Raw genomic sequence first — 57,671 nt, 5'->3', positions numbered from 1 at the left:
CAGATCCAAAGCGCAAAGGCTCAACTAGCTAACGATCAAGCACAGCTGGCCTACGACGAGTCGATCCTCAGCAGCCTTATGCTTCGAGCCCCAGTGTCTGGTGTTGTCGAGGATGTAAATGGGAACATTGGTGGTGTTGTGGGATCATCGGGGGTCTCACAGTATTACTATGCGACTACTCCTCAGGGGGCGTCGTCGCAGAGCGGTGGCCTGAACTCTGTAGAGTCGGGTGTAACTAACTCTTCAAATTCGACAAAGAATGCACTTGTTGTACTTGATGTAACCTCTAGGTGGTACGTAACCGTCGATGTTCCCCAGAGTGAGCTCGATACTTTGGCCCCTGGATCGAGGGTTACTATCTCTCTTCCTGGCGTGTCAGACACCTTCACCGGCAAGGTCGGCACCTTTGAACCCATTGCGACCCAGGTAAACGGTCAGACTTACTACGAGGTCCGGATCGACATGAAGGGTGCGATGCCGAAAAGCGTTTTGCCTGGAATGACCGGCTCAGCTACGGTTGGATAACTTCGGTGACTGCATCTGTCATGAAATGAAAGGTTTGCGCTTTTGAAAGTTGACTTTTTAGGGCTGATTATAATAGTTGTACTTTTGTTAGGTTCCCTCACGACTCTTGTCTATCCACTGTTTCTCCCTTCAACCTCCGACAAGGGAGACGGCCTTTCGGTGGTGCGACTAGGACAGAACACCAAGGGACACTTCACGAGACCCACGCTACTTTTTGCGTATATCACCTTTGCTACGGTGATTCTCATAGTCGACTATCAACACTTCGCTAGTTGGTACTCCTACGTAGTTCGAGCAGTAGATACCGCTGTAGTACCTGGAGCTCCGAGCACCTTGGAGCTTGTGTCTGCTGGGCCCTTCCCGGTGCTCTATCGCTTTTTGATCGCAGCCGACCTTTTGGCTTTAGCGATCGTCATGCCTGCGCCACTTACGAAAAAGCTTCAGGTTGTATGGACAGCGACTGTTTATGCAGTCTTTGTGGTTTCACTGGACGCATTGCTGACGGTTTTTGCAACTATGACCCATCTACCAATCGGCTCTTTGTCTTTAGAGGGTGTATTGGTCGATCTCTTTGTTGCCACCTTCGTGTATCTCCGGATCGTCACCGTTACCTACCAGCTTCCAAGACCCACTGTTCTTCCTCTTCTCCGCCCAAAGCGACCCTTGCAGAGCTCTGCGGTCATAGTTACGGTCGCTTTTCTGGTAGTGTCGATTAGCCTATCGGTCTACTTTCTGAGCCTTGACAGATCGATCGCCAACTTCATCCTTCTTCTCCCACTCTTTGCGACGCCTACCTTCTATAACTTGGCCTTCGTCTTTTTCTTCTTCCTTGGTAAGAAACCCGACACGATGGACTCTGTTACCTATGATCCAATAAATGTGATCATGCCAGCATTCAACGAAGCTGAATCGATAGCTACAGTGATCTCCTATCTCGATGCTGCCGCAAGCACGTATCTGGGCAAGGTTTACCTGATCATCGGTGATGACGGATCCAGAGATCGAACCGTTGAGGTTGCAGAAGAGGCTCTTGCGAGGTGTGAGGCGCTTGATGGGATTGTTCTGAGGCTGGAACATGGAGGTAAGGCGGCGGCGCTTAACGCCGCTCTTCGAACAGCTGTCTCTGAGATCGTAGTGCGGATCGATGCAGATACATACGTACTTCCAGGTTGCTTTACTCCGCTGCCACGCTGGTTTAGGAACCCTGAGGTAGGCATGGTCGGTGCGCTTTCGGCGCCAAGAACCGATCGAGGCGACAGGTGGTTCCAAAAAATGCGCAACTTCGAGGAGTTGAGGCTCTTTGGGTTTAACTTCTTGTCTTTAGAGTACGTAGACTCCGTGAGTTGCGTCCCCGGCACCTTTACAGCCTTTAGAAGAGAACCTGCGTTAGCAATGGATGGTTTTGTCGAGGGAATGAACGGTGAAGACTCAGACTTTACGATGCAATTTGGCCGCTTGGGATATCAGGTTGTGTACGACACCGATATAAGAATCTTGGAAGACGTCCCGGTGACATTAGCTGAGTTCCGAGAGCAGAGAGTACGTTGGAACAGAGCTTCGCTACAGACCTTCTTCAGGCACTCGCCCTTCACCGCTGGAAACGAGGGTCCGAGAGTTTGGTTTTCCATGATTCGCAACATGTCTATGCGAGGAGTCAGTATTATGCGAGGTGCGGCGCCTATCGCACTGTTGGCCCTACTGGCTAAGGCTGATCTTCACAGTGTTGACCTCGCAGTAATCTTGGCGGTCGTCGTAGAGTTTGCTCTCACTGCTATCGTATTTGTAATTTTGGCAGTGCACTATAAGCGAGCTCGTCTGCTTCCATGGCTAATAACCTGGCCGATCTTCTTGGCACTTAAGAGAGTCATACAGATGGAGTCACTCTTTACCCTGCCGATCCGCAAGTCTTACCTCGAAGAAGTACCCGAGAAGGAAGAGACGACCCTGGCGTTGCGAGGCTAGAGGAGAACAGGGTAGCCAAAGAATATGTTTGTCCTTAGCACAGAGTCTGTACTTGAATACGCCTTTACTAGGGTGCTCGACTACGATCTCTAAGTCCTGCTCCATCTAGGTTTTTAGAGTCTCTTCGATCTAAGCACTACTAAGGGCGCCGAGACCCATCTTGAGACTCTGCGCAATGAGTTTTCGATGCAGTGTCCTGAGAGCGATGCTGAGGTTAGCTCAAGATGAATTAGGTAGATCTATGGAATATGGGAGACTACAGTGCTCCAAGTGACTGTTCTACCGTAGCGGTAGTCGAGTGATTATCTTCTGACCGGGTGGACTTTCGAAGCTGAATCTCAGGGAGTACTAGAGTAACGATGAAGCCTACGATAGCGACGGGGACCGCTGATAGGTACACCACGTGTAAAGACTTTACAAAGGCATCTACAGCGGCGCTGTGGATGGGTGAGGGGAGAAGCTTCAGCTGTTCTGGACTTCCTGTTATCGCAGTCGACAGCTTGGCCAAGGGAACGCCCTTTGGTACTACAAGCTTTAGGTAGTGAGTAAGTCGGGAAGTGAGGATAGATCCAAAGATAGCCGTTCCAAAGGCAGAGCCCATTGACCTAAAAAAGGTCGCTGATGAAGTGGCGACACCCATGTCCTTCATACCCACTGCGTTTTGTACAGCAAGTACCAGCACCTGCATCACCATTCCGATACCCAATCCAACGGTAGCCATGAAGATGGTTGCATGGAGATATGAGCTATGGGCTCCTAGGGTAGATAGTAGATACATGCCAATGGTCATAACTGCCGTTCCTATTATCGGAAAGAGCTTGTAACGACCTATCTTTGAGATGATGAGTCCTGAGCCTATAGATGAGAGTAATAGACCGCCCATAAGCGGTAGGAGTAGGAGTCCTGAGGTTGACGGTGAGACGCCTCTCACGATCTGAAGATAGGTAGGTAAGTAAATGATAGCGCCGAACATGCCAGCGCCAACGATGAAGCCAGCCATGTTTGCTATTGTGAACACCCGGTTCTTAAATAGCCTGAGAGGAAGAATGGGGTCTGATGCCTTGTTTTCTCTCGCTACGAAGAGAACGATCAAGACGATACCTAACGCTGTCAGCCCTGCGATCTGCCAGGACATCCAGGGATAGGTACTCCCGCCCCACACCGTTACCAACAGCAATGTGGAGATTGCAGCTACCGATAGCAAAGCTCCTACGTAGTCGACCTGATAGCGTTGCGTGCCCTTTGATTCTCTTAGGGCCACGGTAATGATTCCAAGGGCAACTATGCCAATTGGAACATTGACATAAAATACCCATCGCCATCCTGGACCCTGTACCAACCATCCACCAACCAAAGGCCCCGCAACACTAGCAACTCCAAAGACCGCACCAAATAGCCCCTGGTACTTCCCTCGATCTCGTGGAGGCACGATATCCCCGATGATCGTCGTGGCGAGCACGATCAGTCCACCCGCCCCCAGACCTTGGAGTGCACGAAAGGCGATCAGTTCGTTCATCGACTGTGCGAGACCAGAGAGCGCAGAACCTGTCAAAAAGACGACTATCGCTCCTAAGAAGATCTTCTTCCTCCCGTAGAGGTCTGAGATCTTTCCATATAAGGGTGCCGATGCGGTGGATGTGAGAAGGTAGGCGGTTACCACCCAGGAAAGACGTCCGAGACCTTTGAGGTCGCCGACTATGGTTGGCAACGCCGTAGCTACGATAGTCTGATCTAATGCTGCCAGCAGCATCGCAACCATTAGTCCGGCAAATATTAGCCGAACCCGTTTAGTGTCCGGAAGCGGGGAAGCTTCTCTTGGTGCTTCCGTCTTCGTATTGTCTATGCTCATTGAGTTTCTCCTTGACGGTTATGCATTTTGATCCACAGAGGAAGAGGGACGGATTTGATTTAGTCTCACTACTTCTTCAAGTACTGAGACAAGTGTTTGAAGCTGAGCGTTGTCGATCACTCGGTACAGGCGCTTTGCGCTGAAGGTTCGCGCAGCTCTCATCTCATCAAGTGACCTGTAGGCCACCTCGGTGAGCTCAAGTTTTACCACCCTTCTGTCGTCGGCTTCTCTAAAGCGTCGCACCAGTCCGCTCCTTACCAGTCGGTTGGCTAGGGCCGTCGCTGAACTCTCGCTTATCCCGAGTCTCTGAGCGAGATCTTTCATCGCAATCGGAGCATCCTTGATCTTCCATAGCGCTTCTAGCTGGTGAAGGGTGAGCTTTGCAAAGAGCTCGCTCTGAGTTTTGCCCCTAAGTTCACTTTCAATTAGTGCCAACTCCGTCTTGACTTCAACCAATCGTTCAAGCAGCTTCGTTCGATCGATATCTTCCCTTAGAGTTTCAGCTCTTACGCTGTCGTTGACAATCACAAGATCTCCACGCCTTCTCAAACGATCTACCTATGTCATAGAACATACTTTGAAAATACAATATTTCGACACACGAATAGTTTCATGGTAAAGATTTATCGATACGGATGGTTCAAGGAGGTGTCCTTTATCTTTGCTGGCGCGAATGTAAGATTGATCGATGCCCGATCTCGTGCCTTTTATCGAACGGCTGCAACTGGAGTCTGAACGTTTCAATGATTTACTGAAGGAAGTAGGAGACAGGAGATCCTTCGACCTTATAACCGATGCGCATCCGTGGACCATAAAGGATCAGATCACCCATCTTGCATACTTTGACGAAGCAGCCCCGTTGTCTCTCACCTCAAAGTTTGAGTTTTTTAAACACCTTGAATCTATCGGTCGGGACCCGCTTGCCCTTACAGAGTATGTACGAAACAACTATAGCCACCTAAGTGGTGATGATGCGATATCTTGGTTCCACGAGAAGCGTCTTGGCTTCATAACCGCTGCCTCTTTAAGGGGACTGCCGAGTCGTATTCAGTGGTATGGACCGGCTCTGTCCCCGCTGTCGCTTATCGCTGCGAGAACTATGGAGACCTGGGCTCATGGATACGATATCGGAGTTGCTCTAGGAGTTTTTCTCCCCGAGACCTACTCTTTGAAAGACGTCTGTGACCTTGGAGTGAGAACTTTCAGGTACAGCTTTGTTGCCTCTAACCTCGAGGTGCCTGATGAGACTGTCTATGTGGAGCTAGGTTTTCCGTGGGGTGAGAGGTTGGCCTTTGGACTAAGAGACTCTGCAAACCGAGTCTTAGGTCCAGCACGTGACTTTGCCCTAGTTGTGACCCAGCGCGCGCACTACGAAGCTACCGCTCTTGAGGTCAATGGACCAATAGCTCATATGTGGATGTCAAATGCGCAGTGCTTTGCAGGTCCGCCCGGGGAGAGGAGATCAAGAGATTGAAGGACGTAGGACCAAAAAAGCAGAAGGCGCTCCGGGTGGCTAACGTATCAGGTTTCTATGGAGACCGCTATGGCGCCATGTCAGAGATCTTCAGCTCTAAGGATGACGTCGACTTTATTACCGGTGACTATCTAGCAGAGCTTACAATGTTTATACTTGCAAGACAGATGCGTGAAGATCCTTCTAAGGGGTACGTTCCCACCTTTTTGCATCAGTTGAAAGGATGCATAGATGAAGTAGCTGAAAAAGGAGTGAAGGTAGTTACGAACGCAGGCGGACTCAATCCGAAGGCTTTGGCTCATGAGGTTTGTGAACTGCTCAGCCGTCGAGGATTGGATCTAGCAGTCGCCTACATAGATGGCGACAACGTAATAGATAGCGTAAATGCATCGAAGGCTATTCAAGAGTTTTCCGTGTTGCAGCGATACAAATCCAATTTGTCTATCACGATGGAAGAAGTCGCCTCCGCAAACGCGTACCTAGGAGCCTTTGAGATAGCCCAGGCACTAGATAACGGGTCCGACATAGTGATCTGCCCCAGAGTCACCGACGCCTCGTTGGTTGTAGGGCCTGCGGTGCACCACTTTAGATGGAGTCGAACCGACTTTGACCAGCTCGCCGGTGCAGTTGTAGCCGGTCACATAGTTGAATGTGGTCCGCAATGTTGCGGAGGAAACTACTCTTTGGGGACCGAGTCTTTAGGAAAGCTCCCAGGGTTCCCGATTGTGGATATCTATTCAGACGGTTCGTCTACCGTTACTAAGGTATCTGGCACCGGTGGTGAGGTATCTATCGGAACGGTAACGGAACAGCTTCTCTACGAGATAGAGTCTCCCAAATACCTAAATCCTGATGTCACGGCTCACTTCGACTCGATCGTGCTGTCTCAGCTTATGAAAGACGTTGTCGCTGTAAGCGGGGTCAAGGGTTCAGCCCCGCCTGATACTTATAAGGTTGCTCTTAACCTTTCAGGTGGCTATCGGAATCAGTTAATCTTTGCGCTCACAGGTACTGATCAGAAGAAAAAGGCACAAAGAGTTGAAGCTGATATGAGAACTGCGCTCGGTGAAAAAACTCCAACGGAGTTGACGTTTCAGCTTATAGGACCTACGTCGTCTCAAGGAGAAGACCAAGAGTCAGTGACATCGCTGCTTCGAATCGCAGCTAAGGACACCGAGAAGGCGAAGGTGGGTAGAAGTTTCTCTAATGCTGCAGTGGAACTTGCACTGTCGAGTTATCCCGGATTTTATCTTCTAAATCCTCCTCGAGACGCTACGGAGTTCTCCATCTTCGTTCCCCTGGCCATGTCAAAAGATGACGTAGATCCCAAGATATACATATCAGATTTCACGTGTAACTTCAGATCTGTTCAAAGAGAGCGAGACGTCACAGAGTCTTCGTCAACAACCAATTCTTGGGACCGTGAGGATGCTGGAGATTGTGATCCTAGAGACACTGAAACTGAGCAAACACCTCAACGCAATTGGGGCAAGACATTGGTAGATGCTGAGCTTGCTCAGCTGTGTGGCGCACGTTCAGGAGATAAAGGTGGAGACGCAAACCTTGGCGTTTGGACTTGGGACGACTCTGTCTACCTATATCTCGTTGAACTGCTTAGCGTTGAGTTTCTTCAGCGGATTATGCCAGAGTTGCGGGAACTCCATGTGGAGCGCTATCGACTTGCAAATCTCAGAGCTCTAAACTTTGTGGTTCGAGGACTCCTAGATGAGGGCGTGGGTTCTACCCTTCGCCTAGATGCTCAGGCGAAGGCACTCGGTGAGTATTTTCGTTCCCAGAGAATCAAGGTTGATCGAAATGTACTTGAAGTCGCTATGCACACCAGACCAAGACCCTAATGAAGGTATCTCCGGTGGGATGGCCCTTCGCTCTCCGGCGCCACGAGAGTCATAGTTGCTCGGCTCTTTCACCTCTATAGTGTTGATCTTTACGTCCACTTTCTTGACACCCTGTAAAAGATGCTGGCTTCCTACATAGCTCAGAGCGGCTGGGCTCCGTCGAGAGGTGTCGATATAGGATCTGAGTTAATCGACTGCAATATATGGTAGGGGGAGTTAGAGGGGTGAGGAAAGTCGGAACGAAAGTGTCCACCTCTCGACTCTCGCCTCTTCAGGGCTCCGATGGCCACTACCCTTGCGACATCCAAGAGGTTTGTGGCCTCAATGCTTTGGCGGGTCAAAGGTCGAGACGTAGAGGTCGTAAAGTTATCGAACTTTCTCAGTGCCGATGTGATGCCTTCCTCCTCTCTTTGATAGCTTAGGTGTCTTTGTGACAGAGACTTGATCTCTGAGATGGCTGAGGCCGGTTCAACCACAGTTGCCAGATCGGACTTATCTTCTTGAGATATGACGGGCAGTTTGCTTGTAGCGAGGGCACTAAGAGCCGCCCTTGAACCGGTTACCAGACCCTCCAAGAGTGAGTTTGATGCGAGACGGTTCGCTCCATGAAATGCAGTTGACGCCACCTCGCCTGCGCAGAATAGGTTTTTGAGCGTCGTCTCTCCATTAGGGGAGCTAGCTATGCCACCCATGAAGTAGTGGGCGGCGGGTGCTATTGGTACACGGCCTAGATCGTTTATAAGTCCCAGTGACTTCAATCTATCTGCGATAAATGGGAACTTGTCCTCAAAGCCAGAGATGGGGGAGAGATCGAGGTAAACAGAGTACCCCTGTCGTATCTGGTCGCTTATTGCTTGAGCTACGACGTCTCTTGGAGCAAGCTCCATCGCTGGATCGTATCTTTCCATAAAGCGCTCGCCGTTGGAGTTGTAAAGGAGAGCTCCTTCACCCCGACACGCCTCCGAAATCAATGTGCCGTCTTTCAAAGCGGTAGGGTGAAATTGAATAAGTTCCATGTCTCTAAGTACGGCACCAGCGCGATACGCCAAGGCAAAACCGTCACCGGTGGACTCCGCTGGATTGGTGGTAACTTCAAAGAGTTGGCCGGATCCACCTGTGGCTATGATTGTAGCTGAAGCTAGTACCTTCATCCTCACACGTGGATCAACGCTGCTAAATGCTAGTGCGCCAAAGATCGAAGCGTTATAACCTATTAGGTGATACGCTACGGTGTCCTCATATACGAGGACTCTTTCTGGCATGGACTTTTGCAGCATGTCTAGCACAAAGTAACCGGTGCGGTCCCCTCCAACGTGTTTTACTCGGGCGCGTGAGTGTCCTCCTTCAAGTCCGAGTTCGGTGTCGAAGATAACCCCTTTCTCCTTTAGTCTTTCAAGGTGGTGAAGTGACTCTTCTATGAGCGACTCTGCTGTATGGCGGTCAGTCAAACCGCGTCCAGCGACCACGGTATCGTTTGTGTGGGAAGCTACGTCATGTTCATCCAAAGGAAAGGCTATTCCACCTTGGGCCCATCTCGTTGAGCCGGACATCAGCTTCGTCTTTGTAAGCATTACCACGTCAGCTCCGGACTCCGCTGCCACCGTAGCGGCGTAGGTGCCTGCTATACCGCTGCCAATCACAAGGACGTCGCAGCGAACTGTGTTCTCTAGGCCGGTTATCGCTGGTCTCATGCTTAGACGACCGCCAGCATAGCATCGATCGCCCGTCTAGCCTTAGCTGCTATATCATCGTCAACTCTTACTACGTGGGTGTTGGATCTGAGTGAGTCTCTGATCTTCTCTAGCGTGTTCATCTTCATGTATTGACAGACCGCAGACTCCTTTACCGGAATGAAGCGTTTGCCATACGTTTTTTTGTTGAGACGGTGTATTATCCCAACCTCCGTTGCGACCACAAACTCCTTCTTGGAAGAACTCTGTGCGTAGTTCACCATGCCTTCGGTGGAAAATATCTTTGCGTCAGGTTTTAGATACAGGCAGCTCGAACCGCAGCCGCACTCTGGGTGTATGAGGAACTCAGCATCGGGAAAGGAGGATATTCTGTCCGAGAGTTCTTGCTCTCCGATCCCTGCGTGTACGTGACACTCTCCGAGCCAGATGTCCATTTCTCTTCCGGTTTGTTGCTTTACGTACTCACCTAAGAACATATCCGGAAGAAACAGTAGGTCACGATCCCTATCTAGCGACTCAACGACCTTTACAGCGTTTGCGCTAGTGACGCAGATATCTGAGAGTGCCTTGACCTCGGCTGTCGTATTGACGTAAGAGACGACGAGGCCGTTGGGGTGCTCCGATCGCCATCTAAGTACGTCCCTAGCAGAGACGGTATCGGACAGGGAGCAACCGGCTTTTGGATCTGGTATGAGTACGGTCTTTGTAGGATTCAAGATGGCCGCTGTCTCTGCCATGAAGTTTACTCCTGCAAAGACTATTACATCGGCGTCCGTGGCAGCTGCCTCTCGGGAAAGACCCAGGGAGTCCCCGACGAAGTCTGCAATGTCTTGAACATCGCCGACCTGGTAGGAGTGAGCCAGGACTACCGCGTTTCTATGTTTCTTCAGTTCTGCTATCTCGGCTGCTAGGAGTGCTGTTTCATCCATCGAGTTTCTCCGTTCGTAAATCTTTATAGTCCGAGTCTGCCGAGAGACCTAGACCGATCGACATAACTTATATCCAACGAGATATCAAGAGCCCTGACGGAGTGGGTTATCGCTCCAACGGAGATAAGGTCTACACCAAGTTTCGACAGTAGGTGTACTCGATCCTTTGAAACGTTGCCACTAACCTCCACGATCGCTCTGCCGTCGATAGTTGCTATGGCTTTTTCAATCTGCTCATCACTCATGTTGTCCAAGAGGACCGTATCTGCTCCGGCACTTAGTGCTTCGCTGAGTTGTTCAAGGTTCTCCACCTCTATCTCAGTCCGCATCAAGTGGGGTGCGGACGACCTTGCCTTCGATAGTGCTTCGCCTACGCCGCCTGCTGCTGAGATATGGTTATCTTTTATCAAGATGGCGTCGTAAAGACCCTGGCGGTGATTATAACCACCGCCAGTGCGTACTGCGTACTTCTCTAAATACCTAAGACCTGGAGTCGTCTTTCTGGTATCTAGGATCTTGGTCTTGGACTTTGGATCCAAGGCGTCGACGTAGGCCTTAGTGGCGGTTGAGACTCCCGAGAGGTGTCGTAAGAGATTGAGTGCTAAACGCTCAGCGGTCAATATGGTTGCAAGCCTCCCAGCCACTGAACCAAACACCATACCCGGTGAGAGTTGTTCGCCGTCTTTCGCTACAAAACTACAGTCCAGCTGGTCATCTACGGCCGCAAATACCTCGAAGACGACCTCCGTACCACATAGAACGCCGCTTTCTTTAGCTACAAAAGATGCTCGACCCTCCGCATCGTCAGAGACGGTTAACTTGGTTGTGATGTCTCCGTATCCGATGTCTTCATCGAGCCAGCGCTCTATGTCACCTCTTAGTCGTCTTAGGTCTAAAGCGCTCAATCTGTTATCTCCAATTTGTGAAAGGTATCGTGGTAGCCGACCTCTTTTGACCTGTTTTCGAAAGACAGAGATCTGTACAGACTCACCCGTAAAAGCTGATCAACTTTATCCATGTTCACTAACTCAAACTATACGAATTTGAAAGACTATCTACAGTCGTGGCTGCAGGTAAGGTCTATCTTGGGTTAGCGGCCTTGCGAGGTGTCGAAGGTTGAGCCCTAGTCCTTCCCTGATCACGAACGATGCCATCTAGTGCTTGATCTTCTCTTAGATACCCTGTGGCAGTGAGGAAAGAACAGGAGAGGCTGTAATCTGACCGCATTGAAGGTTCTGAACCGTTCCTCCAAAGGGGGTAATTGTCGCTGGCACCTTTAGGTACCCCTGATCGTTTGGTGGCGTTATATCCAGGAAGTTTGCTGTCGGACACTGTTCCGATCCGTAACCGGTTCCGAGTGCAAAGCCGATGAGGAAGTAAGCTGACCCGCCCGGAGAGACCGCCACCTTGGTGACCGGCTCAGGTGGGACAGAGACAGATGACCCCCAGTGGACCTGGGTGGAGATGGTCGATCCTTGTGCGTTGAGCATCTGTAGACCGGGGTAGCCCTCCAGGTAGCACTCCACCGACGACGTGTTCTTGAAGGTAAACGAGAGCGTTTCAGACCCGAGTCCCACCCCGCCTGGCCCTTCGCTTACTGCGAGCTGATCCGGGGCACAGGCCGCACCAGCTTTGTATGTTATAGCCGTGGTGGTCGTTGAGGAGGTCGTTGTAGAGGTGGTCGATGAGTCTGTAGTAGCAGTTGTAGAGGTGGTCGATGAAGTCGCTGAGCTATTAGACTTTGAGGGTGATCTTTGGGCCGTTGTAGTCGTGGTTGCCTTCTTCGCCGATCCACAGCTAGCCATGACGATTCCAAGCGAAAGGGTTGCGAGCACCTTCAGACCTTTTATCTCTGTCATAGTTCACCTTCCTTTACCTATGCGAGTAATATACCACACTTAGTATTTTTTCAGCTGAGAGACTTTCTAGGTGGAGGGGAGAGAAGACTCAAAGTGTTGTATGTCTTGTGCATGATAACCTATCGGCTTGAGGACCCTTGGTAGTTAGTAGAGAAAAATCTACTTGTCCACCCCAACAGTTATGTAAGATAAAGATAAAAGGGTTAGAGTGCAGATTTAGGGAGGTGTGGCGATGGAGGAGACTTCGGAGACGCTTAGGGATCAGTGGAATCGACGTTATGCAGAGTCGGAGCATCTCTGGATCCACGACCCTGATCCGTCGCTGGTGGAGCTGACCAAGGATCTGAAGCCGGGTCGGGCACTCGATCTAGGTTGTGGCGAGGGGCGAAACTCAGTCTTTCTAGCTGAGAGTGGTTGGAGTGTGACTGCGGTCGATATCTCCGACGTAGCTCTTTCTCGGTTGTCAAACGCTGCGAAAGATAGAGGACTTGATATCACAGTGGTCTGTACAGACCTGAACCTCTTTCTTGGCGAGTCCGGGGAGTTCGACCTGGTTGTACTTGCCAATATCCACCCTTCGAGCAACGAGCGTTACCAGCTGTATAAGTCTTTGAAAAAGGCGGTGAGTCAAGGTGGGTATATATTTATAATCGGGCACCATATTGACTCACTCGGTCACGTCGGCCCCCCTGATCCCGACCGATTGCTAACGGAGTCCGAGATAGAGCAGTCTTTTTCGGAATTTGAGATTTTGGAACTCAAAAAGGTGTCGGATGTGGCTGATCACGGCCACAACTCGCCCTCGCTGGTAGCGCTTCTAAGGTCCAAGTAAAGGGTAAGCGCTCCCACTTGAGGGTTTTATCTTGAAGTTTACAGATCTAGCGTTGACCCTTTATCAAGACGAGTAAAGATCACTAGCTTACCGGGTGACCAGTGCACCAAGTCATGAATCTAAAAAGACGTTCCATAACTCAGTTTGTACGAAAGCTACTACCTAAGAAACCACCGTGGCAGCGTGTTAGACTTCAGTGCCCTACAACTACTACGTTCTATGGTCTTGAAAGGAGGACTGCCACGCCTTGGCCCACACCGACACACATCGTGCACAACGCGTAGTGACCCTCCATCTCTTGTAGCTGCCTTGCCGCTGTCAGAACTATTCGAGCTCCTGAAGCTCCAAGAGGGTGTCCGATGGCGATTGCACCTCCATTTGGATTCACCCGATCCGAGTCTTCGGAGACTCCCAACTCTCTAAGCACGGCTACCGCCTGCGCCGCGAACGCCTCGTTCAACTCGATAACGTCGATCTCGGAGAGATCGACGCCGGTAAGTGAAAGTATCTTCCTTACAGCGCCAACCGGGCCGATCCCCATTATTTTTGGATCTACTCCGTAGGTAGTCATCGAAACAACCTCTGCCATAGGCACAAGACCGTTGCGCTTGCCGAAGCTATCGGAACCGATCAGCATAGCAACCGACCCGTCGTTTATCCCAGAGGAGTTTCCAGCTGTTACTGTTCCCTCTCTTTGTACCACGCCCTTTAGTCTGCCGAGCATCTCCATGGAGGTGTCCCTTGGGTGCTCGTCATCGACAACTAATATTGGTTCCTTGGAGCGAAGAGCTACTTCAATTGGGGTTATTTCATCTTTGTAGAACCCCCGTTCCTTGGCAGCTTTGTATCGAAGTTGGGATCTTAGTGCGAACTCATCTTGATCTCTTCGTGCGATATGGTACTCTTTGGCGACGTTCTCTGCTGTCTCAGGCATAGAGTCGGTTCCGTATAACTCCTGAAACCTTGGATTGATAAAGCGCCAACCGATAGTTGTGTCCTCGACTCTGTTTGTTCGCGAGAACGCTGCATCGGCTTTGGGCATTACAAAAGGTGCTCGAGACATACTTTCAACGCCTCCTACCACGACGGAAGATAGATCCCCCGATCTTATCGCCCTCGACGCTGAACCTACGGCATCTAGAGAGGATGCGCAGAGCCTGTTATAGGTTACAGCGGGCACCGTGACCGGAAGCCCAGCCAACAATGCCGCCATGCGTGCTACGTTTCGGTTGTCCTCTCCAGCCTGGTTTGCGCACCCAAAGTACACGTCATCGATCTCACTCCAGCGGACTTCAGGGTTGCGTTTTACAAGCGCTGAGATTACTTGCGAGGCTAGATCGTCCGATCTTACATGCGCAAGAGATCCTCCGTAGCGCCCGAAAGGACTTCGAACCCCATCGTATATGTATGCTTTGCTCATGGTAGTACTCCTTGACTATATCTGTAGCTAACAATTGTGACCTTAGCTCTGTCAATATCTCTCTTCTTGGATAACCTTCAGACCTGGAGCTGTAGTTATCGCTGATAAGAAGACTCTCTCAACTATCTCACCGACCTGCGCAAAGCTGAAGGTTCCGTTGGGGTCAAGCCAAGTAAAGGTCCAGTTCATCATGCCAAAGAGAAGCATGGTGAGCGTGCGTGCGACGACCTTGTCGTTGGCTACTAGGTCACAGTTGGTCGCCAGAACTACCTTTGTGAAGTGATCCACAATCCTCCTCTGAGCTCTTAGAACCACTTCACCTTGGCTTGTTGGTAGAAACTTGAGGTCTTGAACGAGTACCGTATGGTAGTTCGACGCAGTTTCGTACTCCTTCATAAAGCGAGTAATTAGGTACTGTAACTCCTTTAGGGGTTCAGAAAAAGACATCTGTTCAGACTCCTTCACCAGGCGTAAAAGGCTCTGCACGTGGCTGTTGGAGATATCGTAAAGTAGCGCTGCTTTGTCCTGGTAGTAGTGGTAGATGAGGGACTTCGATACTCCCGAGACTCGCGCGATCTCCGTCATCGACGTAGTGGGGTAGCTATGGCGGGCAAAGAGGTCTGCGGCGGTGTTCCTTATCCGGGTTCTAACCTTTGTCGATTGCTCCGAGCCTGTGTCTTTACTGGCGGACGTCATAGGACAGGACGACTTTCTCTGTGACTGGAACCGACTGACAGGTAAGTACGAAGCCCTTGTGTATCTCCTCCTCAGTCAGGGCGTAATTCTGTTTCATAACCACTTTTCCTTCATAGACCTTTGCTTTGCAGGTTGAGCACACACCGTTCTTGCAGGAGTAGGGTAGATCCAAACCATAAGCAATACCAACATCCAAGATGGATGAGCTGCCTGGATCGAACTCCAAGGTATGTTCCAAACCGTCTAGGGTGACACCTACAGATGAGCCTTTGACTTCCACCTGTGTTGTCGTTGTGTGGTCAGCGTGCCTTGAATCCTGAGGCGTACCAAAGCGCTCGTAGTAGATCTTTCCTCTGTCTACCCCTAACGAGATAAGCTCCAAAGTGAGACTTTCTATCATGTCAAATGGACCACATAGAAGTACTGCGTCGAACTGAGACAAGGTGCCATAGAGGGCCTCTATGTCTTTCAACCTCTGCCCGTCGATTCTTCCCTGCATTATCTCGGTGTCGGTTCGCTGCCTTGAAAAGACTGGTAAAAAGCTAAAGCGGTCTATGTAGCGGTTTTTGAGTCCCAAGATCTCCTCGCGAAACATCATACTCATCAAGTCCCTATTTCCGTAGATCAATGCCACTTTGCCGTGCGAGATCTGCCAGAGGTATGACTTTACAATCGAGAGAATAGGCGTTATGCCGCTCCCGGACGCAAGCGCTAGAACCGACTTAGTGGAGGTTGCATCTTTGAGATAAAGTTCGCCTTCCGGAGTCATCACATCTACGGTCATTCCTGGCTCTAATGAGTCAAAGATCCAGCCAGACACCTTGCCTCCAGGTACCTTCTTGATGGCGATCTCCAATGAATTCTCGTGAGGAGCCCGATGAAGAGAGTAGCTACGTCGGAGCTCCTCCCCGGAGATGAAAACCCGAAGATTTATATGCTGGCCGGCTAAGTATGCAAATCTTTCACGCAGCGACTCTGGCACCTTGAACCGTATAGAGATAGAGTCCTTTGTTATTTTGTGAAGGGATTCGATCTCTAGAGGATAAAACTGTGAACGCACCTTCAGATCTCCTTCATGTATTCAAAGGGCTCTTGGCAACTTTCGCAACGATAAAGTGCCTTGCAGCCAGTGGAGCCAAAACGGGAGATCTCTTGAGTGTTTGGGCTCTTACAGTGTGGACAAGGTATTGAGTCGTCAGGGGAGTCTTCTATGTAATAACGTCGCCTTGGGTGACTAATAACGACGGGACGAGGCGGGACGATCATCTGTTCAGACAGCCTTTTTCTTGCTTTGTGGCTTAGCCACTGTGTCGTCCAAGGCGGCGATAAAACCTTTGTGACCCTGACAGTCCTATCTCGCCCCACGTACGCTTCGATTACCCGTTGGATCTCTTCGACAATAGCCTCAATAGCAGGACACCCTGAGTAAGTAGGAGTAATCTCGATCTCTATGGAGTCTGATCTCACGTTGATGTTGCGTACCATGGCAAGATCGACTATCGAGAGACCGGGAATCTCCGGATCATCCACCTGCTCTAACAGCTCTAACACAGCTTCCTTCGTGACCGTCACTACCAGCGACCCCCTGGATAGGCTCTCTGGAGAAACTGCATCTCCGCCAGGATGTGGCCGAGATGCTCGCTATGAAGTCCGATCTTGCCGTTGCTTATGAACCTTGAGATCTCAATAGTGGGAAGCTTTGCTGCTAAGAAGGTTGGGGAGATCTCCTCTAACCAGAGGTTTTGAACGACTGCTAGATCGATTTCGATCGTAGGTGCAAGCCGACTTATGCAAGGATCTGGTGAGAAAAACTCCGATACATAAGGCCAGGTATATTCAAACGCCTCCTTTAGTCGATCGGCGGAGTAAGTTGTTCCGTTCCCAAGCCGTATGAGCCAACCTCCAAAGTGCTCGATATGGTATTTGGTCTCATTGATACTTTTTTGCGCTATCGCTTTGAGTTCTTGGTCTGCCCCCCGTGCTATATGGTCCCACAGCAACATCAAGAACGTTGTAAATAGGTACATTTTGGCACACGTCTGTGCAAAGTCCCCATTTGGAATCTCAACGATCGTGTAGTTGTAGAACTGATTGACATCTCTGAGAAATGCCAGATCATCTTCGCTCTGACCCTTTCCCTCGAGCTGAGAGGCGTAGCTAAGGAGGTGTCGTGCCTGACCCAACAGGTCCAACGCAACATTTGCAAATGCGATATCTTCCTCCAGTGTTGGCGCAATCCCTGCCCACTCTGCGAGACGCTGAGATGCTATCAAAGTGGAGTCGCCGAGTCTGAGGACAAAGCAGAGAAGTTCTTTGTTGTGATCTGAATCTGAGTCTGTGGGGCTCATAGGTTCTTAACCCTCTCCGGGAGGTGGTAGTAGGTAGGGTATCTGAAGTCTTTGTCAGACATCGGCTCAAAGAGTGAGCTAGCCCTGTCTGGATCTGACGCTGTTATGCATCGCGAAGGAACCACCCAGATGCTTACCCCTTCACTGCGTCGAACATAGACGTCGCGTGCGTGGTGTAAAGCCATTTCAGCGTCGTAGGCGTGAAGCGAACCTACGTGACGGTGCTCCAAACCGTTTGAACTTCGCACAAAGACCTCGAAGAGTTCCGACATAGCTACCTTGTCCTGGTCTTTACCGCTCATGTTTACCGCCGTTGTTAGATAGATTTCTCGCATATGCCTGCGCAGCCTCTCGTACCCACGCTCCCTCTCGCCAGGCTGCTTTTTTGGTGGCAATTCGGTCTCGGTTGCATAAACCGTCTCCAGACACTACTCTCCAGAACTCGTCCCAGTCGATCTTCCCAAAACGGTAGTGGCCGGTGTTTTCGTCCCACTTGAGATCGGGATCGGGCAGGGTAATCCCCAAAAGCTCCGCTTGAGGTACGGTCGCATCGACGAAACTCTGTCGTAACTCGTCGTTTGAGATGCGCTTAATTCCCCACGCCTTTGACTCATCTGAGTGAACGGAGTCTTTGTCCTCGGGTCCAAACATCATCAGAGAAGGCCACCACCATCGGTTCACTGCGTCTTGCACCATCTCTTTTTGCTCATGGGTACCCTGCATCATCTGGAGCAGTAGATCGAAACCCTGTCGCTGATGAAACGACTCTTCCTTGCATATTCGAACCATAGCACGAGCGTAGGGTCCATATGAGCACCGAGTGAGAGGAACCTGATTCATGATCGCAGCACCATCTACCAGCCATCCAATTACTCCAACATCTGCCCAGTTGAGGGTGGGATAGTTAAAGATGGACGAGTACTTTGCTCTACCTGCAAGGAGGTCCTCATATAGATTCTCCCGATCTACCCCTAAGGTCTCTGTGGCGCTGTAGAGATAAAGGCCGTGTCCTGCCTCGTCCTGAACCTTTGCTATCAATATTGCCTTACGTTTCAATGTGGGAGCCCTCAGGATCCAGTTACCCTCCGGTAGCATCCCGACCACCTCAGAGTGAGCGTGCTGGCTCATCTGCCGAATCAGGGTCTTTCTATAACGTTCAGGCATCCAATCGGCTGGTTCCACAAAGTTGCCTTCGGCGATGTGACCGTTGAATTCGACCTCTCTTTCGTTCAATGCATTAGGGTCGACCTCCTTCGAGAGTGGATCTGTGTCTAGAGACTGTGTGTACATAGGTGACTCCTTTACGTCCTCTAAATCTTGCGGCTATAAAACTCGCTTATCCAATACACGCTTTGCCTTGCCAACAGAGGTCCTTTCAATCTCAAAGGGGTTGACCACGGTGACCTTGGCGGTTACCCCGATCATGCTTTTGATATGGTGTGCAAGCTCATTTGCTGCCCGCATCATTGCGTCATCGCTTGCGTTTTCCCTGATCTCAACCTTGACCTCTAGGGTGTCTAGCGAACCTTCTTTGTCAACGACCAGCAGATACTGTGGAGCCAGTGAAGGAACCTTGGCGATCATGTCCTCGATCTGGGTGGGAAACACGTTTACGCCTCGTATGATCAACATATCATCCGAGCGTCCATGTATTGGACTTATCCTTCTCATTGAAGTTGCTGTTGGCTCCAAAAGCTTGGTTAGATCTCGGGTTCTATACCTGACCATAGGCAGAGCCTCTTTTGTGAGAGTCGTGATCACCAGCTCGCCCTCCTCTCCATCGGGCAGTACCTCTTTAGTTATGGGGTCTATGATCTCAGGGTAGAAGTGGTCCTCCCAGACAATTGGTCCATCTAGCGTTAAACCGCTTTCACTAGCGACACCTGGACCCATGATCTCTGACAGACCATAGATATCGACACCGACCATCGAGGTACGGGACCTAATCTCTGACTTTGTTGCACTAGCCCATGGCTCTGCGCCAAATATGCCGATCCGTAACGAGATTGTCTTCGTGTCGATACCCTGTCTCTGCATCTCATCTAGGATCGTTAGCATATAAGAAGGAGTAACCATGATTATAGATGGCTTGAGATCCATGATCATGGCTACCTGTTTCTCGGTTTGACCTCCTGACATCGGGATCACTGCACAACCGAGAGACTCTGCGCCGTAGTGGGCACCCAATCCACCGGTAAATAGACCGTATCCGTATGAGACCTGGACTATATCTTGTGCCGTCCCCCCAGCTATCTCAATCGATCTTGCTACCAGGGAAGACCAGTTGTCTACATCTCTCTTTGTATAAGCTACTACCGTGGGTTTACCCGTGGTTCCCGAGGAGGCGTGAATCCTCACGACATCTTTCATTGCTACGGCGAACATCTGGTAGGGGTAGTTGTCTCTCAGATCTTTCTTCTCTGTAAAGGGGAATCGAGACAGGTCCTTGAGAGTCTTTAGGTCAGATGGGTGTACCCCTAGTGAGTCGAACCTCTGCCTGTAGTGTAAGACGTTTTCGTAGGCGTGATTCAGGGTCCATCTGACCCTTTCCAGCTGAAGTTCTTCGATCTCTTTTCTCGATGCGTTTACGATTGAGTCCACTAAAACCCAGCCTTTCTCTCTAGGGGAATTACCATCTTGCCCTCTAATCGATATGAACGACCAACCATAGTTGCGACAAGTTTGTTCTCCTGGTTATGCACCTGGATCTCGTAGAGTCCAAGTCGACTCTTTAGAGACCTCTCATGAGCTTCCGCAATCAACACATCGCCGAGAACAGCTGAACTCAGGAACTCAACAGATACCGAAGAGGCGACCGTAAGGTTGTTGGAGGCGTTGCAGGCAAAGGCAAACGCCGAGTCCGCCAGAGCGGTAACTGCTCCACCGTGACAGATGCCGAATCCGTTGAGCATCTGCTCTTTCACTGCCATCTCGACCAGAGCGTAGCCATGACCCACCATTTTTACCTTCATCTCGTAAGCCTTTGAGAGGCTGTCTCTCTCCATCATGTAGTCGACGACATCTTGAGGGGAGGGGAACGCGTGGGGGTGGTGGTTAGTGCTCATGAGATCTCTCCTGTAACCGACCTGTCTGTCGGTCCAACGCTCGACCGCACGGAACTCTCTCTAAGTAACAAGGCACGTAAGTGTTGCGAAGGACGATATCTAGAGTTCCCATATCTCAAATAGAGCCTCTCGGAGACCTCAATAAAGTACCTTGGACCAACGACGTCTAACCACTCCAGCGCTGAAACGCTTTGATTGAGTCCCAATCTGTATGCAGTGCTGGCGGTCTCTGGGTCTGAACCTCTATGTAGCACAAACTCAGAGAACTCGTTTACGAGTGAGACGACTAGCCTGGTTATGTAAAGCCCAGGAAGATCTTTTAGAAGATGAAGTCTTACTCCGCTGGCTTGCAAAAGGTACGCTATCTCTCCAAGGGTCTGTCTATCTAAGCCCGGGGATGTAGAGACTCCTAGAGAGCGACTGGTGCCGTAATCAAACGCAAGATCCACTACGACCACGCCCGGGACATTGGTCTCCATAGATATCTCGGCCGCCGATCGACCATCTGATACGGAGACGAGAGTCTCGTTGAAGAATGTACCAAAAGACGTTTTGCTTGTTCGTGGGGGATTTTGTTGCAGCTTGACGGTATCGTTGGATGTAAGTACCCGCTCTATCAAAGGATCGATCAAGCTGCTTTGTGATCTTTGCACTGACCAACTCTTTGTGGGCTCGATCGCCTCAAGAGGTACGGCGTTTTGTGGTTCATCCCCTCCGTAGCCGTAGAACCCGGAGCCACTTTTTCGTCCGAAAAGGCAGGCGTTTACCATCTCTTCTTGTAGCAGTGACGGCCTATATCTCTCGTCAAAGTACGTCTGTTCAAAGACGGACTTCGTCACCGCAAGATTTACGTCGAGTCCTATGAGATCCATAAGCGCAAAGGGACCCATGGGGAATAGAGCTGACTCTTTGGCCAGCTCATCTAGTACTTCGATCTTTGAAATGCCAAGCTCTAAAGCAAGCAGTGACTCCAAATATATAGGTCTAGCCAACCTATTTACGATAAATCCTGGCGACGATGGTGCTACTACAGGGGTTTTGGAGCAACTTAGAACAAAGTTAATTGCGTCTTCAAGCACCTTATTTGAGGTGAGTAGAGACCTTACCACCTCTACGAGCTTCATCTTTGGAGCCGGGTTGAAGAAGTGAAGACCCAGAAATCTTTCGGGTTTCTGAAGAGATCGTCCAAGCCTGGTTACAGAGATCGAGGAGGTGTTCGTGGCGATGATTGCGCTTTGACTGACAACTTCCTCCACCTTTTTATAAAGTTCGGACTTTGCAGCTTGGTCTTCAGCGATCGCTTCGATTACCAAGGAACAGTCTTTGATATCGTTGAGATCCTCAGACAGCTTGATGGACTTGAGTATCTTGTCTTGCCTTTCGGAGTCGATACGACCCTTGGCCGCCTCGCTCTCAAGGTATCGCACAGCCGTCGCCTTGGCATTTAGTAGCTGGCTAGCGTCTGTGTCGAACAGAGCGACTCGATATCCGGACATAGCAGCAACTAAAGCTATGCCTCGCCCCATGGTTCCCGCACCTAAGACTGCGACCATCTGATATCTCGACGGCCCCATCTGCTCAGTGTTTATCATCTTCCTTCGAACCTTGCAGGGCGTTTCTCGAGAAAAGCTGCTACGCCTTCTCTGTAGTCGTAGGACTCTCCCAAGTGGTCTTGAAGCAGACTTTCCATTATTAAAGAGTCCGAGAAGCTCATGGAATAACCAAGATCTACCGCACGGCGTGTTGCAATGTAAGCCATAGTTGGTCCTTTGGCTAGCTGTCGTGCTACGGTGCGGGACTCCTCGGTCAGTCGTTCGTCTTCGACTACCCTTGATACCATGCCCAGTTCGAAGGCCCTACTACTGTCGACGGCCTCCGCTGTAAAGAACTGATCTAGGGCTCTTGCCCGACCGACGAGACGGGGCAAGAGCCACGTTCCTCCCGAGTCGGGAGTTAGACCGATCTTTGAAAAAGCTTGTAGGAACCGTGCACTCTTTGCAGCGATAATGACGTCGCACGCTAGGGCCAAGCTTGCTCCAGCTCCTGCTGCAACTCCGTTTACCGCACACACCGTTGGAATCTGCAGATCCTTAACTTTTTGCATAAGGGGGACGTAGTTGCTTCGTACCAGGTCGCCAACACGGATTTGTCGCCCGTTTGGATCTGGCTTAACCTCTTCGAGGTCCTGTCCGGCGCAGAACGCTCGCCCTCGGCCTGTAAGTATTAGTGCCCTGACACCTTCTCGCATGCCTTCCAAGGTGGCTAAGCAATGCAAGAGCTCCTTGTGAGTCTCGGTGTTTAGGGAGTTAAGGCTTTTCTCTCTGGAAAGCACCACTTCGGCGTATCCCTCTTGAATGGACACCTCTATGTTTTCGTAGTTAAAGACAGTCTCTTCCAAAGTCTTCCCGCCTCCAAAGCCACAGCGCCTCAAGTTGACCGACCGGTCAGTCAATTGGGAAAGATTACCATAGCGTACGGTGTCTGTCAATGGAATTGCTCTCAGACTAATGAATCGTCTTGGATCAATGATGCAAGAAGGTTCGATACGGCCTGGCGTGCCGTTCCAGCGTGAGTAACACCACGGAGGTGTTGTAGCATGCTTGACCTACTATGGACCCGATGCGCATAACTCGATTGGAATTAAATGACCCTGCACGTGCTTCTTTGGAGATGCTAAGGCGTTGTATATTGCAGGAGCGATCCTCGGATATACATGTCATAGTGCCTTCATTTGCATCAAAGCTGTATCTGCGGCGTAGGGTAACTGAGCTACTAAGTGAAATAGGGGTCGCCCATGAGTCTTTTCCGTTGGGGGTCGAAATCCTAACTGTTGAGGAGTTTGCGTCTGAGTATGGCACTTTGGAGATGCTTAGAGGTGAAAGATCAATCTGTCCAATAGAGGTTGTAACTGCTATTGTGGCGGAGAGTCAACTTTCTAGCGGGCGTTCTTTGGATAAAAATGTCCTTTTGAATCTAAGTAGAACGGTTACGCGTCTACTTAGGTTGAGAGAGGATGACTTGGAGATATTGATCGAGGCGGGGGGATCGAAAGAGGTGGTCGATCTCACAAGAAAGGTCTTATCAAAGACAAGCGACAGGTATGTTCATCTCCGAGCTCTCCTAGAGATCGCTATGGATGTAGCGGGAAGGCAGTTTAGAGAGGATGAAGAGATACTTATCTTCATGCCCGAGATCTTCAGCGAAACGCTAAAGCTATTTTTGGAGGTGGCATACGAGAGACTGCCGCTTGTCACCCTAGAGTCGATCGGTCCCGACGGGGAGGGTGCTACGGCTGTAGACGTCTTACCTACCAAAGCCAAGGGTGGTGGAGTTGACCCCAACGGCTCGTCGACGAAAGCGTTGGTTCAGTTGTTTGTCGGAGCTTCAGAGTTGGATGAACTCAGAATCGCACTCTCCTTCCTGCTTGAGATGGTGCGTAACGGCATACCACCGTCGAAGACGGCGCTACTTATGGCTCAGCCGGCTCGCTACCTTCCTCATCTAGAGCTACTTGCTCTCGAGATGAGCTCACTTGAAGGAGTTGATCTTAGTACACCTAAAGACGAAGGTGATCTTCGAACCTTGGACTCAATGTTTGACCTGGCGTTGGATTCAAAGTTAGACCGCACACCGATTGGCAATTTCTTAAAAGTGGTCTTTACTTGGTTTGACTCCGACTTTGCAAGGACAGAGTTTGTAGACCGAGTTCCAAATGCTCTAGCTATCTTGGACGGATCCAAACAAAAAACGGTGAGACACTGGGATCGATTGAGTGCAGTAGCAAACGTGGTGCGCACAAGAGCCGAGTGGCTCTCTCAGCTTGAGAGGGTTAGCGATGTATTGCAAAATGACGGGATAAGACGCATAGTTGGAACCGAATACCTCGCAGATACGGCTATGGAAGAGCTTGTCGCATCTCTAGATGTGTTCAAGAGCTTTATTAGGGAGAGCATTGATCTGTACGAGAACCTTCAAGCGACCTCTTACCAACAGGCAGGTGGTATGCTCAAGGCGTTTCTAGATTCTCTCATCCCAAAACAAGACGGAGATGTCCTTGAGAACGGACCAGATGGTATCAGCGATCTAGGGGAGTTAGACCGGTTCATCGAGAAGCTTGTTGAGCTCGACGCGTTGCCCATCGACTACTCTTACGAGGTATTTTGTGTTCTGTTGGACCAATTTCTGCAACAAAGAGTCTCTAAGGCGTCCCATCGCTCAAACACAGTTACTGTGGCTTCAATGGAGTCTGTTGCCGGCAGTGTTTTTGACTACGTGGCTCTGGTTGGACTCAACAAAGATCTAATGTCGAGCAAGGGCTCAACAACGATATCAATAGACGATCAGGTCCTAAGGACTCTGGACCTTCCTCTATATGGTTCAAAAGAGCAGACCGATCGCACCCTTTCGATCGCTGCAGCTTTAGTGACTTCGGCTAAGAAAGCTTTACTAACTACTAACGGGGATCCTTACTCTTTATCCCTTGGTTCACATCCAACCTTGGCACGACTGTGCGGTCGCCTAGGTGTCGAACTTTCTAACTTAGGTTTTGACTCCTCGATGTCGGCCTTGCCTGATGTAAGGGTACCTCGGCAGCCACTCTCGCTTTTGGAGCTGTCCTCTTCTTTGTTGATCTCAAATATGGATCTCGACTTTGTACGAGATACACGACTTGGCTCCGTTATGGAGAGCGTACTTCTTTCAATCGAACAAAGAGCAAAACAGTTCTACAGGTATCAAGACCGTGCATGGGTTGCGGAGATGGATCAGGTTGAGCTGGCCGGTGTCCCTATTGGGGACTTTGCTACACATCTAGTGTTTGACGGGGAACGTTTATCTCTATCGCCAACCCAGTTGGAGCACTATGTGAGCTGTCCCTACGCCTTTTTCGTAAATCAACTCCTGGATATCGATCCACCAGAGACTCCAGAGGACTCCATAAAGATGTCCCCGAGTCTCTTCGGCCAAGTCGTGCATGAGGTTTTGGAGGACTCTTTACGTACGTTAGACCCCGTAGATGACTGGACCGACGTCAAGGCTCTTTCTGAGCATCTCTTAGCCGTAAGCGATGCCTTCTTAGCGAAAAGACTGGAAGAGCTGTCGCAATATGGACTATTGGGACGACGAGCTTACGAAAGGACAAATAAAGAACGTATACGCTCTAACGTCAGGAGAGTTATCAAAGGCTTTGTGAGTGAGTATGCATCTGTTGCGAAGTGGGAGCTAGAGACGGAGAAAAAGTTCCACAACGTCCCTATCGCTCCAGATAAGGTGCTAGGTAAAAATGTAGTAAGTGTTGTATCGACTGGAAAGATAGATCTCGCTCTAAGGACTTTATCTCCAGATGAAAGACGTGTTGTGGTCGTTGACTACAAAACGGGTTCTTCCAAGCCCTACGAAGGAGTGAAGGGCAGTGATCCGACAAATAAAGGTACTAAGTATCAGATGTACATCTACGCATTGGCTGCCTCTCGCCTATATGGTACCCCCCTGGAAGATGTAGAGACCCAGTATTGGTTTTCATCTGCGTCCGCATCGAAGAGGCGCATATCAGTGAAGTTCGATGAAGACACGGCGCAAAGATCCGCAAGAGACATCTCTACCACGATCGATCTCATCTCGCATGGATACTTTACAGGGCGTAACGCTCGAGGCGTTCAAGCGGAAGCTTGTAGATTCTGTAACCCGAGAGGTATCGGAAACAGCAGGGCTAGTGAGCTTTGGATGCAGAGCCTTAAAAGGGCCTCGGACAATGGATTGGAGATACCACTTACATGGAAGGAAGACGCCCAAGATCAAGTAGAGGAAGTCGGATAGGTGCAACTAGAAGATAAAGGGGCACGCGACCTTATAAGGACCGAACTCTCCGACTCTATCTTTGTAGTCGCAGGGGCGGGTAGTGGTAAGACTACCGCCCTGGTAGGTAGAGTCTGCTCGCTGGTGTTGGAACGGGGGTATTCGCTTCGGTCGATCGTAGCTATCACATTCACAGAAAAAGCGGCAGAGGAGCTAAAGGAACGACTGGTTCAGTCCTTTGAAAGCTGTGTGCAAGACGCCTCTAACCCAACAGATGTGAGAGATCTTGCAAAGCAGGCGCTACTTGAGATAGATGATGCTCCAATAGGTACCATTCACTCCTTTGCGAGGCGCATTTTAGCGAGATTTGCTGATGTTGCTGGACTACCGGCGGAGTTGGTGGTTATGGATGAGTTCGAGTTCCAACTCGACTTTGACCGGTTTTGGGACGAATTCGTAGACTCGGTTCTTACAGAGAGCGATATCCAAGGGGTCTTGAGCGTACTTCTGTCTGGCAACAATATGGGTGCGATAAAGGACCTGGCTAAAGAGCTGATCTCAAGCAAGAGGCTGTTGGAAGAGGCGCTTGCGTGGAGTAGGGGAGCCGGTAGATTATCCACTTCGACTCAGGTTGTCGAACATCTCGAACTTCAAAGGCAGATCTTGGAGCGATATCGTGACGAGATCGAAGGGGCGATGAAAGAGAACAGAGATCCATCTGACGCTCTCTATGGCTCGCTTTTGGAGCTGAAAGGTAATATCGACGATCTCTTGGATGGGGCCTCTGATTTTGAGCTGGTAGAGGTTTTAGTCCGGATTCCAGGCTCAACTAAAGTAATCGATCAACTAAGAGTCCCCAAGAGCGCAGGAAGGAAGGACAACTGGAGGGTTGATAAAAAGACGTTGGTGGAAACTCTCAATAAGCGTGCAGAGGAACTTAGGGACTCTGTACTCGTGCTCGTCGACTTAGCACTTCGCAGCTTTGTGGATCGACTCTCCGACGCTTTATTGGCTTATCGCAAAAAACGCAGGGAAGCTGGAAGACTCTCCTTTGATGACCTGATCGACCTTACCGTAGAGCTTCTTGGATCTGATGTGCTGGGGGACAAAGTAAGGACTTATCTGTATGAAAACTATCAGGTGGTCATGCTGGACGAGTTTCAAGATACAGATCCCAATCAGATCCTTATCGCAGCTTATGCAACATCGAAGACGAAAAGTCTTGAGATTGAAGGGGACTGGTCGAGAGCCCAGATGTCGAAGGGACGACTCTTTGTCGTTGGTGATCCAAAGCAGGCTATCTACAGCTTTCGTGGTGCGGACGTCAAGTTGTTCTACCTGGTGCAAAGCTACGTTAGTCAGATGGGTAGATGTTTGAACCTGGTTTCGAACTTCAGGAGCACCAAAGGAGTGTGCAGCTTTATTAATGACCTTTGTGAGCAGGTCTTTAAGTTCTTGCCTGATGACATGAACGGTGACTCTGTCGTTGAAGACGTTGAACCTTTTGTAGGTTTTGACAGACTTGTGCCGGTGCGTGAATCTGTCGACAAAGGCCCATCAGTAGCTCTAATAGGCAAACTTCCTGTTGTCCCTGCAGAGCCTACAGAGAAAGTTGCATCTAATTACCTCAGACAGCTTGAGGCCAAGACGACGGCTGCGGCCGTTGTCTCGATACTGGAGCAGGGATGGCACGTTTACGACGAAAGGTTGGGGCTTGAGCGACCTGCGAAGTACTCAGATATTGCGATCCTTGTGCCTACGAGAAGCTCTCTGTCAGAGCTAAAAAAGGCACTGGACTTCCTCGGTGTACCCTTCGTCGCCGACCTCTCTCTCGACTTACTTTCAAACGATATTTTGCGCTCGATGCTAATGGTGTTGGCAAGTGTCTGGGACTCGACCGATGAGATCTCGACGGTTGCTGCCTTGAAAAGTCCCTTGTTCTGTCTGTCAAGCCGCGAACTTCTTGTCCATAGAGTTAGCTGTGGTGGTGGCTTTGACTATCTTGGACTAGGTGAGCCGTCCTGTGGGTGTAGGGTAGAGGAAGGACTTTTGCGGCTTCGACGTTTGCGGGAGTCGGTTGGCAAGCTTCCGGTTCATGAGTGCATCAAGACCGTTATGAACAGATTCATGCTTTACGAGGTGACAGCGTCACGTCCTGGTTGGAGAGAAGACTGGAAGCACTTAGACTGGTTTTTGTCCCAGGCCATAAAGTGGACTTTAGATACCTCAGATACCCTCGGAGCTTTTCTGCGTTACATCCAGAGTGTGCTTACCTCTAAGAGCTCGGTACTTGAGCCGTTGAGTTCGGCTTCAGAACGAGACGTGGTGACGATATCGACTATCCATAAAGCAAAGGGACTGGAGTATCCGATCTGTATCTTGTCTTCGATGTCTTCCAGGGTCGTCGGAGGTCGGGATAGCGGAACGCATCTCAAACTTGACGCTGATGGCGAGGTAACTTACCGATTTCTTGGATGCGAATCGCCCTCTTATGATGCTTTGAAGAAGAGAGAGGTCCAAAGGCAGATACTCGAGGCTCAACGGCTTATGTACGTCGCTATGACAAGGGCCAGGGACCATCTCGTTGTCTCACTGTTTCGGGGAGCAGATGGAGGTTGCAACAGATCGTCTTCGAGCATTTCCTACTCCGAGCTTCTGAGCTGCGCCGGCGAGCGTGCAGCCGTCTTCGATAAGGTGGAAGACATCTTTAGTGACCCTGAAGAGTTAGAGGGTATTTATAGACTCCGAAGATCTCGAGTCGATGCAGATTCAGAGGTGAAAGACCCCACGGATCGTTCGAGTAATACTAAGGTCGTCGAGGCCACAGTTAGGAAGGGGTTCTTGGTCTTTGATAAAGGTGAGTGGAAACCTCACTCTGTCTTGGAGCCTACGGGGGTAACCAGTGCTGCAAGAAACATTGCGTCCTTTCTTGGTGACGACTTTGAAAGGACCGGCGGTGAGGTTCAAGGAGTTGAGGTTCCTGAGCTTGAGCAGTTCAATCGGCCCGGTAAGATAGGAACCGCCTTGCACAAGGTTCTAAAGCTCATCGACCTAGATGGAGAACCAAATCTCGACAGTGTGGTCTTAGGGGTCTCTCGGCTATATGGCTGTGGGGACTACAGCACAGAGATCGCTGCAATGGCTCTAGCTGCGATGAGGACTGCTACCGTCTCAGGTGCCTACAACAGGGGCGTCAAGATACGTAAAGAGGTATTTGTCTCACGTCGCTCGGAGGACCTGGGGCGGTGGGTTGAAGGGTTTATCGACCTGCTCATCGAGTACGAGGATCGAGTTGAGATCATAGATTACAAGTCCGCAGCTCAGTTACCCCCGGGGAAGGGCGATAACTTTGGTCGCTACAGCTATCAGCTCGCCCTTTATGCCTGGGCATTGGAGCCGCTTACCCAGAAGGAGTTGGTGGGTAAGGTTGTGTATCTTTCTCCCGCCGGGGCAAAAGAGGTTTTGGTCGATATCCCTCCTCTACTAAAGAGACTAAGGTCTGGGTAGAGGGCGCACAACAATTTGATAAGGTGCGAGCGCGTTACCACCCACACCTTTATTGAGGGTATTGAGGGAACGCCGTCAAACTCTAACGTTAGAGCTACGAGACCTTGGGCACAAAGGTTAGCGATTCATCGTAAGGTAGCTCATCGTCAGGCTAAAGAGCGTTCTTGAGATGTATAAAGATTCATCTGCAGCGACCAATAATGCTAGTGGACGTTGACTTGAGCGGCTTTGGAGATCAGCTCTGTAGTGGCAGTTAGGATTGCATTGAAGTATTTGGGCTAGGGAGTCAGTTTGCTAGGAGTAGAAGGTATTGAGATAAGAATCGGCCCAAGACTTTTGCTTGATGAAACCAGTTTCACGCTAAACGCAGGCGACAAGATTGGGCTAGTTGGGAGAAACGGTGCTGGTAAGACGACGCTTATGAAGGCGTTAGCGGGCGAAACCCTGTTGGAAAAGGGCCGCCTTTACTCGACAGGTACCATCGGATATCTACCTCAGGATCCTCGATCGGTGGATCTTGAGCTGCCAGCCTTTGAGCGGGTCTTATCAGGGCGAGGGCTCTCCGAGTTGCGACGAGAACTGGCTGCAGTGACTCAACACATGTCCAGTAGTGATCTTGTTATTGCGGAGAGAGCAACAAGGGACTACGGAGAGCTTGAACACCGATTCTCGGCTCTAGGCGGTTACTCCGCTGAGGCTGAGGCTGAGGCGATCTGCGTCTCGCTTGGTCTTGAGCCGAGACTGTTTCACCGCCCTTTGGGAAATCTATCTGGCGGACAAAGAAGGAGAGTGGAGCTCGCAAGGATCTTATTCTCTAACGCAGAGACCCTGCTTCTTGATGAGCCAACGAACCACCTAGACGCAGACTCTATTCAGTGGCTCAAGGGCTACCTGCGCTCTTACAAGGGTTCCCTAATCCTCATCTCTCACGATGTAGAGCTGCTTCGAGAGGTTGTCAATCGGGTCGCATACCTAGACGCCAACTCTTCAAAGTTGGAGATGTATCAGATGCGCTACGACCTTTACATAAAGGCCAGAGCGCAGAGTGAAGCTAGGTCAAAGAAAGAACGGGAACGTAGCGAAGGAGAGATACAGCGTCTCTCACTCCAGGCGAATAAGATGCGTGGCTCGAGCGCAAAACGGGCAAGAAAGGCAAAGGTTTTAGACGCAAGGGCGGAGAAGCTAGAGTCTTCCATCGAAGAGATCAGATCTAAAGACAAGGTTGCGAAATTGAAGTTTCCTGAACCGAGACACTGTGGTAGGACGCCGCTTGAAGGAGTAACGCTCAGCAAGACTTATGGGTCTTTAGAGGTGTTCATTGGTGTTGATCTTGCAATAGATCGAGGTTCAAAGGTTCTGATCTTGGGGCTCAACGGAGCTGGCAAGACGACTTTGCTGAAGGTTTTGGCTGGAGTCGAGGTTCCCGATACCGGAGAGATCAGGTTGGGTACCGGCGCTATGGTCGGATACTATGCCCAAGAACATGAGACCCTTGATCATGAAGACACGGTCTTTCATTTCATTCGTTCTAAAGCTCCTGTCGATATGCAAGACAAGGATCTTCGCTCTATCTTGGGAAGTTTTTTGTTCGACTCCGAGATGATGAATCAAAAGATAGGCACCCTCTCGGGAGGGGAAAAGACCCGTCTAGCTCTTGCGGCCCTTGTAACTACAGGTGCCAACGTCTTGTTATTGGACGAGCCCACGAACAACTTAGATCCGATCTCTCGAGAACAGGTGCTCGAAGCACTAAGGCGTTACAAGGGGTCCGTCGTCTTAGTTACTCACGATCCCGGTGCTGCTAGAGCGCTTGACCCCGAGCGAGTAGTGCTTATGCCCGACGGCGAGGAGGACCTAATGAGCGAATCTTACTACGACCTAATTTCTCTGTCGTAAAAGCTATCGAGACAGGTTAGCCCAGCTTGTTGAGGGATCCCAAACCTATACTGGTGGCCAAGTTTTCGAGGTGGATAGTGATCCACGAGAAGTCGTTCAAGCTCAAAAGGATACCAAAGAGAGCCAAGACTCCAGCAGATATGGAGGTAAGTACGGTAAAGTGCCGCTTGATGAAGGCAAACGCGCCCACGAGTTTTGAGAAGGCGAGTCCAGTTACGAGGAAGGGCACGCCTAGCCCCAAGGAGTATGAGATCAGTAAAATTGCTCCTTGGGTTGCCTTTCCACTTGTCGCTGCTACGGCAAGCACAGAGGCCAAAATCGGTCCAATGCAAGGCGTCCAACCAAATGCAAACGCCATGCCGGCGATCGGAGATGCAAAGAGCCCGAACCTACTGAGCTGGGGATGAAAACGTTTCTCTTGATAAAGCCAAGGTAGCTTCAAGAAGACAGAAGCGAGGAGAAACGCTGCCATCAACAGTAGAACTACGCCCGATACCCTTACAAGTAGGGGTTTATAGGAGTTGATGGATGCGCCAATTGCGCTAACAGTGAGACCGAGTGCGGTAAAAACGATAGCAAAGCCAAGTATGAACAACGTCGTAGACAGGGCGAGTTTTTTTATGTTGTCAGATGAACTTGTTACGATGTCTTGAGTTCCGACGCCACTAACCACAGATAGGTATGCGGGTACCAGAGGCAGCACGCAGGGCGATAAGAACGATACGATGCCACCACCAAAGGCTGCAACATACTCAAGACCAGGGACCATAACTTACAATATAGCTTGAATCATAAATTAGGTGATTTTGAGGGTCTCAGCGATCTGCCAGTGACATCCCTACCTGCTGGAGGTGGGAGTCAGAGTGAGCTCAACCGTTGATTCCAGATCCATGTTTGAGAGTCTGACGACTCTGCTATTGGTATCGATCTTCATATAAAGTTCCGCCCTAGTGGCACACCAGGAGTCCAAGGTGGAGGTCAAAAGCTCATCATCGCTTGGAAGCCAAGCTATCATTGTCTCTCCGAGTTCAGGGTGGTCTATCTCGGGCCGTTTGTCTTCCCTGACTCCGGAAAACTCATCTGCCTTTTTGTATCCGATTAGAAGTGTCTCTTCGTGTCGAACGACTGCGATTAGCACAACACGAGGAAAGTCCTGAACGCGTCGGGCCGCAAGCTTAGCTACCTCTACGGCGCCGGCTTGGGCACGTTCGGATCGATACCGCTCGATAAAAGCCCCGTGTCTCGATAGAACCATCAGCACAGCTGCAAGCCCAACGAAACTTAGAAATAGGGGAAAAACAAGTAAGTTCATCTCATTCCTCAGAACCAAGTGCCATAACTATAGAATACACTTTCTCAATATTTAGGTGATATGTGTGTAGCAAACTTGGGCGGCCGAATTCTGAGGCACTTGTCGAGTTTGTTGTGCAGTGAAAGAGATGGAGTCTTTGGTGCGCCTTTTAGTTCTTGGCAGTGCAGGAAGTTATCCTGCTCCAGCTTCGGCCTGTTCCTCTTATCTCCTGCAGCACGATGGGTATCAGCTTTTGATCGACGCTGGGAACGGTTCTATGAGCAATCTCTACAACTTCACGACTCCTGCTAACCTAGACGCTGTGTTTCTCTCTCACCCCCACATCGACCACCTTGCGGACTTTGTCGGAATATATCACTACAGAAAGTACGTTTCTGTTTCTAAAGAGCGACTGAAGGTGTTTGCTGGTTCGAAGACGCTGGGTCTTCTTGAGAGCCTTGTAGGGTCAGAGATGTACGATATCGTCGACGCTACCGTCCTTGACAACGAAGCCCGATTTGAGGCCGGTCCATTTGTGGCATCGGTAGCAAAGATGGCCCACCCTGTTCAGACCTTTGGGTTAAGAGTTGAAAGTGGCGGTAAGGTATTCGCCTACTCAGCAGACACGGGGCCGTGTGCATCTCTCGAGGCGCTCAGTGAAGAAGCAGACTTTTTACTCTGCGAATCTACCTGGGTCGAAGATAGTGACTCCCATCCGAAAGATCTACACATGACCGTTTCACAAGCGGTCTCTGCTGCCCGTAACGCCAACGCAAAAAAGTTGGTCATCACGCATGTTGCGTACCCAAACTCACCGTTTGTGGCGCTAGCACGAGCACGTGAGATCGGCGAGTTGCCGGTAGAACACGCCTTCGAACTGGAAGAACACAGCATCTAAAAGCAAGATTAATCTCCATCGAATCCCTCAGAGCTGATCCAGGGGATAAAGTTTCTTCCTCTATCTCCGATACTTCTTTATGAACCTGGCGAGAACGCAGATGTCAAGGCTCCAATCCATACTTAGATGGTCAGCTTCACTAGGGATTGCGGCAGCCATTGCGCTGGGGATGGCCGTCAGTGTAGTATCACTTTTTGATGAGGTTCAGAGTTCCCAGTATACTATATCATGTTTAGCCAATATCTCTAGAATCAACGCTGATCAGCTTCTTCTTCTCTATCGAGTCTCTGAAACAAATAAGCTCGACCCTTCAGAGACTGTGCTCTTAGATAAAATGCGATCACAACTCTTTGCAGAGGTAACCAAGATCAGGCAATACTCTCCCTCACTTGTTACTCCGGCAAACCTGAGCCTTGAATTGAGCTATGAAAGGAGAATATTTCGAACCGCTGACCTCTTTCAAAGAGGTGCCCACGCAGCAGCTTCGAGACGGCTTGCAACTTCTTTGACGACGAGTTTCCAACTTGTGCAGCAAAAAACTCAGGCGACAGCTAGACAACAAAGTGTTATAGCGTCTGAAACCTCGATGGTCGCAGACCTTGAAACCCTTACCATGATGGCCTTTGCGGCCCTTATGACCACCTTGTTGTTTAGGAAGTTCTCACGAGCAAAACTTCTCTCTGAGCTCTCAGCCGCTCGAGAAAGAGAGAGATCACAGGCACGATTTGCCTCGCTGGTCGCCAGTTCTTCAGACGTTATAGTAGTGGTAAATCCAGAGCTTGAGATCCTATTTGTGACACCGTCTTGGCAGCGAACACTTGGTTGGAATCCTCAGGTATGGATAGGAAGAAAGATAGAAGAAATCGTTGAACCCGAGGATCGACTTTTATTCATGGCTGAGGTCGGCTCATGTACCAAAGATAATGATTCTACGATTACGACGCGCTGGCTTCACGAAGACGGCTCATATCGAACCATTGAACTTATAGCTCGTAATCTCATTTCAGACCCAAAAGTAGGGGCGATTGTTATCAATGCTCGTGACGTAACCGAACGTCATGAGCTGGAGATGCAACTGACAAGGGCTGCTCTGTACGACTCCCTAACGGGATTACCCAATAGGGCTCTATTTAATGAAAGACTCGCGAGTGCGATTAGGCAAAATGCCAAGAACGGTTCTCAGACAGCCATTTTGTTTATTGATCTTGACGAGTTTAAAGTCGTGAACGATACCCTTGGTCATCTAAGCGGAGATGAACTTCTTCGTTGTGTTGCGGAGCGGTTGATGAAGGCAGTTCCAGAGAGCGAGACGGTGTCTCGACTAGGCGGTGATGAGTTTGGAGTTCTCCTAGAGACCGCAGAACATGCCAAAGATGCAAAGGCCGTGGCTCTAAGAGTCATAGAGGAGATCAAAGGTGAGTACCAGCTGTCAAACGGCGTAGCTCACGTATCGGCTAGTGTCGGACATGCCTACGCAGACGCAGAGATCGAAGTGGAAGAGCTTCTAAAGCGAGCCGATATTGCGATGTATAGCGCCAAGCGTCAAGATCACTACCACTTTGCGACCTATGACGACGCTATGCAGCAAGATATCTTGGAGAAATTGACACTAAGGGCTGAACTGCAAAGAGCCGTTGAAAATGGGCAGCTCCACTTGGTCTATCAGCCAGTTGTTGATCTTGAGGAAGGACGTATTCGGGGCGTAGAAGCTCTCGTGAGGTGGAACCATCCCCAACGGGGAGTCCTTTCCCCCACTGTCTTCATCCCTATCGCAGAAGACAGTGGTCTTATTGTTGAGATCGGTAGATTTGTGCAAAAAACGGCGTGCAAACAGCTTTCGCTTTGGAACAGAATTCGAGGTGACAAGGCGATGACTATGAACGTCAACCTGTCGGTAAGGGAGCTATTAGAGCCCTCGTTGGTTGCTCAGGTTAGAGGTGTAATTGAGGACTCGGGGATTGATCCGTCCCAGCTCACGCTCGAAGTTACCGAAACACATGTTATGGCTCAGGTCGATCTGGTTTCCGAGAGGCTACATCAACTCAGAGATCTAGGCATTAAGTTGGCTATTGACGACTTTGGAACGGGCTACTCCTCCCTCAGTTATCTAGAGCATCTTCCAGTTGATGCGTTGAAGATCGATAAGTCTTTCACGGACCACCTTCTGAAAGAAGAGACTCCTGTGACACTAAAGACCATACTTAGACTCGGTCAAGAGCTAAATCTCAAGATAGTGGCCGAGGGGATCGAACGGTCTAGCCAGGCAGAGTCTCTTCTGGCTCTTGGATGTGTGTATGGTCAAGGATATCACTTCGCACGACCCCTTGAGGCTGAGGCTATCGATGAGATGCTACGACATGACGAGAACGGTCATCCAACGCGAAGCATGCAAGAAACTAGATTCACCAGGATCCCGCTTTGGCCTTCCCATTTCACTAAGGAGGGTCCTATATGATGAGAAATGCGAGACAGCAGTCTCCTACGCAACGCTTTATCCTAGTCGACGGTGTTCTCTATGTGGTGATCGGAGTCACTGCAATCGTTGTTGAACTTACAGGGGTGAGGCCGTACTGGGCCAGTGGACCCTTCCCAGTTTTGGCTCTGAACCCTATAATTTCACTCTTTCACATCACAGTTGGTCTGCTGTGGATCGTGGCATCAAAGTCGCACAGATCAGCGATGTTGGCCTGTTTGATGGGAGGAGTTGGATTTGGTGCGGTTTCGCTACTTGGTCTTTTGGGTGCGTTAACTTCGATCGGGATCTCAGGTCCGGCTGCACCTACCAACTTTATCCATCTTCTTACCGCCATAGTTTCAACTTATTACGTCAGCGCTGGAGCTCAGGACGTGGTTATTGGGAGGGTCGATAGTGATGCCGTTTCGGCTGGATCTAGAGAGATATGGAACGTCACTCCAAAGCAATAGGGACTGCGTCCTTAATCTTTGGAGTGTCTGAACCCAATCTGTTGCAAAGGTAGTAGTAGCGACTCTATTGTCAGCAGAGCTCCAAATCGCCATAGAGACTGAAACCGGATCTGTGGTGGGCTCCCTCAAACTTGATCCCCATATGTGGCTGCGGCAACTCCTATGCTTGTACCAGATTATCGGCGTGACTTGCTCTCAAGGTAGGAGTTCCTGCTAGAGGCATCTGATAGTCGAAATGATCTGTACAGGGACATACCTTGTGATCATCGATAATCTACGCCAAAGGCCGGTTCGTTCAAGGGTAGATGTCACCCCTTACACGTCGAGACTCTCAGAGATAATTGTAAGAAAAAAAGTTAGCCAAGAACCAGCGGAATGAGCTCATAGCTCTAGTTAGCTGGAAAGAGTTGCGTTTAGAGAAGTGGAGAAGTCTAGTTCCCAATAAAAGTTTAATGAGCGTTTACCTTTGGTAGGGGACCAAGTGGGTGAGTGGCCGATTAGAGGTTCTAAACTGCCATTAGATGGGTGTCGAGCGTTCTACAGATGCAACGGGTGAGTGTGGGGACGCTCCTCGGTCGCATTTCCTCACGGTTCCTAACTTCATTACATCGCTAAGGCTAGCCCTTTTACCCTTTCTTGTTGTCCTTATGCAGGATCGGGCGAACCCCTTAGAGATCGCTTCACTTTTGGGATTTATGGGTGTTACGGACTTCTTAGACGGCTTCATTGCTCGAAGGATAGGTGCAGTAAGCACCTTCGGGAAGGTATTCGACCCAAGTTCCGACCGTGTGGTATTGGTTGTAGTTGCAATCGAGTTGCTTCGACTCAGATACGTTCCCTCGATGTTGGCGGTACTGCTGTTGGTGCGAGAGTGTTTTGTTTCTCTACTTATGATCTATCTGTTCATTTTCAAAAAGATAAGGGTTGATGTTATCTGGGCCGGTAAAGCTGGTACCTTCGCCCTCCTTACATCCCTTCCCATGTTCGTGTTCCTAGGTCACTACGGAGCGATCGGCAAAATCATATACACAGCTGGGGTGATCGTCGCAAGCGTTGGTACAGTAGTTCTATACTACGCAGCCTCAAGCTACGTAAGAGCGCTGAAGATGGTGTCAGTTAGGTCCAATCATGTTGAATAGGTATTTGAGTAGTTCGCACTTTGCATAAGACAAGGAGTCAAAAAGGTCAGATGAAGGCAGTCATAATGGCTGGTGGGGAAGGCACTCGACTCAGACCGTTGACATCAACACAACCAAAGCCCATGCTCCCAATGGCAAACGTTCCCATGATGGAACATATCGTGAGACTCCTTGTAGGTCATGGCTTTGAAGAGGTTGTAGTTACAGTAGCTTATCTGTCCAACTCCATTCGTACCTACTTCGGGGATGGAAGTGAATTCGGCGTCAAGATCTCTTACGTTTCTGAAGACTCACCTCTAGGAACCGCTGGGTCGGTGGGAAACGCTAGAGATCTTCTAAGTGATAGGTTCCTTGTGATCTCCGGAGACGTACTTACTGACATCGATCTGGGTGCAGCGCTCCAGTATCACGATGAGAAAAATGCAACGGTTACTGTAGTTCTACAACGAGTCGAGAATCCTTTGGAGTTTGGAATCGTTACCACGGATAACGAAGGAGCGGTTACGAGATTTCTTGAAAAACCCTCCTGGGGAGAGGTCTTTTCAGATACTGTCAACACCGGTATATACATCCTTGAGCCGGAGATATTTGACTATATCCCCATCAAGACGGTTTCAGATTTCTCCTCGGACGTATTCCCTCGCCTCCTTAGCGCACAACGCCCGATATATGGCTGGATCTCAGATGGCTACTGGGAAGACGTCGGTACCCTAGCAGGATATCTCAAGGCTCACCGAGACATCCTTGAGGGTCGAGTGAAGGTGACGGTCGACGGATTTCAAGTACGTCCATCTGTCTACTTTGGACAAGGTTGCCAGGTGCATCCTGATGCAAGGGTGGAAGACTGTGTCATTATTGGCCCAAACGTAAGAGTCAGCGCTGGAGCTCATATTCGCAGGTACAGTGTCCTCGGAGCGTCCACAAGGGTTGGAGATGACGCCGTTGTGGAGAACTCAGTAATAGCGGACCACTGTTACCTAGGACCACAGTCACACGTAACAGGCGCTGTCGTGGGTAGCAACTGCGATCTGCGGAGAGGTGTAACTCTCGAAGACGGTGTGGTGGTCGGTGACGACTGCTACATCGGTGAAGAAGCGATCGTGCAGCCCTTCGTAAAGATCTACCCGTCCAAAAACGTCCAGTCTCGTTCTATCGTGAATACCTCGATAGTTTGGGAGTCTAGAGCGGTACGGACTCTTTTCTCTGGGAGCGGTCTTAGTGGTCTAGCCAACGTCGATGTCACTCCAGAGATAGCCGTGCGCCTAGGAATGGCCCTAGGATCTACTTTACCTCCACGATCAATAATAGTCGCCTCCAGAGACACCTCAAAGGCAGCGCGGATGCTAAAGCGCGCTGTGATGGTGGGGTCAAACGCTGTAGGCGTGTCAGTCTCAGACCTTGAGGTAGGACCTACGCCGCTCACCCGTTACCATGTGAGATACTCCCTAGCCACCGCCGGATTTAGGGTATTTTTAGGTGAAGACCCCGATACTGTCGAGATTCGCCTTTTCGATTCAAATGGAGCAGAGCTCTCAGAATCTGAGGTCCGCAAGATCGAAAGGGCGATGGCGCGAGAGGACTTTAGAAAGATGCCGTCATCTGAGATAGGGGATATATCTTTCCCTGGCAGGGTGGTCGAGCACTATAGTGAGTCTCTCTTGGACGTGATCGATGTGAAAAGCATCCGGGAGCGTAACTTTAGAATCGTTATGGACTATTCATTTGGTACTGTGGGACTGCTTCTTCATAGTGTGTTAGGAAAGCTGAACGCAGAGGTGTTGAGTTTCAATCCCTACGCCGCTACAGGTCGCGCGATATCTCTGGTGAGAGAGGAACAGCGTAATAAGGTCTCACGTGTTGTTGTGGAGTCTGGTTCTGATCTTGGAGTTATATTCAACCCAGCGGGCGAGTCCTTCGAACTGATAGATAACAAGGGCAGGGTACTTATTGGACAAGACTTTGTATATGCCATGGTGGAGCTGTTCGCGCTGGAACACGTACCGGGTTCTCAGTTTTACCTCAGCGTCGAGAGCTCAAACAAGGCTATAGCAAGAGCTCGGGACAGAGGGATAGATACCTACTTTACCAAGTCTTCTTCTCAAGCTATGTGTCACGACGTTCTGGAGGCAAGTGGTAAGTCAAGGTCACAGCCGCTGCATAACGAAGGTAGGGATCCAACCTCAATATCTCTGGGTCTAAGTCCCAGTGGGTCTATGGTGCTATCTGGGGTGGTGGCGGGACCTGATGGAGTATTCAACTTAGCGAAGGTGTTGGAGGTTTTGGCCCGCCATGGACGCTCCTTAGACGAGATAACTCGTGACGTTCCGCCGATCTTTGTAAAATCGGCTAAGACACATACTCCTTTTGAGCTTAAAGGTTCTCTTATGCGTTATCTTCTTGAAAGCGAGGCAAGTGAGGGTGTTTTGCTTATCGACGGGATTCGTACCAGTGACAGTGACGGGGGATTCACTCTCATTGCACCCGATCCTGAAGACGCCCTTACTAAGGTAACAGTTGAATCACGTGACGAAAGAGAGACCGTGGACAAACTATCAAGGGCCATCGAGTGGGTGTCGTCCATGTTGAGAGAGATATAGGGTTAGTGGCCTAGTCGTCGAGCCCGAAGTCGTAGCTGCAGGATTCTAAGAGATGCGATAACACTGCTCAGTAGAACTCCTCCTACAACAGCAAATATGAGGGCCACTCCGAGAGGAAGGTGTCCCTTTAGGCCCAGGAAGTAAATTGGTACGCTGTTTAAATTTTGCAATACGAACACAAGTAGTAGTATCAGGATGACAGCTGCAAGCGTTACAGCAATAAAGAGGGCGGAAGCTCGAGTTCTGTGCGCAACCTTCTTGTCGCTGCGACCTGAGACAGGAGGTACAGCAGCTTTTTGTTCAACCTCCGAGATGTCAGTTGTATCGATCTTTTCGACCTCTTCGTTGCTGTTGGGCTTGTTTTCGTCAATCATAGTTGCTCCATCTGCTATACAAGCTACACGCGCTTGAGGTGCGTTTCTTTAGGCAAGCTTTGTGAGTGGATCTCCCCTTAGGTAATAAAGGTAATGACAGAGTGCAAAACTAGCCCCGAAAAACATTTTCTTTGAAGACGAGGACCATAAAGATCCACTAAGATTCGAGGAATGAATCTTCCTGAAAATCTAAGGTATTCCAAAGATCACGAGTGGGTCCGACCCCAAGCTGGCAGTCAAGTGGTTAGGGTGGGCATAACCGACTATGCACAAGATGCCCTTGGAGACATTGTATTTGTTGGTCTGCCTAAGATCGGTTCTACTGTCGAGTCAGGCGATGCCTTGGGAGAGGTTGAGTCAACAAAATCGGTCTCCGATGTGTTCGCTCCTGTTTCGGGTAAAGTGGTGGCAGTCAACACGGAACTCGAAAGTGCGCCAGAACTCCTAAACACAGACCCCTATGGAGACGGATGGATCTGTGACATCGAGATCTCGGGATCTGGAGAGGTTGAGAGCCTCATGACCCCTGAGCAGTACGCTGACTTCATCGACTGAGTGCGAGCTCCGCCTCGACGTAGGGAAAACCCTCTAGGTTGTGTTAAGGTTGAGGCTAATCTTGTATCATTAGGGCTGGGAAATTAGATGTAGGGAGTTGCTTTGATCACCTGTCTTAGCTGTGGACACGGAAACCAAGATGGATCTCGGTACTGTTCCTCATGCGGACGCCCGTTGGTGGTTCAAGAAGACGAAACCACATCTAGTTTCGTTCAACTTGACTTGGTCTCCGATACTAACGATGAAGTTTATCTTAGGGCTTTGTCTGAGGTTCCTCAGGGGCAAGCGGCGTTAGTTGTAAGAGTTGGAGAGGGGGCTGGTTCTAGGTTCGATCTTGATCGAGAGTTGACTACTGTTGGTCGACATCCAGAGTCTGATATCTTCTTGGATGATGTAACCGTTTCGCGACGACATGCAGAGATCAGGCGAACGGCTCACGGTTACGAGATTAAAGATACGGGTTCGTTAAATGGAAGTTATCTCAACAAAGAACGTGTGGAAAGTGCTGTTCTCCGCCACGGTGATGAACTTCAAATTGGAAAGTACCGCTTTACCTTTGTATCTTTCGACGTAGAGCAAGAGCAGAGATGATCCCTAGGAGTTCTGAGATGTCGGAGGATGTTGACTACCTTTCGATCGGGGAGGTTCTCGCGCTTATAAAGAAGGACTTTCCTGATGTGTCGATCTCCAAGATCCGCTACCTTGAAAGTCAGGGCCTTATCGATCCAGAGCGGACTCCGTCTGGTTATCGAAAGTTTTATCCTTACGACATCGAGAGACTAAGAAAGGTTCTTCACCTTCAAAGAGACTCGTTTCTCCCGCTCAAGGTGATTAAAGATACTCTTGATGGCAAATTAGCTGAACCGACCGACGTATTTACCCAACCTACACTTCAGTTCGAAGATCTGCCTGAGGCGGATAAATCTCCTGTAAAGGAGCCGGGAGACTCCAGTCGCCTAGTGGATTTGGTGTCAAGGCTGGCAAATAGGGATGGCGACATTGGACCTTCCAGTACTATACCTCCTGCCGAGCTATCAGAGGGAAAGGCTTCAACGCCTCACCAGGTGGCTACAGAGAGGAATACGGATCAAAATCCGTTAGTTAGGCCTTCAAACCCCGAAGGTGTCGAAGAGTCTGCTGGTGGTCATCGTGCAGACAGTGGTGAGAAGCAGTCTGCGACGTCGTCCCATCTATCGAGAGAATCGATCGACTTTGGACGGGACGATCTGTTCTCTGTCGAAGAGCTGTCTCGTCTAACTGGGGCTAAAGTATCAGAGATCAACGAGGTGGAGTCCTACGGACTCATAGAGTCCGAAATGATCGCCGGGGAGAAGTACTACGGAAGGCTTGACTTCGAGATCGTGCAGCTGGTGTTAGTCTTCAAGAAGTACGGTGTTAGTTCCAGGCATCTTCGTATGTACAAACTTTCGGCAGAGCGCGAGGTGGGTTTTATGGAACAGGTGATAACTCCTCTTCTCCGTCAACGTAATCCCCAAGCACGCCACAAGGCGCAGGAACAGCTAAGTGATCTAAAGACTCTAGGAGGCTGTCTCAGGGGGTACTTCATGGAGAGACTCCTTGATAACTTCATGAAGCTCTGAACTCCGATAAAATCCACGACGTTTAGTGGGCCGACGTGTGTGCCTTGGTCTTTGGTAGCCTCGATAACATTGAAACATTGGAACGTTCCGACTAGATTCAAGACATGGTCGAAGTTGAATTAGTTGGAGTAAAGGTGGACGTACGAACAAACGCTCCAGTTATGTTGCTTCAGGAACTCGAAAGCCCCAGACGCACGCTTCCAGTCTTTATCGGTTCTCCAGAGGCCTCCGCCATAGAGATCGCAGCAAGAGGCCTTGAAACTCCTAGGCCACTCACTCACGACCTGCTTCGCGATGTTATTGAAGTATTGGGAGGATCCTTGCTTAGGGTGGTTATCACCGAACTCAAAGGTGGAACCTTCTACGCAGAGATGGAGATTATCCAGGGTAGGGGTCCTATCATAGTTTCTTGTAGACCATCTGACGGAGTTGCTCTTGCGATAAGAACTGGAGCTCCGATGTTTGTTGCCGAGGATCTAATAGATGCAGAAGGTGTGGTGGTCGATGAGGTCGCAGACGATGAAGATATTGACGCTCCCGTTCCCAATCCTGAAGAGATAGTTGGGGAGTTTCGTGACTTCTTAGACACCATCAAGCCCGAAGACTTCTCATAGACTGAATCTCTAAGCAGCGATTTCTCAAAAAGATCGTCTTTAGGACTAGGCAAAGTAGTCCGATGAAGTGAGAGTCGCTACTGGAATTTGCGATACAATAACAATTGTGTAACTAAATTCTCCATCAAAGGAGAGGCTGCTATGAGAAACGACAAGAACGGAGTTGGGTCCATGGACTCATCTTCTAAAGGAGATAAAGACAGTTTCCGTGGACCACAAGCCTGTAAGCTGGTTAAGATAACCTATCGCCAGCTCGATTACTGGGCTAGGACTGGTCTTGTGGTGCCCTCAGTGGAAGACGCTAACGGCTCAGGTTCCCAACGCCTCTACTCCTTCCAGGATCTCCTTTGGCTAAAGTTGGTGAAGAGGCTTCTTGATGCCGGACTATCTCTTCCTGCTATTCGCCAGGCTCTTGCGAAGACGAAGTCTGTTTTAGATACAGACTCCAAGGGCTCGAGTTACCTTGTCGTCTCGCACGAGTCGGTGGCTTTGCTCGCTCTAGATGTTCTCATCGAACGTCTAGGCGCAGGTCTCTCTGACGCGGTTGTTGTCGTGCCCTACAATACTATGATAAGGGAACTTGAAGTCGACATATCTCGACTGAAAGAACGTAGTCCTCAAGAGGTTCAGCCAAGTCTGTTCGAACCCATGCCTAAGGCTGTTTAAAGTTCGAATGTTGCCCACTTTAGGGTTTTCGTACATTCACGACCATGGAGCAAAATCTCCGTGTCAACCGTTGAAACCCTTGCTGGGTCTCGGCAAGTGTGTATCTCGCAGAGAGCTTTGTCTTGGAGTAAGAGATCCCTCCTAATGAACAAAGATAACGAAACTTAGCTTTATTTGGTGGTGAAACCAAACTCCTTTTAGCATCGGTAACTCCGCAACTCTTTCTGAGACTGCTATTATCGACACGTGACGTTGAAACGCAGTGCTTTGTATGACCTCCACATATCCTTAGGCGCCAAGATGGTGGACTTCGGTGGCTGGGAGATGCCCTTATCCTACCCCCTTGGAACCCTTAAAGAGCATCTATCGTGTCGATCTAGGTCAGTGGTATTTGACGTTAGTCATCTTGGAACTGTCGAGGTGAAGGGCATCGACGCCTTCGACCTGCTACAGCGGCACCTAAGTAACGACCTTGGCAAGATCACTCCAGGGAGAGCGCAGTACACCCACCTTCTCGACGGACAGGACGCCTCTGTGTTAGATGACATCATTGTTTGGTGGGACAATGATCAGAGATTTCTTGTGATGCCCAACGCTTCTAACACTGAGAGGGTGAGGGAGCGTATCGGCGGTGAAGATACCACTGAGACCCGATCTATCTTGGCGCTACAAGGGCCAAAGACTCGAGATGTGCTAGCTAAGGTCATACCTGAGTCGGCTGGAGTCGGTCGGTTTCGGGTCGGTCACTACAACTTTGAAGGAGTGGAGATCCTGGTAGCCGGTACCGGTTACACCGGCGAGGACGGTGTAGAGATCTCGATAGAAAACGAGGCTTCCGTAAAGCTCTTTAGTCGATTGCTCGAAGAAGGGGTAGTTCCCGCCGGTCTTGGAGCGCGTGACACCTTACGACTAGAGGCAGCTCTACCATTGCACGGAAATGAGCTTGGTCCAGGGATAACACCCATTGAGGCCAGATTGGAGTGGGTCGTTTCCCTGTCAAAGGGAGACTTCATAGGCAGAGACGCCTACCTAAAGCGCAAAGAGAGTGGTCCCCGGTTCCTTCTTTATGGTCTTATGTCTCAAAGTCGCCAACCCGTGCGTTCTCACATGAAGGTTTTTGGGAAGGACGGCGAGATCGGGTGGGTGTCCTCTGGAAACTTTTCTCCTTCTCTTTCAAAGGCCATAGCCCTGATCTACTCCTACCAAGATCTGCGATTTCGAGATGAAGTTTTCATAGAGGCGCGTGGAAACAAACTTCCATTTGAGGTAGTCAATTTACCATTTATTGCAAAGAACTCTTAGGATGAAAGACAGAGACGCAAGGACAACAACCGCTAAGAATTGCTGATTCGCAGGTACCGTCTGAAGTATTTAGAAAGGAAGGAGCGGGCGATGCCGTCTTTCATTCCACATAGTGAAGCTGAAACGAAAAAGATGCTCGACGATCTAGAGCTCGATTCTCTGGATCAACTTTTTCATCTAATAGATAGCGATCTAAGGCTAAAGCGTGAACTCAATCTTCCCGCCGGTGTCTCAGAGTTCGAAGTGCTCGATACCATGAGCGCATTTGCTCAAAGGAATCTGAACCTATCGAAGCCGCTCGTGTCCTTCGCTGGAGGAGGTGCATACGACCACGAAATCCCTTCGGTCCTCAAGACTCTGGGATTTCGGTCCGAGTTCGTTACTGCGTACACTCCCTATCAGCCCGAGGTTGCCCAAGGGGTCCTGCAGGCCTTATTCGAGTTTCAAACGTTGATCTCAAGGGTCTCGGGTCTTGAGATCTCAAATGCGTCTCTATATGATGGTGCCTCGGCCCTTGTGGAGGCCATTAATTTGGCTTGTGCTGCCACCGAACGCTCGACGATACTTGTGTCAGACGGAGTAAATCCAAGGTACGTCGAGACCGCAAGGACCTTCGCAGAAGGAACAGGTCTGACGCTGAATCGGCTTTTGTTGAGTCCTGATCTAGAGACTCAGATACGGGAGGAGAGCCTACCACAGGACGTGGCAGCTGTAGTTGTTGGATATCCAAACTACTTTGGTGTAATCGAGAACCTCTCTTTGTTTAGAGAGTATTGCGATCGCATCGGAGCACTTCTAATCGTTGCATACGATCCCGTAGCGATGGCCCTCCTAAAAAGCCCTGGTGAGCTCGGCGCGGACGTTGCTGTAGCCGAGGGACAACCATTTGGGGTTCCGTTATCCTTCGGGGGTCCGTACTTGGGGTTGTTTTCAACCAGCAAACGTTTTACCCGGCTGATACCAGGACGACTCGTAGGAGAAACAGTCGATCTCGAGGGCAAGACTGCCTATGTTACGACGCTACGTACTCGAGAGCAGGATATAAGACGCGAGAAAGCCACCTCTAATGTCTGTACCAATCAGACCCTGATGGCCATCTGGGCGACGATTTATCTCTCATGGCTCGGTAAGGTGGGCTTTGTAAATACCGCCCATCGATGTTATGACAACACGCGCTATCTCGTGGATAAGCTCACTTCGATAAAGGGGGTCTCGCTGCGAAACCGAACCTATCTTAGGGAGGCGTCGCTCGAACTTCCGGTCTCAGTCGACTATGTCATAGAAGAGATGGCAACAAGAGGTTTCCTTGCGGGTGTAAAGGGAGAGATCGAAGTCTCAGGCGAGACCAGGGAGCTGCTTATAGTAACAGCGACTGAGAAACGGTCGAAGGGTGAGATGGACAGGTTTGTAGATCTACTAACAGAGGTAATCGAAAGTGCAAGATAAGGTATACGCAGGTGGGGATGCTAGCTCAGTACCTCTGATGGGTAAGAGCGCTGAGCCCACGATATTCGAGCTCTCCGCCAAAGGTAGAACAGCCTTTTCTCTTAGAACTCAAGAGGTACCTGTTAGGGACCCTAAAGAGACGGTACCAGAGTCTTTACTTAGAGAAAAAGTAGTGGAGCTTCCTGAGGTCTCTGAGCGAGACCTTGTGGGACATTTCACGCGGCTATCATCAAGGCAGTATGCGGTTGATCTGGGTGCTTATCCACTTGGTTCCTGCACCATGAAGTACAATCCAAAGTTCGCAGACCAGGTTGCAACGACAAGTGGTCTTTACGACATCCACCCACTGACCCCTGACTCTCACGCTCAAGGTTGGCTTGAGTTAATGGCTACGCTTGAACGTTACGTATGCGAGATAACCGGTATGGCAGAAGCCACGCTCCAGCCAGCGGCTGGAGCAGCTGGCGAGCTAACCGGACTTTTGATAATGGGGGCCTATCATCGTTCTTACGGAAGAAAGCGCACAAAGGTTATCATTCCGGACTCTGCTCACGGGACTAATCCGGCCTCTGTAACCCTGGCGGGATATGAGGCGGTTACCGTACCTTCCAACGATAGAGGACTAGTAGACCTTGAGCATCTGAGAAAGCTTCTAGACGACGACGTGGCGGGCATGATGCTCACAAACCCCAACACCTTGGGTCTCTTTGAAGAAGAGATCCATCAGATAGCAGAGGCTGTGCACTCAGTTGGCGGCCTTATGTACTACGACGGAGCAAACCTGAACGCAATTATCGGTATAACTAGGCCGGGCGACATGGGCTTTGATATAGTCCACTCAAACCTCCATAAAACCTTCGCCACCCCTCACGGTGGGGGTGGTCCTGGGGCGGGACCGGTTGCAGTAACCGCTGAGCTAGCTCCATTCCTCCCCGGACCAAAGCCTGCCCTTGTCATGGAGGACGGTATCGAAAGGTATCGATGGGTCACGCCCCAAGCCTCGATCGGTAAGGTGCACGGATTTTTTGGTAATGCTGTGGTGTTGGCGAGAGCACTCTCTTACATGCTGTACAACGGTTTTGATGGTTTGAAAGCAGTGTCTCAATATGCAGTCTTGAACGCAAACTGGCTAAGGAAGATGGTTTCGCAGCGGTACGATATACCCTACAGCCAGACCTGTATGCACGAGTTCGTGGCGTCTGCACAGCGACTCCGAAAAGAAGGTGGCGTGAAGGCGCTAGACATTGCAAAGGCGCTATTGGACAACGGGTTTCACGCCCCAACCGTGTACTTCCCGTTGGTTGTGGACGAGGCGCTTATGATGGAACCTACGGAGACCGAGTCGCTTCAAACCTTGATTGTATTAGCGGAGAGGCTAAATGCGTTAGCTGAGTTGGCGACTACAAAAGAGGGTCAGAGTCAGCTCCACGAGGCTCCGGTAAATACCCCAACGCGTCGAGTCGACGAGGCTTTAGCGGCACGGAAACCAAGACTTACATTTGACCAGCCGGCTAACCACTAAAGATCAAGTGGTTAGCCTAGCAGCTCAGGACTTTCGTGTAACGCCCTAGCTAAGAGTGGCTGAAAGCTAAACCAACCTGCGATATGTGAGCCCACTTGGGATCGAGTCAGGATAGCCATCTCGTGGGAGATCTCAACTGGTACTCCAGCGGCCTCGGCCATGAGCTGAGCCTGACAAGACCGGTCCATCGCAATGAACCACCATACAGCCTCTCCCACGCTTTGTCCGACGGTCAAGAGACCGTGATTTCGTAGTATCACAGCCTTTTTATCCCCCAGACTGCGAGATATCCTCTGTCCTTCTTCAGTACTTAACACAACACCCGTGTAGTCATCGAAGAGAGCGTGGTCTTCATAGAAGGCGCACGCATCTTGGGTTATGGGGGAGAGCAGTTTGCCTAGGGAGGAAAACGCCTTTCCCGCCATGGAGTGTGCATGTGCTGCTGCAACGACATCGGGTCGTGCTTTGTGAACCTGGGAGTGTATGGCGAACGCAGCCGAGTTCAAAGACCCACGTCCCTCTACAACCTCACCCTCTGAGTTGACTGCAATGAGCTCGCGCTGGGTAATCAAAGAAAAGTCCATGCCAAATGGGTTGACCCAGAAAACGTCTGGATCCTCTGGATCGCGCGCCGTTATGTGACCGGCAACACCCTCGTCGTATCCAAATCTTCCAAAGAGCCGAAAGGCGGCAGCGAGATGTAGTTTGCGTTCCTGACGCTCTTCGGCGTAAGAGGTCGTTGTCGACTCAACTTTAATCTCCAGCTCCACGGATAACTCCAATCTGAACCTTGTAGTTTGAGTAAACATTACATCTTTGAGAGGCTTTCTTCAAGGCTATCAGGTGTTAAGCTGCGACTCTCTAGCTCAGAGACAAGTCAGGCTATACTGTTTGGGTCTCTCTAGTGCTGTGATCCCATCTTCGTCTCTAACTCTCCGTAGAGAGTCTCGTTCTCCTTTTTTGTCGACTGACTTCGTATCTTTTGGATAATAAAGAGGGAAACGGTAAGGATGACCACTATCGTCGCGTCCACACCGAGCTCGATTAGGGCGTGGTCGAACGCTACCGTTGAGAGTCGTCTTGTAGTTGAAAGCTGTGCTCCTAGGACTAAAACCCTTCGGACTGAGGAGATTATGCCGATGATAAGGAAAGGTCGGAGCTGGAACCCTCCCTCGGAGAGATGTGTGATCACTGTTCCGAGGAGTTCCATCAAGATGATTACGAACAAGATATCGTTCAAAACCGATGTAAGGCCTAATATGACATCTCCGTGGACAACGACGTTTGCCAAAGCCTTAGTTGAGCTAATGAGGGATATCACGGACATCACCACCAAGGTGATCGCTATTACTAGGTAGATAATCTTCTCGCTGAACTCAAGTACTTGAGATGCTCCCGGAATACCTGAAATCTTTGACATCTTCCCCCTTCTTCCCCGAACATAGTAGCTTGTGGGCAGGCACTGCCGAACCGCAAGGTACCTAAGTGAGTAGTTATGTGTGGTCATAAGTTGTTTTCGAGCGGCACCACCTTGTTTTTGAATATATCGTTGCTGGATCTGCCGTGTTGTATAACTAGAACTTGGTTGCGGGTGTACTAAAGTAGTACCGTGAACGAAGCAAAATGACGGAGGCGACCCATCGTAGGAAGTCTGCGATACAACGTTACATGACCTCCAAGGTCGCTGGGGGAGTATCTTTATCTCTAATCTGTGCAGTGTGGGGTTCGACGTTCGTCTTGAACAAAGATGCACTTCGATTCGTTGGGGTATTTTTCTTTCTAGCTCTTAGGTTCCTGCTAGCCACGGTGTTGCTTTTTGGTTATGCATCTCTCGTTAGGTGGAACCAACTAAAGTTAGCGATCAAAGAACCCTTAGTGTACTTGGCAGGTATTGCACTTTTCCTGGGCTACTGTCTCCAGAGCCTTGGACTCAGAGTCATAGAGCCTGCGACGTCTGGGTTTATAACGGGTCTTTCAGTTGCGATCGTTCCGATCGCTGCGGTGGTGCTAGGAGCCCGGGTAAAACCCCTACATATCGTGGCTGCTCTCATAGGAGTCGCAGGCCTTTACCTTCTCTCTTATCCTTTATCATCTGCAAACCTAGGCGGGGAGTTCGTCACTCTTATGTGTGCGGTTGCCTTCGCATTGCAGATCGTATTGACAGAGAAGCTTCCAAGAGAGCTAGATCCGATAAGTGTGGTTGCGGTAGAAGTAGCGATCGTGACGGTTTTTTCGGTGATCGTCTCCTTTACACCTCTTGAGACTGCTCCTCTTGGTCGTTCGCTTGTGGGTTTCGATCAGGGTGAGGTGTTGCTTGCGATCTTTATTGGAGGAGCTATCGCAACTGCGCTCGCACTTGTTACCCAAACACACTTTCAGCGATACATGCCCTCGACCGAGGTAGCTATTGTGTATAACCTGGAACCTTTATTTGCACTCCTATTTTCTGTGCTTATAGATCACCTAAACCCGAGCTACTTTGCATTAGTTGGAGGAGTGCTCGTTCTTGCCTCTATGACAACCTCGGCGCTTGCTTGAGGACCGTTATCCAACTCATGTGTCTTATAGGCAAAAAGTCGGAGAGAATTTGTGAATCGCCAGTCGATCAGTCATTTGAAGGGGTAGTTTGAACGTGTTATGCGAAAGACAAAGATAGTCTGCACAATTGGCCCGAGCTCCTTCGCCCCTGAGATCGTGGAGGAGATGATAAGACTTGGTATGGATGTTGCCAGGGTGAACTTCTCCCATGGAAGTAGAGCCGAGTACAGAACAATATGTGCAAACGTACGAAAGGCTGCTCGAAGACTGGACAAGGTTGTTGGACTCTTGGCTGACATCCCAGGCCCAAAGCTGAGAATAACAGATCTATCGGCTCCGGTGCTCGAACTATCTGAAGACGAACTGATCGGCGTAGTCGAGTCAGACAGCCTTGCGCACGTTACGCCCATTGGACACGTCGACGCGATGGTTTCAACAACGACCCTTGGGGTTGTTTCGCAACTTCAGGTTGGAAATCGGATCAGTTTTGCTGATGGGGTGGTCCAGGCGGAGGTAGTTGAGGTTATCTCTGGGGGCGCTGTGGCAGCTCGTGTTACTATAGCTGGAACCCTTACTCCGAGAAAGGGTGTCAACTTTCCTGACTCACACGTGAAGATTCCAGCACTTACTCCCAAGGATAAGGAGTTGATCGAGTTTGCGTGTGAAGAAAGATTTGACTTTATCGCCATTTCTTTCGTCGGCAGTGCGTTCGATATGATCGAAGCCCGTGAGGTTGTAAACCGGCATTCAGAGTTTAATAAACCTCGTCTGGTAGCAAAGATAGAACGACCTTCGGCTTTGAAGGAGATTCGTGAGATAATCATGAACTCCGATGCAGTCATGGTGGCAAGGGGAGACTTAGGAGTCGAGATCGCCCCCGAAGACGTTCCCATAGAACAGAAACGTATCATCCATCTCTGCAACGAGATCGGTAAGCCGGTTATAACGGCAACTCAGATGTTGGAGTCGATGGTACATGCTCCTCTCCCGACGAGAGCCGAGGCAACAGATGTAGCGACAGCTATTTTTGATGGCACCGATGCCATTATGCTCTCGGCTGAAACAGCAGCGGGAGAGTTTCCTCTTGAATCTGTTTCTTATATGGATAGGATAGCAAGGCGAGCCGAGACTGAGCTGACAAATGTCTCTCTGACACACCTTGAGCGGCCTCTGCCACTGACCCATACTGTAGCTGATGCCATAGCACTCTCGGCTCAGCAGATCTGTTCCACTCTGCCTATAAAGGCGGTGGTTGCGGTTACAGAGTCTGGTCACAGCGCTCGGGTGATCTCTAAGTTCAGACCAGACGTAGAGGTGCTTGGTGCGGCTGCGACTGCGGAGGCAGCGGGATCGCTCACCCTGAGCTTTGGAGTAACGCCGTTCGTGTTGCACTCTAGCTTTAGAGGAGAAGAAGCGATGTTAGAGGCTGTTAACAAAACGATTGAGATGAAGCTAGCAAAGAACGGGGATCTTGTGCTGGTAGTGGCAGGAATTCCATTTGGCGTTAGTGGGCGTACGAATCTGCTAAAGGTTCAAGTAGTCGGTGAACCCGTCTTTGAACAGGACCGGTAGCTCTGACAGTTTGACTTTGTCAGTCCCAAATAGGAGCTTTGAGACATAAGATCCCTGCTGTAAGGCGACTCCCATGTCCAAAAGTGCCAGACACTCTTCCTGACTCGAGATACCAGTTGCGCTAAGGACTATACCTAAAGAATTGGCCATAGATACAATGTGCTTGACCAACCCCCCGCCTCTGTTGAGACCAAGTTCATCCCTGTAGAGTTCAGGGGAGATCTTCATATGTGAGAACTCGACTTCGTGAAGAAGCTGAAACGATGAAAAGCCTCTCCCGACCTCGTCAAGTCCCACCCGTACCCCATGCCTCTTTAGACGTCTTACAGCGCTTTGTAGCTCTTGTGGTTCGAAGTTCATGAGGTATCTCTCTGATATCTCGAGGACCAACCGAGCAGAGAGCTCCGAACCTTGCAAGTTCTGAATCTTTCGTTCCAATAGGTCCTTATCCACGATTGAGACAGGTGCTACGTTGACAGCCACTTCCACCTTCAGTCTCTCGGACAGGGCGCGAGCGTGTTTGAGTTCATGGTTCTCGATCTTTAGGAAAAGCCCGCTACTTAGAATCGGATCTATCGGTGTCTTATCCTCCGAGTTCAACCTACTCAGCTCTCGCAAAGGAGTCTTTAGCTCTACTTGTTTCAATTCCATCTTGTGCATCTCTACGGCCATCTCCAAGCGCGGTTCTAGTTCGCCGCTGGCTACCTTTTTGTTGAGTGCTTTCATAGCGGAGTTCCACTTAGAGTCTTTGGGTGTTTCAGTTACATGAATAGATTCGATCATTCCCTGTGGTTCTCCGAGGCGTGACGCCAACGAGTTGTACAAGCTGGAGAACGGCATTGGATGAAAGTTCTTGGCCGTCAGAGTCGAGGCGCTGTAGGTAAGGGAGGCCATGAGTCCTCCACTTCTCATAGGTACCTTGAAACTCTGGATGGATCGAGACAGATTCTCTCTGTTCTTAGGGGTAGACGTTGCGACGAACATTAACTCTACCGGCGACAGTGAGAAGAGCATTACTGACTCTGAGATGTACTCTCTGGCTCGCTCGATGACTAATCTTAGGAGTTCATCTTTTTTCTCGACGCCGATAGAGTCCCGTATGCGCTCAAGGTTGGATAACTTTACTAAGGTAAAGTCCAGTTCAGGACCGAGACCGACAAAGCCATCTTTCTCGACCTGCTCGATCAGAGTCCTTCGGTTGTAGGTCAGTAGTTGTGGATGTATTTTCGATAGCCTGTTGAGCTCTTGAATCGAAGCAAGCGCCCCTTGCCTCACATCTTCGATCTGTGAGATGTGAAGGGAAAAAAGCAGGTTGATCTTGTCGAGTGCTTTCAACATCTCTTGGTCATCTTCTACATAACGCCGCGCTATAGAGCCTTGTTCGTACACTGCCGACCTTGCTTGACGGACCGCCTCTGACCACGCATCTCCATTTGGATATGTTACGGCCTTCTCTGATAGCTCCAAAACGGCTCTACCAGCGCTCTCTCGAAATCCAAGCAACGCTTCGACCTTCAGGGTCTTCGATATATTTACGACGACTACAGATACCTGAAACTCTCCTGACTCAAGGTGCCCCCCCGGTAAGGGAGAGCCATACCCGCAGCCTTACCGATCCCACGTCTAATGAAAATCTTTGCCGAACTCCGCCAGCGGCTAAATCCCATTGGGAGCTGGACATACCCCAGTCCTTCAGTAATAGCTTGATGTTGCCCGCTCCGAAGGGCTTCTGAGATAGAGCAGACTCTATCTCGTTGATTCTTCCCTCACTTTCTAGCATCTCTCCCGATGTACGTGCGAGGATGATCTGAAGAGGGGCCTCTGCTACGGCGTTTCTAAGCAGCTGTGCGTCCTCAACGCTCCGTAGAAGCGTCCTGTACTCTTGGTCAAAGTCCTGAAGTGTAACTACACAGGAGTTTTGATCCTTCGAGTCTATCTTTAGCGGTGTCATTTTAAAGGTGACCACTATGGGCCGTTTGGTTCTAAGTACCGCAAGGTCTTTAGAGATGGAGGATAACTTGTCAATCCCTAGAGCCTTTATGTCACTTGCCTCATCCACGCCGGGAAGGTCTGGCCTCACCTCGAGGAAGTCGTCGATCGTGCTTCCCAAGACCTCACTAGGGATACTTTCGCTCAAGGAGTAAAAGGCCTGGTTCGCCTCCAGGACATGGTGCTCTTGATCGACCAGGAGAGCTGGCACCTCTAGGTGGCGAAATACTCGACGAAAACCCTGTATCTCCAACTGGTGTGTTCTGGATATATCTGAATCTAATGCAGAGTGACTCTGAGTCAGAAGTACCTTTTGCGCAAGTTCAAACAGGTATTCCACTTTCATCAACTGCGCTGTAAGAAGCTCAAGAGGTGCTCTTGAGGATAACAAGATGAAGGTGGGCAAGGCTAGGTCTTCTCCAACTGGAAAAGAAGCAAGCTGTGTTTTTCGCCCTGTTGACACGATGCGACTTCGAAACGATCTCTGTCTCGATGCTGAATCGTCACCATCTTCGACATCTGGTCTCGTTGATGAATTGAACAGAGAATCGAAGCGTTCTTTGGAGAGGTCTTTGCCTAGTTGACGAATCTGATCTTCAAACTCTAATGAGCTGCAACGAAGTACCGTGAGGTCGTCTCTTTGGACTTGAACTATTGCTACATCCAATACCATAGGTAGTAGTCTCAGCTCATTGGTTACAATCTTGAGCGACTCCTCTTTCGATGCGTATGACGACGACGCCCGTAAAACTCGAACCGCTATGTGTTGAGTATCTGTGACTTTCAACTGTTCCATAATTTCTATCTACACCTGTGCATCACGCACGCGGTATCACCACCTTAGCTGTGATGAACAGGGTGCATCGGTTTTTTCTGCTGTGGTTTTCCCGCTGTCGGGACGAGTCCCCTCTAGTGGATCACTAGAGGGGCAGCGGATTTCCACAGCCGGTTCGCTCTCTGGTTGACCAGGGTGGTCGATGACGGCGACGGGCCGGACCATTTCCACGTCGCCTCCCATTTGCGTCTCCGCCCCCACGGGATGTGCGCCCATAGTCGCCTGGTTCCTAGAGTCCACACCGCAACAGTGGCCTTGCGGCTTCCAATCGGGTGTTTCGCCAGTTAGTTGCGAGAATCTGCTGAGCAGGATGGTCCGAACCTGACCCTTCGGCATCCAAAGGGTGATACTAGGATCATCCATCCTGTTTCGCAGGTTGTGCTCCAACCCAGTCGCTATGGCCCACCCACCCGCAAAAGAGGCAGACGAACTTGTCCCTATTACGGTTCTTTGGATGCACATAACCGCAACGAGGACATTGTTGTGAGCTTTAGGCACACGACCGGCCGGGTTGACCCGCTGTCGGCAGAAACCGGCTGCCGATGCCTTGAAGTGAGATCGTTCGTTGATGATCGTATTACGCATCTCTACGGTACGCCTGGGCATTTCTTTGGACTTTCCCTTACCGCGGAAGTCAAGGCGTTCCTGAGCAAAGCGACCTGTTTTGCGATGGCGCAAGAACTGGTTGTAGGCCGTGTCCACCAATCGAGCACATTCCGCTTGATGCTTCCTGCGTCTGTTGTCGAGTTTCTTGTATCCCAGGTTGTTCTTCTTGATGTGCCTGGCCTTGGCCGTGTCCCCACGAGCGAGGGCCTTGTTCCTCACAGCGTGGAGTTCGTTAGGCTTGCGTCTTTCGTCCAGATCGACCGACGATGTACGCTCGAGGAACTTATCGAACCGCTTCCCGTAGCGCTTGCCATGATCGTCGGTGAAGACCGGTTGTGTGCCTAAAGTTGTGCAAATAGGCCATAGGGTCTTTGGAACTGCGTCTATCTTAGTAAATGGTTATAGAACTGTCATTGACTTTTGATCTTTATTTAGTCCTTGACAGTGGAAGTGGAGTGTCTATCAGTTATCGAGATCCAAGTAGGCAACCGGTTCATCACAGTGTGGACATGGGCCTTGAGGTCCAATACGAGAGCAGAACAGGTTATACACTCAGGACATCTCTGAAGCTCAGGTACCGCTGTTCACAACTAGGGCACTCATATACAGTGGTGTCAGGTCTTTTAGCAGTTACAGTAGCATTGGTGCTGTTAGATCTACTTCTAGCCTGATAGCTGGCGCATCTGTGAGCATCGCTACAGAACTTGCGGCGTTTCAGATAAAGGAAACGTTGCACCGCACCACTTTTATGAAAGCGTACTTATAACGTAACGCCTATCGTAGCAAAGGATGGTTTAGGACTTATCATGAAACTCTTCATTACCCTATGTCTCAGTATCAGTGTGTGCGCGGCTTGAAAAATAAATCAATGAGGGCGAGAAGGCATAGATGTTCACATGGCTATCTACGATGAAACGGTGGAAGACAACACAACGAAAGAGGTGACCCTCCCACCCAAGGCAACAAGACGAGTGCTCTCCCCGAGCTACAAGGCGAGGATCTTGAAAGAGTACGACGCCTGTCTCTAGGGAGGAAAGGGTGCGCTGTTGCGACGAGAGGGACTCTTCTCGTCCCAGATCACCTAAGTGGCGCAAGATAATCAACCAGCAGAGCCAAGAGGCCCTCTCGAGAAGTCGGGGACCAAAGACTAATCCGCTAAGAGGTCGAGTAAGAGAACTCGAACGAGGGAACGAGAAGCTACGTTCTGAGCTGGCAAAGTCCCGAAAGGTCATTTCGGTCCAGGGAAAACTATCGGTGCTTCGTGTGTCCTGAAAGGAAAGTGATGACGATGTAGAAGGTCGCCACCACGAACCGTGCTCTACCCATGATGGAGGTAGGCCCTCCGAACTCGCTGAGCAGGCAGAGAGTTCAAACCACCTCAAGCGGCGTTAGTAAAGAGCTAACGTCGTGAGCGTTGAGGCAAAAGGCCCGTCATAACGGGTCAGGTATGCGACGAGAAGACGAACATGTGTGAACCACTGCTGACGCATCGAAAGAGA

49 protein-coding genes and 2 pseudogenes (1 of these 51 running past the window's edge) are annotated in these 57,671 nt (G+C 50.1%); 26 read left to right on the top strand and 25 right to left on the bottom strand.

Annotated elements, in window-relative coordinates; genetic code table 11:
- Together BUA24_RS04950 and BUA24_RS04945 are read left to right on the top strand one after the other, a co-directional pair.
- On the top strand, positions 1-525 hold the 3' portion of the coding sequence (locus BUA24_RS04950; RefSeq protein ID WP_072789428.1) for an HlyD family secretion protein. It extends 765 nt beyond the left edge of the window; only the last 525 of its 1,290 coding nucleotides appear in the window; its start codon lies off the left edge, out of view; it ends in the stop codon at positions 523-525.
- 42 nt (positions 526-567) lie between these two features.
- The gene (locus BUA24_RS04945; protein ID WP_072789426.1) at positions 568-2,487 is read left to right on the top strand and encodes a glycosyltransferase family 2 protein; all 1,920 of its coding nucleotides are present in this window, start codon (positions 568-570) and stop codon (positions 2,485-2,487) included.
- Between the two features lie 256 nt (positions 2,488-2,743).
- Here the strand turns inward: BUA24_RS04945 and BUA24_RS04940 are convergent, their stop codons facing one another.
- Both BUA24_RS04940 and BUA24_RS04935 read right to left on the bottom strand, forming a co-directional pair.
- Positions 2,744-4,336 (bottom strand): MDR family MFS transporter, encoded by a 1,593-nt coding sequence (locus tag BUA24_RS04940; RefSeq protein ID WP_072789423.1) that lies wholly within the window; start codon positions 4,334-4,336, stop codon positions 2,744-2,746.
- Positions 4,337-4,354: 18 nt separating this feature from the next.
- On the bottom strand, positions 4,355-4,885 hold the full coding sequence (locus BUA24_RS04935) for a MarR family winged helix-turn-helix transcriptional regulator (protein WP_072789421.1): 531 nt from the start codon (positions 4,883-4,885) through the stop codon (positions 4,355-4,357).
- A gap of 139 nt (positions 4,886-5,024) precedes the next feature.
- On the opposite strand from BUA24_RS04935, the gene BUA24_RS04930 reads away from it, so the two are divergent.
- Together BUA24_RS04930 and BUA24_RS04925 are read left to right on the top strand one after the other, a co-directional pair.
- A complete protein-coding gene (locus BUA24_RS04930) occupies positions 5,025-5,810 on the top strand; it encodes a maleylpyruvate isomerase family mycothiol-dependent enzyme (protein ID WP_072789419.1) in 786 nt (261 codons plus the stop codon).
- Entirely contained in the window at positions 5,807-7,666 is a 1,860-nt protein-coding gene (locus tag BUA24_RS04925) for an acyclic terpene utilization AtuA family protein (RefSeq protein ID WP_072789416.1), read from the top strand. The genes BUA24_RS04930 and BUA24_RS04925 overlap by 4 nt, the downstream gene beginning before the upstream one ends.
- Before the next feature lie 140 nt (positions 7,667-7,806).
- Here the strand turns inward: BUA24_RS04925 and BUA24_RS04920 are convergent, their stop codons facing one another.
- The 4 genes from BUA24_RS04920 to BUA24_RS04905 form a co-directional block, all read right to left on the bottom strand.
- Positions 7,807-9,357, bottom strand: a complete 1,551-nt coding sequence (locus BUA24_RS04920) for an L-aspartate oxidase (protein ID WP_072789414.1) — start codon at positions 9,355-9,357, stop codon at positions 7,807-7,809.
- Positions 9,358-9,359: 2 nt separating this feature from the next.
- The gene (gene nadA, locus BUA24_RS04915; RefSeq protein WP_272867286.1) at positions 9,360-10,307 is read right to left on the bottom strand and encodes a quinolinate synthase NadA; all 948 of its coding nucleotides are present in this window, start codon (positions 10,305-10,307) and stop codon (positions 9,360-9,362) included.
- A gap of 2 nt (positions 10,308-10,309) precedes the next feature.
- Positions 10,310-11,191, bottom strand: a complete 882-nt coding sequence (gene nadC / locus BUA24_RS04910; RefSeq protein ID WP_072789408.1) for a carboxylating nicotinate-nucleotide diphosphorylase — start codon at positions 11,189-11,191, stop codon at positions 10,310-10,312.
- A 267-nt stretch (positions 11,192-11,458) separates the two neighbouring features.
- Positions 11,459-12,145 (bottom strand): DUF4232 domain-containing protein, encoded by a 687-nt coding sequence (locus tag BUA24_RS04905; RefSeq protein ID WP_072789405.1) that lies wholly within the window; start codon positions 12,143-12,145, stop codon positions 11,459-11,461.
- A gap of 232 nt (positions 12,146-12,377) precedes the next feature.
- On the opposite strand from BUA24_RS04905, the gene BUA24_RS04900 reads away from it, so the two are divergent.
- Positions 12,378-12,977 carry a class I SAM-dependent methyltransferase gene (locus tag BUA24_RS04900; protein ID WP_072789402.1) on the top strand — a complete coding sequence of 200 codons (600 nt, stop codon included), beginning with the start codon at positions 12,378-12,380 and terminating at the stop codon, positions 12,975-12,977.
- 217 nt (positions 12,978-13,194) lie between these two features.
- Here BUA24_RS04900 and pcaF read toward each other — a convergent pair whose 3' ends face one another.
- Genes pcaF through BUA24_RS04845 form a run of 11 tightly spaced genes read right to left on the bottom strand, consistent with a single transcriptional unit; the run spans position 13,195 to position 22,958 of the window.
- Positions 13,195-14,397, bottom strand: a complete 1,203-nt coding sequence (gene pcaF, locus BUA24_RS04895) for a 3-oxoadipyl-CoA thiolase (RefSeq protein ID WP_072789399.1) — start codon at positions 14,395-14,397, stop codon at positions 13,195-13,197.
- A gap of 51 nt (positions 14,398-14,448) precedes the next feature.
- The gene (locus tag BUA24_RS04890; protein ID WP_084660210.1) at positions 14,449-15,093 is read right to left on the bottom strand and encodes a TetR/AcrR family transcriptional regulator; all 645 of its coding nucleotides are present in this window, start codon (positions 15,091-15,093) and stop codon (positions 14,449-14,451) included.
- Positions 15,077-16,153, bottom strand: coding sequence for a 2Fe-2S iron-sulfur cluster-binding protein (locus tag BUA24_RS04885; protein ID WP_072789396.1), 1,077 nt, complete (start codon positions 16,151-16,153; stop codon positions 15,077-15,079). Before BUA24_RS04885 ends, BUA24_RS04890 begins: the two co-directional genes overlap by 17 nt.
- 2 nt (positions 16,154-16,155) lie before the next feature.
- A complete protein-coding gene (gene paaD, locus BUA24_RS04880) occupies positions 16,156-16,665 on the bottom strand; it encodes a 1,2-phenylacetyl-CoA epoxidase subunit PaaD (protein WP_178138709.1) in 510 nt (169 codons plus the stop codon).
- Positions 16,665-17,441: a 1,2-phenylacetyl-CoA epoxidase subunit PaaC gene (gene paaC, locus BUA24_RS04875; RefSeq protein WP_072789391.1), complete on the bottom strand. Its 777-nt coding sequence runs from the start codon at positions 17,439-17,441 to the stop codon at positions 16,665-16,667. The genes paaD and paaC overlap by 1 nt, the downstream gene beginning before the upstream one ends.
- The gene (paaB, locus tag BUA24_RS04870) at positions 17,438-17,743 is read right to left on the bottom strand and encodes a 1,2-phenylacetyl-CoA epoxidase subunit PaaB (protein WP_419187296.1); all 306 of its coding nucleotides are present in this window, start codon (positions 17,741-17,743) and stop codon (positions 17,438-17,440) included. The genes paaC and paaB overlap by 4 nt, the downstream gene beginning before the upstream one ends.
- Positions 17,733-18,731, bottom strand: a complete 999-nt coding sequence (gene paaA, locus BUA24_RS04865; protein WP_072789389.1) for a 1,2-phenylacetyl-CoA epoxidase subunit PaaA — start codon at positions 18,729-18,731, stop codon at positions 17,733-17,735. Before paaA ends, paaB begins: the two co-directional genes overlap by 11 nt.
- A gap of 33 nt (positions 18,732-18,764) precedes the next feature.
- Positions 18,765-20,042, bottom strand: coding sequence for a phenylacetate--CoA ligase PaaK (paaK, locus tag BUA24_RS04860; RefSeq protein WP_072789386.1), 1,278 nt, complete (start codon positions 20,040-20,042; stop codon positions 18,765-18,767).
- Positions 20,042-20,506, bottom strand: coding sequence for a hydroxyphenylacetyl-CoA thioesterase PaaI (gene paaI, locus BUA24_RS04855; protein WP_072789382.1), 465 nt, complete (start codon positions 20,504-20,506; stop codon positions 20,042-20,044). The genes paaK and paaI overlap by 1 nt, the downstream gene beginning before the upstream one ends.
- Positions 20,503-22,098, bottom strand: a complete 1,596-nt coding sequence (locus tag BUA24_RS04850) for a 3-hydroxyacyl-CoA dehydrogenase NAD-binding domain-containing protein (RefSeq protein ID WP_072789379.1) — start codon at positions 22,096-22,098, stop codon at positions 20,503-20,505. Before BUA24_RS04850 ends, paaI begins: the two co-directional genes overlap by 4 nt.
- Positions 22,095-22,958 carry an enoyl-CoA hydratase-related protein gene (locus BUA24_RS04845; protein ID WP_178138708.1) on the bottom strand — a complete coding sequence of 288 codons (864 nt, stop codon included), beginning with the start codon at positions 22,956-22,958 and terminating at the stop codon, positions 22,095-22,097. Before BUA24_RS04845 ends, BUA24_RS04850 begins: the two co-directional genes overlap by 4 nt.
- Before the next feature lie 167 nt (positions 22,959-23,125).
- Here BUA24_RS04845 and BUA24_RS04840 point away from each other — a divergent pair, with 167 nt between their 5' ends.
- The 3 genes from BUA24_RS04840 (at position 23,126) to abc-f (ending at position 31,702) form a co-directional block, all read left to right on the top strand.
- Positions 23,126-26,320, top strand: coding sequence for a PD-(D/E)XK nuclease family protein (locus BUA24_RS04840; RefSeq protein ID WP_178138707.1), 3,195 nt, complete (start codon positions 23,126-23,128; stop codon positions 26,318-26,320).
- The gene (locus BUA24_RS04835) at positions 26,321-29,806 is read left to right on the top strand and encodes a UvrD-helicase domain-containing protein (protein ID WP_072789370.1); all 3,486 of its coding nucleotides are present in this window, start codon (positions 26,321-26,323) and stop codon (positions 29,804-29,806) included.
- 291 nt (positions 29,807-30,097) lie between these two features.
- The gene (abc-f, locus tag BUA24_RS04830) at positions 30,098-31,702 is read left to right on the top strand and encodes a ribosomal protection-like ABC-F family protein (RefSeq protein WP_072789368.1); all 1,605 of its coding nucleotides are present in this window, start codon (positions 30,098-30,100) and stop codon (positions 31,700-31,702) included.
- A 16-nt stretch (positions 31,703-31,718) separates the two neighbouring features.
- On the opposite strand, the gene BUA24_RS04825 is transcribed toward abc-f, so the two are convergent.
- Positions 31,719-32,471, bottom strand: a complete 753-nt coding sequence (locus BUA24_RS04825; protein WP_072789365.1) for a cytochrome c biogenesis CcdA family protein — start codon at positions 32,469-32,471, stop codon at positions 31,719-31,721.
- 69 nt (positions 32,472-32,540) lie between these two features.
- Positions 32,541-33,014, bottom strand: coding sequence for a hypothetical protein (locus tag BUA24_RS04820; RefSeq protein WP_072789362.1), 474 nt, complete (start codon positions 33,012-33,014; stop codon positions 32,541-32,543).
- A gap of 127 nt (positions 33,015-33,141) precedes the next feature.
- On the opposite strand from BUA24_RS04820, the gene BUA24_RS04815 reads away from it, so the two are divergent.
- The 5 genes from BUA24_RS04815 to BUA24_RS04795 all read left to right on the top strand — a co-directional run bounded on the left by BUA24_RS04815 (position 33,142) and on the right by BUA24_RS04795 (position 40,552).
- Positions 33,142-33,891, top strand: coding sequence for an MBL fold metallo-hydrolase (locus tag BUA24_RS04815; RefSeq protein WP_072789360.1), 750 nt, complete (start codon positions 33,142-33,144; stop codon positions 33,889-33,891).
- A gap of 100 nt (positions 33,892-33,991) precedes the next feature.
- Positions 33,992-36,346 (top strand): putative bifunctional diguanylate cyclase/phosphodiesterase, encoded by a 2,355-nt coding sequence (locus BUA24_RS04810; RefSeq protein ID WP_178138706.1) that lies wholly within the window; start codon positions 33,992-33,994, stop codon positions 36,344-36,346.
- Complete coding sequence (locus BUA24_RS04805) at positions 36,346-36,816, top strand: DUF4383 domain-containing protein (protein WP_178138705.1); 471 nt, start codon at positions 36,346-36,348, stop codon at positions 36,814-36,816. The genes BUA24_RS04810 and BUA24_RS04805 overlap by 1 nt, the downstream gene beginning before the upstream one ends.
- Before the next feature lie 521 nt (positions 36,817-37,337).
- A complete protein-coding gene (locus BUA24_RS04800; RefSeq protein ID WP_072789352.1) occupies positions 37,338-37,955 on the top strand; it encodes a CDP-alcohol phosphatidyltransferase family protein in 618 nt (205 codons plus the stop codon).
- A 50-nt stretch (positions 37,956-38,005) separates the two neighbouring features.
- Entirely contained in the window at positions 38,006-40,552 is a 2,547-nt protein-coding gene (locus tag BUA24_RS04795; protein WP_072789349.1) for a sugar phosphate nucleotidyltransferase, read from the top strand.
- Positions 40,553-40,554: 2 nt separating this feature from the next.
- On the opposite strand, the gene BUA24_RS04790 is transcribed toward BUA24_RS04795, so the two are convergent.
- On the bottom strand, positions 40,555-40,926 hold the full coding sequence (locus BUA24_RS04790; RefSeq protein ID WP_084660207.1) for a lipopolysaccharide assembly protein LapA domain-containing protein: 372 nt from the start codon (positions 40,924-40,926) through the stop codon (positions 40,555-40,557).
- A gap of 171 nt (positions 40,927-41,097) precedes the next feature.
- On the opposite strand from BUA24_RS04790, the gene gcvH reads away from it, so the two are divergent.
- The 9 genes and pseudogenes from gcvH (at position 41,098) to gcvPB (ending at position 48,632) form a co-directional block, all read left to right on the top strand.
- Positions 41,098-41,481, top strand: a complete 384-nt coding sequence (gcvH, locus tag BUA24_RS04785) for a glycine cleavage system protein GcvH (RefSeq protein WP_072789346.1) — start codon at positions 41,098-41,100, stop codon at positions 41,479-41,481.
- Positions 41,482-41,583: 102 nt separating this feature from the next.
- A pseudogene (locus tag BUA24_RS13350) lies at positions 41,584-41,652 on the top strand (zinc-ribbon domain-containing protein); the annotation flags it as partial.
- A gap of 90 nt (positions 41,653-41,742) precedes the next feature.
- The gene (locus BUA24_RS04780) at positions 41,743-42,072 is read left to right on the top strand and encodes an FHA domain-containing protein (protein WP_272867285.1); all 330 of its coding nucleotides are present in this window, start codon (positions 41,743-41,745) and stop codon (positions 42,070-42,072) included.
- A 17-nt stretch (positions 42,073-42,089) separates the two neighbouring features.
- Positions 42,090-42,329 (top strand): annotated as a pseudogene (locus BUA24_RS13345) (MerR family transcriptional regulator); the annotation flags it as partial.
- Between the two features lie 857 nt (positions 42,330-43,186).
- Complete coding sequence (locus BUA24_RS04770; RefSeq protein WP_072789338.1) at positions 43,187-43,696, top strand: bifunctional nuclease family protein; 510 nt, start codon at positions 43,187-43,189, stop codon at positions 43,694-43,696.
- Positions 43,697-43,837: 141 nt separating this feature from the next.
- A complete protein-coding gene (locus BUA24_RS13150; protein ID WP_072789335.1) occupies positions 43,838-44,362 on the top strand; it encodes a MerR family transcriptional regulator in 525 nt (174 codons plus the stop codon).
- Between the two features lie 246 nt (positions 44,363-44,608).
- On the top strand, positions 44,609-45,664 hold the full coding sequence (gcvT, locus tag BUA24_RS04760; protein WP_072789332.1) for a glycine cleavage system aminomethyltransferase GcvT: 1,056 nt from the start codon (positions 44,609-44,611) through the stop codon (positions 45,662-45,664).
- Positions 45,665-45,754: 90 nt separating this feature from the next.
- Positions 45,755-47,110 carry an aminomethyl-transferring glycine dehydrogenase subunit GcvPA gene (gene gcvPA, locus BUA24_RS04755; protein WP_072789329.1) on the top strand — a complete coding sequence of 452 codons (1,356 nt, stop codon included), beginning with the start codon at positions 45,755-45,757 and terminating at the stop codon, positions 47,108-47,110.
- Complete coding sequence (gcvPB, locus tag BUA24_RS04750) at positions 47,100-48,632, top strand: aminomethyl-transferring glycine dehydrogenase subunit GcvPB (protein WP_245790306.1); 1,533 nt, start codon at positions 47,100-47,102, stop codon at positions 48,630-48,632. Before gcvPA ends, gcvPB begins: the two co-directional genes overlap by 11 nt.
- Before the next feature lie 11 nt (positions 48,633-48,643).
- Here gcvPB and BUA24_RS04745 read toward each other — a convergent pair whose 3' ends face one another.
- Both BUA24_RS04745 and BUA24_RS04740 read right to left on the bottom strand, forming a co-directional pair.
- Positions 48,644-49,414, bottom strand: a complete 771-nt coding sequence (locus tag BUA24_RS04745) for a class II aldolase/adducin family protein (protein ID WP_245790303.1) — start codon at positions 49,412-49,414, stop codon at positions 48,644-48,646.
- 119 nt (positions 49,415-49,533) lie between these two features.
- Positions 49,534-50,052 carry a phosphate-starvation-inducible PsiE family protein gene (locus BUA24_RS04740; protein ID WP_072789323.1) on the bottom strand — a complete coding sequence of 173 codons (519 nt, stop codon included), beginning with the start codon at positions 50,050-50,052 and terminating at the stop codon, positions 49,534-49,536.
- A gap of 203 nt (positions 50,053-50,255) precedes the next feature.
- Between BUA24_RS04740 and BUA24_RS04735 the strand changes: the two genes are divergently transcribed.
- Positions 50,256-51,170: a DMT family transporter gene (locus BUA24_RS04735; RefSeq protein ID WP_084660205.1), complete on the top strand. Its 915-nt coding sequence runs from the start codon at positions 50,256-50,258 to the stop codon at positions 51,168-51,170.
- A gap of 99 nt (positions 51,171-51,269) precedes the next feature.
- The gene (pyk, locus tag BUA24_RS04730; RefSeq protein WP_072789317.1) at positions 51,270-52,742 is read left to right on the top strand and encodes a pyruvate kinase; all 1,473 of its coding nucleotides are present in this window, start codon (positions 51,270-51,272) and stop codon (positions 52,740-52,742) included.
- Here pyk and BUA24_RS04725 read toward each other — a convergent pair.
- The 3 genes from BUA24_RS04725 to BUA24_RS13340 form a co-directional block, all read right to left on the bottom strand.
- Positions 52,695-54,245, bottom strand: coding sequence for an EAL domain-containing protein (locus tag BUA24_RS04725; protein ID WP_072789314.1), 1,551 nt, complete (start codon positions 54,243-54,245; stop codon positions 52,695-52,697). The genes pyk and BUA24_RS04725 overlap by 48 nt on opposite strands.
- Before the next feature lie 64 nt (positions 54,246-54,309).
- Entirely contained in the window at positions 54,310-55,527 is a 1,218-nt protein-coding gene (locus BUA24_RS04720) for a nitrogen regulation protein NR(II) (RefSeq protein WP_072789312.1), read from the bottom strand.
- A 394-nt stretch (positions 55,528-55,921) separates the two neighbouring features.
- A complete protein-coding gene (locus BUA24_RS13340; protein WP_084660204.1) occupies positions 55,922-56,026 on the bottom strand; it encodes a hypothetical protein in 105 nt (34 codons plus the stop codon).
- Positions 56,027-56,049: 23 nt separating this feature from the next.
- Between BUA24_RS13340 and BUA24_RS12785 the strand changes: the two genes are divergently transcribed.
- Both BUA24_RS12785 and BUA24_RS13145 read left to right on the top strand, forming a co-directional pair.
- A complete protein-coding gene (locus tag BUA24_RS12785; protein ID WP_143146388.1) occupies positions 56,050-56,517 on the top strand; it encodes a hypothetical protein in 468 nt (155 codons plus the stop codon).
- A gap of 551 nt (positions 56,518-57,068) precedes the next feature.
- Positions 57,069-57,200 carry a hypothetical protein gene (locus BUA24_RS13145; RefSeq protein WP_272867284.1) on the top strand — a complete coding sequence of 44 codons (132 nt, stop codon included), beginning with the start codon at positions 57,069-57,071 and terminating at the stop codon, positions 57,198-57,200.
- Positions 57,201-57,671: the final 471 nt, after the last annotated feature.

The sequence above is a fragment of the Ferrithrix thermotolerans DSM 19514 genome (assembly GCF_900128965.1).
GTDB classification, from domain to species: domain Bacteria; phylum Actinomycetota; class Acidimicrobiia; order Acidimicrobiales; family Acidimicrobiaceae; genus Ferrithrix; species Ferrithrix thermotolerans.
Note: the sequence above shows the minus strand (reverse complement) of the source record. Positions and strands in the feature narration are given on the sequence as shown.

Bases quoted from the DNA above. Each gene is read 5' to 3' on its own strand.
- BUA24_RS04940 (WP_072789423.1), bottom strand. From the start codon at position 4,336: ATGAGCATAGACAATACGAAGACGGAAGCACCAAGAGAAGCTTCCCCG.
- BUA24_RS04930 (WP_072789419.1), top strand. From the start codon at position 5,025: ATGCCCGATCTCGTGCCTTTTATCGAACGGCTGCAACTGGAGTCTGAA.
- BUA24_RS04920 (WP_072789414.1), bottom strand. From the start codon at position 9,357: ATGAGACCAGCGATAACCGGCCTAGAGAACACAGTTCGCTGCGACGTC.
- BUA24_RS04905 (WP_072789405.1), bottom strand. From the start codon at position 12,145: ATGACAGAGATAAAAGGTCTGAAGGTGCTCGCAACCCTTTCGCTTGGA.
- BUA24_RS04900 (WP_072789402.1), top strand. From the start codon at position 12,378: ATGGAGGAGACTTCGGAGACGCTTAGGGATCAGTGGAATCGACGTTAT.
- pcaF (WP_072789399.1), bottom strand. From the start codon at position 14,397: ATGAGCAAAGCATACATATACGATGGGGTTCGAAGTCCTTTCGGGCGC.
- BUA24_RS04890 (WP_084660210.1), bottom strand. From the start codon at position 15,093: ATGACGTCCGCCAGTAAAGACACAGGCTCGGAGCAATCGACAAAGGTT.
- paaC (WP_072789391.1), bottom strand. From the start codon at position 17,441: ATGAGCCCCACAGACTCAGATTCAGATCACAACAAAGAACTTCTCTGC.
- paaB (WP_419187296.1), bottom strand. From the start codon at position 17,743: ATGAGCGGTAAAGACCAGGACAAGGTAGCTATGTCGGAACTCTTCGAG.
- paaA (WP_072789389.1), bottom strand. From the start codon at position 18,731: ATGTACACACAGTCTCTAGACACAGATCCACTCTCGAAGGAGGTCGAC.
- paaI (WP_072789382.1), bottom strand. From the start codon at position 20,506: ATGAGCACTAACCACCACCCCCACGCGTTCCCCTCCCCTCAAGATGTC.
- BUA24_RS04850 (WP_072789379.1), bottom strand. From the start codon at position 22,098: ATGATAAACACTGAGCAGATGGGGCCGTCGAGATATCAGATGGTCGCA.
- BUA24_RS04840 (WP_178138707.1), top strand. From the start codon at position 23,126: ATGCGCATAACTCGATTGGAATTAAATGACCCTGCACGTGCTTCTTTG.
- BUA24_RS04825 (WP_072789365.1), bottom strand. From the start codon at position 32,471: ATGGTCCCTGGTCTTGAGTATGTTGCAGCCTTTGGTGGTGGCATCGTA.
- BUA24_RS04820 (WP_072789362.1), bottom strand. From the start codon at position 33,014: ATGAACTTACTTGTTTTTCCCCTATTTCTAAGTTTCGTTGGGCTTGCA.
- BUA24_RS04815 (WP_072789360.1), top strand. From the start codon at position 33,142: ATGGAGTCTTTGGTGCGCCTTTTAGTTCTTGGCAGTGCAGGAAGTTAT.
- BUA24_RS04810 (WP_178138706.1), top strand. From the start codon at position 33,992: ATGTCAAGGCTCCAATCCATACTTAGATGGTCAGCTTCACTAGGGATT.
- BUA24_RS04805 (WP_178138705.1), top strand. From the start codon at position 36,346: ATGAGAAATGCGAGACAGCAGTCTCCTACGCAACGCTTTATCCTAGTC.
- BUA24_RS04800 (WP_072789352.1), top strand. From the start codon at position 37,338: ATGGGTGTCGAGCGTTCTACAGATGCAACGGGTGAGTGTGGGGACGCT.
- BUA24_RS04795 (WP_072789349.1), top strand. From the start codon at position 38,006: ATGAAGGCAGTCATAATGGCTGGTGGGGAAGGCACTCGACTCAGACCG.
- BUA24_RS04790 (WP_084660207.1), bottom strand. From the start codon at position 40,926: ATGATTGACGAAAACAAGCCCAACAGCAACGAAGAGGTCGAAAAGATC.
- gcvH (WP_072789346.1), top strand. From the start codon at position 41,098: ATGAATCTTCCTGAAAATCTAAGGTATTCCAAAGATCACGAGTGGGTC.
- BUA24_RS04770 (WP_072789338.1), top strand. From the start codon at position 43,187: ATGGTCGAAGTTGAATTAGTTGGAGTAAAGGTGGACGTACGAACAAAC.
- BUA24_RS13150 (WP_072789335.1), top strand. From the start codon at position 43,838: ATGAGAAACGACAAGAACGGAGTTGGGTCCATGGACTCATCTTCTAAA.
- gcvPA (WP_072789329.1), top strand. From the start codon at position 45,755: ATGCCGTCTTTCATTCCACATAGTGAAGCTGAAACGAAAAAGATGCTC.
- BUA24_RS04740 (WP_072789323.1), bottom strand. From the start codon at position 50,052: ATGTCAAAGATTTCAGGTATTCCGGGAGCATCTCAAGTACTTGAGTTC.
- BUA24_RS04735 (WP_084660205.1), top strand. From the start codon at position 50,256: ATGACGGAGGCGACCCATCGTAGGAAGTCTGCGATACAACGTTACATG.
- pyk (WP_072789317.1), top strand. From the start codon at position 51,270: ATGCGAAAGACAAAGATAGTCTGCACAATTGGCCCGAGCTCCTTCGCC.
- BUA24_RS04720 (WP_072789312.1), bottom strand. From the start codon at position 55,527: ATGGAACAGTTGAAAGTCACAGATACTCAACACATAGCGGTTCGAGTT.
- BUA24_RS13145 (WP_272867284.1), top strand. From the start codon at position 57,069: ATGGCTATCTACGATGAAACGGTGGAAGACAACACAACGAAAGAGGTG.